Source organism: Roseomonas sp. GC11, from assembly GCF_024437745.1.
Lineage (GTDB): Bacteria > Pseudomonadota > Alphaproteobacteria > Acetobacterales > Acetobacteraceae > Pseudoroseomonas.
On sequence record NZ_JANFNY010000035.1, the window covers coordinates 1 to 47,325 of the forward strand.

The 47,325-nt window shown below is 71.1% G+C and carries 38 protein-coding genes; 18 read left to right on the forward strand and 20 right to left on the reverse strand.

Features of this window, described 5'->3' with window-relative positions:
• Window positions 1-1,860, reverse strand: a 1,860-nt coding sequence (locus NON00_RS12475; RefSeq protein ID WP_256021373.1) for an ABC transporter ATP-binding protein/permease, incomplete at its 3' end; no start/stop codon positions are given.
• Between the two features lie 224 nt (window positions 1,861-2,084).
• On the opposite strand from NON00_RS12475, the gene NON00_RS12480 reads away from it, so the two are divergent.
• Entirely contained in the window at window positions 2,085-2,942 is an 858-nt protein-coding gene (locus tag NON00_RS12480; RefSeq protein WP_256021375.1) for an NUDIX hydrolase family protein, read from the forward strand.
• Window positions 2,943-3,007: 65 nt separating this feature from the next.
• On the opposite strand, the gene NON00_RS12485 is transcribed toward NON00_RS12480, so the two are convergent.
• The 4 genes from NON00_RS12485 to NON00_RS12500 all read right to left on the reverse strand — a co-directional run bounded on the left by NON00_RS12485 (window position 3,008) and on the right by NON00_RS12500 (window position 7,345).
• Window positions 3,008-5,086, reverse strand: a complete 2,079-nt coding sequence (locus NON00_RS12485) for a methyl-accepting chemotaxis protein (protein ID WP_256021377.1) — start codon at window positions 5,084-5,086, stop codon at window positions 3,008-3,010.
• Window positions 5,087-5,263: 177 nt separating this feature from the next.
• Window positions 5,264-6,079, reverse strand: a complete 816-nt coding sequence (locus tag NON00_RS12490) for a lipid-binding SYLF domain-containing protein (RefSeq protein WP_256021380.1) — start codon at window positions 6,077-6,079, stop codon at window positions 5,264-5,266.
• 169 nt (window positions 6,080-6,248) lie between these two features.
• On the reverse strand, window positions 6,249-7,172 hold the full coding sequence (locus tag NON00_RS12495) for a site-specific tyrosine recombinase XerD (protein WP_256021382.1): 924 nt from the start codon (window positions 7,170-7,172) through the stop codon (window positions 6,249-6,251).
• Window positions 7,173-7,198: 26 nt separating this feature from the next.
• Complete coding sequence (locus NON00_RS12500; protein ID WP_256021384.1) at window positions 7,199-7,345, reverse strand: hypothetical protein; 147 nt, start codon at window positions 7,343-7,345, stop codon at window positions 7,199-7,201.
• 53 nt (window positions 7,346-7,398) lie between these two features.
• Between NON00_RS12500 and aroB the strand changes: the two genes are divergently transcribed.
• Window positions 7,399-9,171 carry a 3-dehydroquinate synthase gene (gene aroB / locus NON00_RS12505; protein ID WP_370688711.1) on the forward strand — a complete coding sequence of 591 codons (1,773 nt, stop codon included), beginning with the start codon at window positions 7,399-7,401 and terminating at the stop codon, window positions 9,169-9,171.
• A gap of 140 nt (window positions 9,172-9,311) precedes the next feature.
• Here aroB and NON00_RS12510 read toward each other — a convergent pair whose 3' ends face one another.
• The 3 genes from NON00_RS12510 to NON00_RS12520 all read right to left on the reverse strand — a co-directional run bounded on the left by NON00_RS12510 (window position 9,312) and on the right by NON00_RS12520 (window position 13,869).
• Complete coding sequence (locus tag NON00_RS12510; protein WP_256021389.1) at window positions 9,312-10,283, reverse strand: esterase-like activity of phytase family protein; 972 nt, start codon at window positions 10,281-10,283, stop codon at window positions 9,312-9,314.
• Complete coding sequence (gene cobT / locus NON00_RS12515; RefSeq protein WP_256021391.1) at window positions 10,280-12,148, reverse strand: cobaltochelatase subunit CobT; 1,869 nt, start codon at window positions 12,146-12,148, stop codon at window positions 10,280-10,282. The genes NON00_RS12510 and cobT overlap by 4 nt, the downstream gene beginning before the upstream one ends.
• A 137-nt stretch (window positions 12,149-12,285) precedes the next feature.
• A complete protein-coding gene (locus NON00_RS12520; protein ID WP_256021393.1) occupies window positions 12,286-13,869 on the reverse strand; it encodes an ABC transporter substrate-binding protein in 1,584 nt (527 codons plus the stop codon).
• 128 nt (window positions 13,870-13,997) lie between these two features.
• On the opposite strand from NON00_RS12520, the gene NON00_RS12525 reads away from it, so the two are divergent.
• A complete protein-coding gene (locus tag NON00_RS12525) occupies window positions 13,998-14,933 on the forward strand; it encodes a nucleoside hydrolase (RefSeq protein ID WP_256021396.1) in 936 nt (311 codons plus the stop codon).
• Window positions 14,934-15,112: 179 nt separating this feature from the next.
• Here NON00_RS12525 and NON00_RS12530 read toward each other — a convergent pair whose 3' ends face one another.
• The 3 genes from NON00_RS12530 to NON00_RS12540 all read right to left on the reverse strand — a co-directional run bounded on the left by NON00_RS12530 (window position 15,113) and on the right by NON00_RS12540 (window position 19,503).
• Window positions 15,113-18,043 (reverse strand): ATP-binding protein, encoded by a 2,931-nt coding sequence (locus tag NON00_RS12530; protein ID WP_256021398.1) that lies wholly within the window; start codon window positions 18,041-18,043, stop codon window positions 15,113-15,115.
• Between the two features lies 1 nt (window position 18,044).
• A complete protein-coding gene (locus tag NON00_RS12535; protein WP_256021400.1) occupies window positions 18,045-19,145 on the reverse strand; it encodes a TRAP transporter substrate-binding protein in 1,101 nt (366 codons plus the stop codon).
• Window positions 19,146-19,230: 85 nt separating this feature from the next.
• On the reverse strand, window positions 19,231-19,503 hold the full coding sequence (locus NON00_RS12540; protein ID WP_256021403.1) for a hypothetical protein: 273 nt from the start codon (window positions 19,501-19,503) through the stop codon (window positions 19,231-19,233).
• Window positions 19,504-19,601: 98 nt separating this feature from the next.
• Between NON00_RS12540 and NON00_RS12545 the strand changes: the two genes are divergently transcribed.
• The gene (locus NON00_RS12545; RefSeq protein ID WP_256021405.1) at window positions 19,602-20,357 is read left to right on the forward strand and encodes a glycerophosphodiester phosphodiesterase family protein; all 756 of its coding nucleotides are present in this window, start codon (window positions 19,602-19,604) and stop codon (window positions 20,355-20,357) included.
• A 142-nt stretch (window positions 20,358-20,499) separates the two neighbouring features.
• On the opposite strand, the gene mepA is transcribed toward NON00_RS12545, so the two are convergent.
• The 5 genes from mepA to NON00_RS12570 all read right to left on the reverse strand — a co-directional run bounded on the left by mepA (window position 20,500) and on the right by NON00_RS12570 (window position 25,620).
• Entirely contained in the window at window positions 20,500-21,369 is an 870-nt protein-coding gene (gene mepA / locus NON00_RS12550) for a penicillin-insensitive murein endopeptidase (RefSeq protein WP_256021407.1), read from the reverse strand.
• 16 nt (window positions 21,370-21,385) lie between these two features.
• On the reverse strand, window positions 21,386-21,667 hold the full coding sequence (locus NON00_RS12555) for a hypothetical protein (RefSeq protein WP_256021409.1): 282 nt from the start codon (window positions 21,665-21,667) through the stop codon (window positions 21,386-21,388).
• A gap of 24 nt (window positions 21,668-21,691) precedes the next feature.
• Entirely contained in the window at window positions 21,692-23,092 is a 1,401-nt protein-coding gene (locus NON00_RS12560; protein ID WP_256021411.1) for an HlyD family type I secretion periplasmic adaptor subunit, read from the reverse strand.
• Entirely contained in the window at window positions 23,089-24,897 is a 1,809-nt protein-coding gene (locus tag NON00_RS12565; protein ID WP_256021413.1) for a type I secretion system permease/ATPase, read from the reverse strand. The genes NON00_RS12560 and NON00_RS12565 overlap by 4 nt, the downstream gene beginning before the upstream one ends.
• A gap of 309 nt (window positions 24,898-25,206) precedes the next feature.
• Window positions 25,207-25,620 (reverse strand): GtrA family protein, encoded by a 414-nt coding sequence (locus NON00_RS12570; protein ID WP_256021415.1) that lies wholly within the window; start codon window positions 25,618-25,620, stop codon window positions 25,207-25,209.
• A 124-nt stretch (window positions 25,621-25,744) separates the two neighbouring features.
• On the opposite strand from NON00_RS12570, the gene NON00_RS12575 reads away from it, so the two are divergent.
• The 14 genes from NON00_RS12575 (at window position 25,745) to NON00_RS12640 (ending at window position 43,552) form a co-directional block, all read left to right on the forward strand.
• Window positions 25,745-27,337, forward strand: a complete 1,593-nt coding sequence (locus tag NON00_RS12575) for an ABC transporter substrate-binding protein (protein ID WP_256021418.1) — start codon at window positions 25,745-25,747, stop codon at window positions 27,335-27,337.
• A 313-nt stretch (window positions 27,338-27,650) separates the two neighbouring features.
• Complete coding sequence (locus tag NON00_RS12580) at window positions 27,651-29,243, forward strand: ABC transporter substrate-binding protein (protein WP_256021420.1); 1,593 nt, start codon at window positions 27,651-27,653, stop codon at window positions 29,241-29,243.
• 401 nt (window positions 29,244-29,644) lie between these two features.
• The gene (locus NON00_RS12585; RefSeq protein ID WP_256021423.1) at window positions 29,645-31,258 is read left to right on the forward strand and encodes an ABC transporter substrate-binding protein; all 1,614 of its coding nucleotides are present in this window, start codon (window positions 29,645-29,647) and stop codon (window positions 31,256-31,258) included.
• 9 nt (window positions 31,259-31,267) lie between these two features.
• On the forward strand, window positions 31,268-32,209 hold the full coding sequence (locus NON00_RS12590; protein ID WP_256021424.1) for an ABC transporter permease: 942 nt from the start codon (window positions 31,268-31,270) through the stop codon (window positions 32,207-32,209).
• Complete coding sequence (locus tag NON00_RS12595) at window positions 32,206-33,132, forward strand: ABC transporter permease (protein ID WP_370688710.1); 927 nt, start codon at window positions 32,206-32,208, stop codon at window positions 33,130-33,132. Before NON00_RS12590 ends, NON00_RS12595 begins: the two co-directional genes overlap by 4 nt.
• 4 nt (window positions 33,133-33,136) lie before the next feature.
• Window positions 33,137-34,129: an ABC transporter ATP-binding protein gene (locus NON00_RS12600; protein ID WP_256021425.1), complete on the forward strand. Its 993-nt coding sequence runs from the start codon at window positions 33,137-33,139 to the stop codon at window positions 34,127-34,129.
• Entirely contained in the window at window positions 34,126-35,196 is a 1,071-nt protein-coding gene (locus tag NON00_RS12605) for an ABC transporter ATP-binding protein (RefSeq protein ID WP_256021427.1), read from the forward strand. Before NON00_RS12600 ends, NON00_RS12605 begins: the two co-directional genes overlap by 4 nt.
• Window positions 35,197-35,534: 338 nt before the next feature.
• On the forward strand, window positions 35,535-36,038 hold the full coding sequence (locus tag NON00_RS12610; protein WP_256021429.1) for a (2Fe-2S)-binding protein: 504 nt from the start codon (window positions 35,535-35,537) through the stop codon (window positions 36,036-36,038).
• Between the two features lie 82 nt (window positions 36,039-36,120).
• Window positions 36,121-38,526: a xanthine dehydrogenase family protein molybdopterin-binding subunit gene (locus NON00_RS12615; RefSeq protein WP_256021431.1), complete on the forward strand. Its 2,406-nt coding sequence runs from the start codon at window positions 36,121-36,123 to the stop codon at window positions 38,524-38,526.
• A 12-nt stretch (window positions 38,527-38,538) separates the two neighbouring features.
• The gene (locus NON00_RS12620; RefSeq protein WP_256021434.1) at window positions 38,539-39,330 is read left to right on the forward strand and encodes a xanthine dehydrogenase family protein subunit M; all 792 of its coding nucleotides are present in this window, start codon (window positions 38,539-38,541) and stop codon (window positions 39,328-39,330) included.
• Between the two features lie 115 nt (window positions 39,331-39,445).
• Window positions 39,446-40,708: an FAD-binding oxidoreductase gene (locus NON00_RS12625; protein ID WP_256021437.1), complete on the forward strand. Its 1,263-nt coding sequence runs from the start codon at window positions 39,446-39,448 to the stop codon at window positions 40,706-40,708.
• An 80-nt stretch (window positions 40,709-40,788) separates the two neighbouring features.
• A complete protein-coding gene (locus tag NON00_RS12630; protein WP_256021441.1) occupies window positions 40,789-41,580 on the forward strand; it encodes a cold shock domain-containing protein in 792 nt (263 codons plus the stop codon).
• A gap of 171 nt (window positions 41,581-41,751) precedes the next feature.
• Window positions 41,752-42,456 (forward strand): hypothetical protein, encoded by a 705-nt coding sequence (locus NON00_RS12635; RefSeq protein WP_256021444.1) that lies wholly within the window; start codon window positions 41,752-41,754, stop codon window positions 42,454-42,456.
• 106 nt (window positions 42,457-42,562) lie between these two features.
• Window positions 42,563-43,552 carry a tripartite tricarboxylate transporter substrate binding protein gene (locus tag NON00_RS12640; protein ID WP_256021446.1) on the forward strand — a complete coding sequence of 330 codons (990 nt, stop codon included), beginning with the start codon at window positions 42,563-42,565 and terminating at the stop codon, window positions 43,550-43,552.
• A gap of 189 nt (window positions 43,553-43,741) precedes the next feature.
• Here the strand turns inward: NON00_RS12640 and NON00_RS12645 are convergent, their stop codons facing one another.
• The 4 genes from NON00_RS12645 to NON00_RS12660 form a co-directional block, all read right to left on the reverse strand.
• Window positions 43,742-44,347, reverse strand: coding sequence for a response regulator transcription factor (locus tag NON00_RS12645; RefSeq protein WP_256021448.1), 606 nt, complete (start codon window positions 44,345-44,347; stop codon window positions 43,742-43,744).
• Window positions 44,348-44,349: 2 nt separating this feature from the next.
• Window positions 44,350-45,528: a sensor histidine kinase gene (locus NON00_RS12650; RefSeq protein ID WP_256021451.1), complete on the reverse strand. Its 1,179-nt coding sequence runs from the start codon at window positions 45,526-45,528 to the stop codon at window positions 44,350-44,352.
• 17 nt (window positions 45,529-45,545) lie between these two features.
• On the reverse strand, window positions 45,546-45,956 hold the full coding sequence (locus NON00_RS12655) for a response regulator transcription factor (RefSeq protein ID WP_256021453.1): 411 nt from the start codon (window positions 45,954-45,956) through the stop codon (window positions 45,546-45,548).
• A 19-nt stretch (window positions 45,957-45,975) separates the two neighbouring features.
• Window positions 45,976-47,325 (reverse strand): sensor histidine kinase (locus NON00_RS12660; RefSeq protein WP_256021455.1); only part of this gene is annotated, 1,350 nt, incomplete at its 5' end.

Below are 47,325 nucleotides of genomic sequence, written 5' to 3' on the forward strand. Positions count from 1 at the left end.
CCCCCCCCCCCCCCCCCCCCCCCCCCCCCCCCCCCCCCCCCCCCCCCCCCCCCCCGCGGCGGCCTCGGCGGCGGCCACCGCCTCGGACTGGCGGCGCCACATCTGGGCATAGAGCCCATCCTGCGCCAGCAACTCGCCATGCCGGCCGCGCTCGGCGATCTGCCCGTCCTGCAACACGATGATCTCGTCCGCCTCCACCACGGTGGAGAGGCGGTGGGCGATGACCAGCGTGGTGCGCCCGGCCGAGACGCCGCGCAGCGCCGCCTGGATCTCCTGCTCCGTGCGGGTGTCGAGGGCGCTGGTGGCCTCGTCCAGGATCAGCACGCGCGGGTCCTTGAGGATGGTGCGGGCGATGGCCACGCGCTGCTTCTCGCCGCCCGAGAGCTTCAGCCCGCGCTCGCCCACGCGGGTGTCGTAGCCATCTGGCAGGCGCAGGACGAAATCATGCACCTGCGCCAGCTTCGCGGCGTGGACCACCTCCTCCTCCGTCGCGTCGGGGCGGCCATAGGCGATGTTGTAGCGGATGGTGTCGTTGAACAGCACGGTATCCTGCGGCACCACGCCGATGGCGGCGCGCAGGCTCTCCTGCGTCACGGCGCCGATCTCCTGGCCGTCGAGCAGGATGCGCCCCGCCTGCGGGTCGTAGAAGCGGAAGAGCAGGCGGGAGATGGTGGATTTGCCCGCCCCCGTCGGCCCGACGATGGCCAGCGTCTTCCCCGCCGGGACGCTGAAAGAGACCCCCTTGAGGATGGTGCGGTCCGGCCGGTAGCCGAAGCGCACGGCCTCGAAATCCAGCGCGCCGGGGCCGGCGGCGAGGGCGGGGGCGCCGGGGTGGTCGGCCACCTCCTGCTTCTCCCGCATCAGGGTGAACATGGCCTCCATGTCCACCAGCCCCTGCTTCAGCTCGCGGTAGACGAAGCCCAGGAAGTTGAGCGGCAGGTAGAGCTGGATGAGGTAGGTGTTGACCAGCACGAAGTCGCCCACGCTCATGCTGCCATTGGCCACGCCGCGCGCCGCCATCAGCATCACCGCCGTGAGGCCGATGGCGATGATGGCCGCCTGCCCCATGTTCAGGTAGTTCAGCGTGACCTCGGAGCGGGTATAGGCCTTCTCGTAGCGCGCCAGCGTCGCGTCGTAGCGGCGCTCCTCATGCCGCTCATTGCCGAAATACTTGACCGTCTCGTAGTTCAGCAGGCTGTCGATGGCCTTGGTGTTGGCCTCCTGGTCCATTTCGTTCATGGCGCGGCGGAAGCGCAGGCGCCAGTCGGTGAAGACCAGGGTGAAGCCGATATAGAGCCCGATCGTCACCAGCGTGACCAGCGCGAAGGAGGCGCTGAACATCCCCCACAGGATGCCCGCCACCAGCAGGATCTCGATCAGGGTGGGGACGATGTTGAAAAGCATGAAGTCGAGGACGAAGTTGATGCCCCGCGTGCCGCGCTCGATGACGCGGGACATGCCGCCCGTCTGCCGGTCCAGGTGGAAGCGCAGGCTGAGGGCGTGCAGGTGGCGGAACACCTGCAGGGCGATGACGCGCCCCGCCCGCGCCTGCACCGGCGTGAAGATGGCGTCCCGCAGCTCCGCCATCCACGAGCTGAGGATGCGCAGCAGCCCGTAGCCGATGACGAGCCCGACCGGCACGCTGGCCATGGCGGCGGCGGTGCCGAGCTTCTGCCCCAGCGCGTCCACCGCGTGGGCATAGACGAGGGGCACCAGCACATTGGCACCCTTGGCCAGCACCATCATGGCCAGGGCGATGACGACGCGCGCCCGCAGCCCCGTTTCTCCCCGTGGCCAGAGATAGGGCGCCAGCGTGGCCAGGGTTCGCAAATGCCCGCGCGGGCGAGGGGAGGCGTTCACGGGGTGGTCTCCGGTCTTTCGCCGGTTACATGGACGCCGGGGCGGGGGCTGGCAACGCGCTTTGGGGCGATAACGGTGATCGGCCAGGCTCATACCCAAACAGACAAAGTCTTTTTGCTTCTTTTTCTTCAGAAAAAGAAGTTTCCTTCATATTCCTTCCATCTTCTTCCCTCCCGCGCGCGGCCACTTTTTTTCTGTCGCCCGCTGGCGCACAACGCCGGGCCATGACGACCGGATTCGCCCGCCACATCGCCGCCTGCAACAACCTGGCCTCGCCGGCCGGCCTGGTGCCCTTCCGCATCGCGGCGGCGCCGGTGGGCTGGCTCTCGCCCGACGTGGCCCGCTGGCTCTCCTTCCGCCCGCGGGACTTCCACTTCGATGCCGGTGGCGTGGTGCTGCCGCCGCGCCGCCTGGGCCGCCCCTCGCCGCAGGCCGTGCTGGACGATGCCGCGCGCGGGCTTGCGAAGGCCGGCTATCTCCGCCTGCGGGACGAGGCTTTCGATGTCCGCGCCACGCCGGATGGCCCGGTGCTCGCCACGCTGGATCGTGGCGCCATCCCGGCCTTCGGCGTGGTGGCGCAGGGCGTCCACCTCAACGGGCTGGTGCGGCGGGCGGATGGGCTGCATCTCTGGCTGGGCAAGCGCGCCGCCAGCAAGGCGGTGGCGCCGGGGCAGTGGGACAATATCGTGGCGGGCGGCATGCCGGCCGGCCTCTCGCCCGGGGAAACCCTGGTGAAGGAGGCGGCGGAGGAAGCCGGCCTCGCCCCGGAACTGGCCGGGCAGGCGCGGCAGGTGGCGCGGCTTTCCTACATCATGCAGGGGCCGGAAGGGCTGCGGCGGGACATCCTGCACGTCTTTGACCTCGACATCCCCGAGGCGATCACGCCAGTGCCGGCGGATGGGGAGGTTGAGAGCTTTGAACTCTGGCCCATCCGCCGCGTGCTGGAAGCCGTGCGCGATGGCGATGCGGTGAAGTTCAACGTCAATCTGGTGTTGATCGATCTGTTTATTCGTGAAGGGCTGATCGACCCGGCCAGCGCGGAAGGGCAATCCCTCGCCCGGGGGCTGCGGGCGGGGGCGTAAAGAGAGGAAGAGAAGGGTTCTTTTTTGGAAAAAAGAACCAAAAAACTTTTTCTGTCTGGGGCCAGTCAGGCAGCGCGGATGCTGGTCAGGAAGCGTTCCATCTGGCCGCGCAGCGCCTCCGCCCGTTGCGCCAGCTCGCCGGAGGCTGCGCGGACTTCGGTGGCCGCGCTGCCCGTGCGCTCGGCATCGGCGCTGACGCCGGTGGCATGGCGGGAGGCGGCGTTGGTGCCCGCGGCGGCCTTGGCCACGGCGCGGCCGATTTCCTGTGTTGCCTCGGCCTGCTGGCCTGCCGCCTCCGCCACCTGGGCTGTGGCGTTGTTGATCTGCTCGATGATCGCGGTGATGGCGCCAATCGCCTGCACGGTGCGCCCCGTCTCCGCCTGCATCGCCGCGATCTGGGCGGAAATCTCCTCCGTCGCCTTCGCCGTCTGGCTGGCCAGGGTCTTCACCTCGGAGGCCACCACGGCGAAGCCCTTGCCCGCCTCGCCGGCGCGGGCGGCCTCGATGGTGGCGTTCAGCGCCAGCAGGTTGGTCTGGCCGGCGATGCTGTTGATCAACTGCACCACATCGCCGATGCGGTTGGCGGCCTCGGACAGGCCGTGGACGGTGCGCCCGGCCTGATCGGCGGCCTGCACGGCGGAACGGGCCTGCCGCGCGCCATCCTGCACCTGCCGGGCCACCTCGGCGATGCTGGCCGCCAGCTGCTCGGCGGCGGCGGCGACGGTCTGCACATTCTGGCTGGCCTGGCTGGCGGCCTCCGCCACGTCACCGGCATGGCGGGTGCCATCGGCGGCGATGCCCGCCATGCTGGCCGCCGTCGCGTCGAGTTCCGTGGCGGCGGAGGCGACGACGCGCAGCATCCCCGCCGTATCCTCCTCGAAGCTGTTGAGCAGGGCGCCGATGCGCTGGGCGCGGGCCAGCTCGGCCTGCTGGGCCTGCTGCTGGGCCTCCTGCATCGCCCGCCGCTCCAGCGAGCCCTGGCGCAGCGTCTCGACGGCGCGGGCCATCTCGCCCAGTTCGTCCGGGCGGGCGCGGCCGGGCACGGAGAGGTCCAGCACCCCCTCGGCGATGCGCGCCACGCTGCCGGTCAGCGCCCGCAGCGGCTGCACCAGCCGGCGCATCAGCAGCACCAGGCTGCCGATGGCCAGCAGCGTGGTCAGCACCACGAGGCCGAGCGCCAGCAGCAATTCCCGCAGGGCCGCACCATGCGCATGATCCGAGATGGCCAGGGCCTCGTCCAGCGCGGCATCGCGCAGGTCGAGCAGGGCGGCGAGGCCGGGCGCGGTCCAGCGGCGCATCTCGTTGCTGCCCTCGGCCCAGGTGCCGCGCGGGGCGGGCTGGCCGAGATGGGGGGCCGCCAGCTCCGCCTGCTGCCGCAGCCGGGTGGCCAGTTCCTCGCTGCGGGTGGCGTAGAGGCGGACGGCCTCCTGCAGGCGCGGGCGGCCCTCCAGCACGGCGGCGAGGCGGCGGGCGCTCTCATAGGCCTGCTGCGCGCGGCCCAGCTGCCCCTGGAAATTGTTGTAGGCGGCGCGCTCCACCACGCCGCCATTCACCCAGCCGAAGAGCAGCACGACATTGCGGCCCATCAGGTCGCGCTGGTCCATCACCGCATTGGCGATCTCGACCGGCAGCATCAGCTCCGGCTGGCCGCGGGCGAGGAAGCGGGTGAGGCCGGCGCCGAGTTCGGCGGCGCGGCCCGCCATCTCCCCCCGGGCGCGGCCGAGATCGGCGGCCAGGGTGGGGTCGCGCTGCGCGGGCGGGCGGGTGAAGGCCTCCTCCGCGCGGCGGCGCAGCGTGGCGAGGTCCTGGATGATCTGGCCGGGCGCGCGCTTCGCGGCATCCGCCAGGGAGGTGGCCGGCATCGCCTGATCCAGCCGGGCCAGCAACTGGTCCGTCACCGGCGCGGCGGCGCGCAGCGCGGCCATGTCCGGCGTGGGGGTGCTGATGGAGCTGGCATATTGCCCCACTTCGAGGGCGAGGGCGGTCTGGCTGCGCTGCGCGGCGCTGAGGGCGCGGGTGTCGAGCGTGGCCTGCCCCGCGACACGCCAGGCCTCATAAGCCTGCCCCGCCAGCAGCAGGGAGGCCAGCGCACCCGGCAGGCCCACCGCGCAGAAGCCTGCCAGGAAAAGAGTGCGAATGCGCATCCGTTTTGGCGACCCACCATTTCAGGTGAGTAAACTTACAACGCTTTAATGAATAAACCCTTGCTACTCTTCCCCATTTTCTGTGGCGTTCCGGTTATTCTCTGGCGGAACGCCCCTGAAAAAGTTTTTTGGTTCTTTTTTCCAAAAAAGAACTCTCTTCTTTCCTTAACCTTCCCCTCACCGCAGGGGCTGGGCCTGGACGCCGCCGCTCTGATAGGCCGGGGGCGGCTCATAGCCTGGGGTGGTGGGCGGGATCTGCTGCCCCGCCGGTGCGGGGGCGCTGCCGCCGCCATGCTGGCCGCCGAAGCGCAGCAGGGCGCCGCGCAGCGGGTCGGAGCCCGGATTATACCCCGCCATGTCGACGACGATCTGCCGCGGGCTGAGATCCTTGCCGTAATAGGTGCGGTTGGCCTCGCTGCGGGTGGAGAGCAGGGAGCCATCGAGGGCGATGCCGGCGTAGAGGCCGCGGCTCTTGGCGAAGGTGACGATATCGGCGCCGACGGCGGCGGTGGTGGAGCCGGAGATGCCGCCGCCGATGGTGGCCACGGCGATGCCGGCATCGGCGCCGACCTTGAACTGGCTGTCCATCAGGGCGTTCAGGCCCTTATCCGTCAGCACCAGCATCATGACCATGGCGTCCTGCACGCCGATCTGGAAGCCGATGCTGCCGCTGCCCAGGCCGTAGAAGGCGGGGGAGGACCAGGAGCCGGCGCCGTCGCGCGCCAGCAGGACGCAGGAGCCGCCCTGGCCGCCCAGGATGAAGCCGGCGCGGAAGATGCGCGGGCAGACCATCACGGCGCGGGCGCGGCGCAGCAGGGTGATGGCGTCGTTGAAATGGGCGGCATTGCCGTTGCCGCCGCCCAGCATTTCCTGCACCGCCAGGGTGGAGCGGTCGACCAGCGCCTGTTCCTCGCCGGCCGCCGCCGCCGGCCGTGCCAGGCCGATCAGCGCCGTGAGGGCCAGGGCGATGGGAGCGTAGATCGAGCGCCGCATGAACATCCTCCGCCAAGCTGTTGCCCAGACATGAACTCCCGCCTGCCTCATGGCAAGCCCCATGGCCCATGCCGGGGGGAGGCGCGGCCCACAACCGCGCGATGGCACACTGGCCCGGGCAGATGGCGGCCATATGGCCATTTTGCTCCGGTTTTGCGGCAGGCGGTGCCTAGGCCGCCGGCGGGCTTTCCGTCCCCGGCTTCTTTCCGGCCAGATTCTGCTCGGCCAGCGGGTGGTGCGTCTCGACGATCTGGCGCAGCCGTTCCTCCAGCACGCGGGTATAGATCTGCGTGGTGGCGATATCGGCATGGCCGAGCAGCATCTGCAGCGCGCGCAGATCCGCCCCGCCCTCCAGCAGATGCGTGGCGAAGGAGTGGCGCAGCACATGCGGGCTGACCTTCGCCGGGTCCAGCCCCGCCGCCAGCGCCGCCTGCTTGGCGAGCAGCAGCAGGCTCTGCCGCGTCAGGTGGCCGGAGGCGGCATGCGAGGGAAACAGCCATTTGGACGGTTTCTTCGGCGCCCGCAGGCTGAGCGCCGCCCGCCGCGCGCGGTCCGAGATGGGGACGAGGCGTTCCTTCCCCCCCTTGCCGCGCACCATCACCAGGGGGCTGTCCTGCATCAGTGCCTGGGCGGGGAGGGAGACCAGCTCGCTGGCGCGCAGGCCGGAGCAGTAGAGCAGTTCCAGCAGCGCCGTGGCCAGCGGCCCGCGCTTGCCGGGCAGGCGGGCGGCGGCGTCGAGCAGTGCCTCCACCTCCTCCCGCCGCAGCGCCTTGGGCACGCGGGAGGGCTGGCGCGGGCTGTCGAGGATTTCCGTGGGGTCGTCGGCGCGCACGCCCTCCGCCGCCAGGAAGCGGTAGAATTGCCGCAGGGCGGAGAGGCGCCGCGCCGCCGTGCGCGGCGAGAGGCCCGAATCCGTCAGCCAGACGAGATAGGCGCGCAGCAGCTCGGGCGACGCCGTGACGGGCGCCCCCTCCCTGCGGCGGGCGAAGCCGGCGAAGTCCTCCAGATCGGCGCGGTAGGCGGCCAGCGTGTTGCGCGCGGCGCCACGCTCGGCCGCCAGCATTTCCAGGAAGGCTTCGAGATGGCGGTCCATCCCCATTCCCCCCCGGTCAGCCCGGGTCAGCGTGTGCCGAAGCGCTCATTGGGCAGCACGCGCTCCACCGGCTGCTGGCTGACCGGCGGCGGGAAGGCGCCGAGCACCAGCAGGCCGCCCAGGGCGGCCAGGATGAGGATCAGGACGAGAAGAAGCAAAGGGCGGCGGAACATGGCGGCCGTGGGTATCCTCGCGCGCGGGGAATGTTGTGCTACCTTCCACCCTTGTGTCACGCAACCTCGGCCTTGCCATTGTTCCGCCCGCCGCATCGCCGGCGCCCGAGCCGCCCGCCCCGGAGGCAGCGGCGACCCTTGCCGCCCCGCCGGCGCCCCTGAGCTCGCCTTTGGGCTCACCTTTGGGCTGGGCCGCGCGGTCGGTCGTGCTCGTCGGCATGCCAGGTGCCGGCAAGTCCTCGATCGGCAAGCGCATGGCGCAGCGCCTCGGCCTGCCTTTCCGCGACGCGGATACGGAGATCGAGGCCGCCGCCGGGCAGCCGATCACGGAAATTTTTGCCCGCTATGGCGAGCCGCATTTCCGCGAGGGGGAGCGCCGCGTCATCGCCCGCCTCCTGGCCGGGCCGCCCCTGGTGCTGGCCACCGGCGGCGGCGCCTATGCCGATGCGGAGACGCGCCGCGCCATCCGCGACTCGGGCGCCCTGGCCGTCTGGCTGCGCTGCTCCATCCCCGTGCTGCTGCCGCGCGTCTCCGGCCGGGCGACGCGCCCGATGTTCATCAACCAGGACCCCGCCGAGGTGCTGGGCCGCCTGATGGCCGCGCGCCATCCGCTCTATGCCGAGGCCGACATCATCGTGAACTGCCCCGAGGAAACCCCGGAAGCCACCACGGACCGCGTGCTGGAGGCCATCACCACCCATGCGCCCCCGGCGCGCCTGCCCGTGCCGCTCTCCGGCGGCCGCGCCTATGAGGTGCTGGTGGGGCGGGACCTGCTGGCGCGCGCCGGCGGGCTGATCGCCCCGGCGCTGCCGGCGCGGCGCGTGGCCATCGTCAGCGATGCCTCGGTGGCGGCGCTGCACCTGCCCGCCCTGCGCGCCGGGCTGGCCGAGGCCGGCTTCGAGATCCGCGCCAGCCTGACCGTGCCGCCCGGCGAGGCCAGCAAGAATTTTTCCCAGTTCGCCGCGCTGATGGAGGATCTGATGGCCGCCGGGGTGGACCGCGGCACGGCCATCATCGCCCTCGGCGGCGGGGTGGTGGGGGATCTCGCCGGCTATGTCGCCGCCAGCGCGCTGCGCGGCCTGCCCTTCGTGCAGATCCCGACGACGCTGCTGGCCCAGGTGGACAGCTCGGTGGGCGGCAAGACGGGCATCAACCTGCGCGCCGGCAAGAACCTGGCCGGCGCCTTCCACCAGCCGCGCATCGTGCTGGCCGATACCGGGGTGCTCGCCACCCTGCCGGCCCGCGAACTGCGCGCCGGCTATGCCGAGGTGGCCAAGCACGGCCTGTTGCAGGGCCCGCTCTGGGACTGGTGCGAGGCCGAGGGGGCGAAGGCCGTGGCCGGCGACCCGGAGGCGCTGCGCCACGCCGTGCTGGAAAGCTGCCGCCTGAAGGCCGCCGTCGTCGCCGCCGATGAGCGGGAGGAAAGCCCGGAGGGCGGGCGCGCCCTGCTCAACCTCGGCCATACCTTCGGCCACGCCATCGAGGCGGAGTGCGGCTATGACGGCAGCCTGCTGCATGGCGAGGGGGTGGCCATCGGCCTCGGCCTCGCGGCGCGGCTCTCGGCCATGCTCGGGCTCTGCGCGCCGGAACTGGCGGGGCGGGTGGAGGCGCATCTGGCCGCCGTCGGCCTGCCCGCCCGCCTCTCCCACCTGCCGCGCCGCTTCACCGTGGCGGCGCTGATGGCCCGCATGCGCAAGGACAAGAAGGTGCGGGATGGCGCCCTGCGCTTCATCCTGCTGCGCGGGCCAGGGCAGGCTTTCACCAAGGGCGATGTCGATCCCGCCCTGGTCGAGGCGCTGCTGCGCGCGGAAGGGGCTGTGGGGTAAGTCCTGGGGAGGCTCCGCCTCCCCAGACCCCTCCGCCGGGGGGACAGGGTCCCCCCAAATCTTCCCTTGGGGACCCCGCCATCAGATCGCGGGGTCCCCCCAGGAAAAATTCGGGGTGGCCGTGCCACCCCGGCGGGGGTTCAGGGGGCAGAGCCCCCTGCCCAGCGGAACAGGTGCAAAAGCCCCCGCTGCACCGGGAGTTCGTTGTCATCCACGAGCATCGCCACCCAGTCCTGCCCCTGGTGGCGGAAGCTGGCCACGCCTTCCCAGTTCTCGGCCGGCAGGGCCTGCGCCTCCAGGATGACCTCGCCCTGCAACAGCGTCTCCGGCCCGGCGCCGGCCAGCAGGGCGGCGGGCAGATGCACCAGCCGGGCATGGAACCAGCGGCGCAGGCTGAAGCTGCGCTCCACCACCAGCGCCCCGCCCCCCGGCAGCCCACAGGCATCGGAAGGAACAAAACCCTCCGCCGGGCGGTAGCCCAGCGGCACCCAGCGCCCCGGCCCGCCGATCCAGCCGCGCAGCCAGCCCTGCGGGCCGGTCCACAGCCCCTCGCTGATCGCCAGCAGCCGGCCATCGGCCAGCACGGCCAGGCTCTCCAGCCCGGCATTCAGCGGCGCCTGCCGCAATTCGGGCGGCATGGGCCAGAGCGTGCCGGGCGCCGCCAGCGTGGCGTGGTGCTGCACCCGGTGCCAGCGCTCGAAGCCGATCAGCCAGCTGCCATCCGGCAGCCGCGCCAGGGACTCGGCATCGGCGAGCAGCCGCCCCGGCGGCTCCAGCAGGAAGCCATGGTCGATCGCGCCGGTCTCCACCCCCTCCAGCCCGCGCGGCGCGCCGGTGGCGTCCAGCACCAGCCGGGCGCGCAGCCAGAAGCCCTGGTCGCTGATGGCGGACAGGGTGAGGTCATCGGCCACATGCAGGGCGGACCAGCCGCCATGCCCGATGGCCGCCGGCTCCAGCAGCAGCCCACCCTGGGAGAGGAGCGGCGCGCCGGGCGGCAGGGGGAGGGGAGGGAGCGGGCGGATTTCCGCCAGCGCCCCCCGCAGCACGCAGCCGCCCAGCGAGGCCAGACCCAGCGCGCCCAGCAGCAGGCTGCGCCGGTTCAGTCGGATCACGCCAGCAGCGGCGCCCGCTCGGTCGCCGCGCGCTGGAAGGCGGCGGCGGCATCCTCGTCGAACAGCTCGGCCAGCTTCTTCATCATGGTGCCGCCCAGCTCCTCGGCATCCACGATGGTCACGGCGCGGCGGTAATAGCGCGTGACGTCGTGGCCGATGCCGATGGCGATCAGCTCCACCGCCTGGCGCCCCTCGATATCGCCGATCACCTTGCGCAGGTGGCGCTCCAGGTAGTTGCCGGGGTTGACGGAGAGCGTGCTGTCATCGACCGGCGCGCCATCGGAGATGACCATCAGGATGCGCCGCCGCTCCGGCCGCGTCAGCAGCCGGCGATAGGCCCATTCCAGCGCCTCGCCGTCGATGTTTTCCTTCAGCAGGCCCTCGCGCAGCATCAGGCCGAGATTCTTGCGCGCGCGGCGCCAGGGCGCGTCCGCCGGCTTGTAGATGACATGGCGCAGGTCGTTCAGCCGGCCGGGATTGCGCGGCTTGCCCTCCTGCACCCAGCGCTCGCGGCTCTGCCCGCCCTTCCAGGCGCGGGTGGTGAAGCCCAGGATCTCCACCTTCACCGAGCAGCGCTCCAGCGTGCGCGCCAGGATGTCGCTGCACATCGCCGCCACCGAGATGGGGCGGCCGCGCATCGAGCCGGAATTGTCGATCAGCAGGGTGACGACGGTGTCGCGGAAATCCGCCTCGCGCTCGCGCTTGTAGGAGAGCGAGAGCAGCGGGTTGGCGACGATGCGGGCGAGGCGGGCGGCATCCAGCATGCCCTCCTCCAGGTCGAACTCCCAGGCGCGCTGCTGCTGCGCCAGCAGGCGGCGCTGCAGCCGGTTGGCCAGCTTGGAGACGACGCCCTGGAGGTGGGAGAGCTGCTGGTCGAGCTGCTGGCGCAGCCGCGCCAGTTCCTCGGCATCGCAGAGATCCTCGGCCAGCACCTCCTCGTCGAAGGATTTGGTGAAGGGGCGGTAGGTGCTGGCATCGTCCGGCGGCGGCGTCTCGCGGCGCTGCTGCGGGCCGCCCGGGCGGTCCTCGCCCTCGGCGGCGACGCCCTCTTCCTCCTGGGTCTCGCCCTCTTCCTCGGCGCCCTCGCCCTGCATGGATTCGGGCTGGGCGCCCAGCGTCGGGTCGCTCTCCTGGCTCTGCGCCTCGCCCTCGGAGGAATTGTCCTGCTGGCTCGTCGTCTCCGAGCCTTCCTCGCCCTGCTCGTCCTCCTCCGCCTCGGCCTCCACCTCGGCCTCGGCGAGGTCGAGCGCGGTCAGCAGCTTGCGGGCGGCGCGGGCGAAGCGCTCCTGGTCCTCGCTGGACTGGGCCATCTCGTCCAGCGCGGCCTCGGCCTTCTCGCCCAGCGTGTCGCGCCAGAGGTCGAGCACGCGCTGCGCCGCGGCCGGGGCGGGCTGGCCGGAGAGGCGCTCGCGCGCCAGCAGGGAGAGCGCGGCCGGCAGCGGAAGCTGGTCCTTCCGCGTCATCCGGTCATAGCCCTCGGCCTCGCAGGTCTCGGCCAGCTTGGCGGTCAGGTTGGCGGCGACGCCGGGCATCAGCCGGCTGCCCACCACCTCCACCCGGGCCTGCTCCAGCGCGTCGAACACCTCCTTCGCCTCGCGGCGGGCGGGGGTGCGGGCGGCATGGGCGGCCTCGTCATGGTGGCGCAGCCGCAGGGCGATGGCATCCGCCGCCCCGCGCAGCCGCGCCATCTCCGCCGGCGGCAGGGCGCGCGTCGGCAGGGGCAGGCGGGCGCGCTTGCCGGCGAGGCCGGACGGGCCGGGCTGGAAGGCCACCTGCACCTCGGTGTTGCGCGCGATGGCGCGCAGCGTGCCGGCGGTGGCCCGCTTGAATTCTTCCTGACGGGTCAGGTCCTTGCTGCCGCTCATCTTGCTCGCCTCGATGGTTCAGGATCGGGGGGGGCGCCCCCCCCCCCCCCCCCGGGGGGGGGGGGGGGGCCCCCCCCCCCCCCGCCCCACCGCCGGGGTGGCAGGGCCGCCCCCATTTTCCCTGGGGGACCCCGCCTTCAGGGCGTGCGGCGCACGCTCATGGCCAGGGTCATCTCGTCCGTCCGCGCCTCATAGGAGAGGCCGCGCTTCATCGCCCAGGTATTCACCTGGAAATAGAGGGGAATCAGCGCCGTCTGGTCGCGCAGGGCGGCGCGGGTGGCCTGCTGCGTCAGCGCCTCGCGCTCGGCATTGCCCATGGTCTGCCGGGCCTTCTGGATCAGCCCGTCGATATCCGTGTTGCTGAAGCGGCCACGGTTGGCGGTGCCGAGGCCGAGCGTCGGATTCCAGCTGTGGATCTGCGTCTCCAGCATCCCCAGCACCTCGGGGTTGGGCGAGAAGCCGGCGAGGTTCACCGAGTATTTCAGCTGTGCCGCCTCGGCCAGCCAGACGCCGCGCGGGCGCGTCTCCACCGTGGCGGCAAGGCCAAGGCGCGTCCACATCTGGGCGATGGCCTGCACCACCTGCTCGTCATTGACGAAGCGGTCATTCGGCCCGTTCACCTGCACGGCGAAGCCCTGCGGATAGCCGGCCTCGGCCAGCAGCCGCTTCGCGCCGTCGAGGTCATAGGGCTGCGGCTTCAGGTCCGGGGAAGTGCCGAAATATCCCTCCGGCCCCAGATCGCCCGCCGGCGTGCCCTGGCCCTGCAGGATGCGCTCCACCAGCGCCGGGCGGTTGATCGCCATGGAGAGGGCGCGCCGCACCCGCGCATCGCGCAGCGGGTTGGCGATCGGCCCGCCATCGCGCGCATGGACATGCGGGCTGTTCTCCCGGTCGCTGTCCAGCGTCAGGAACATCAGGCGGTTGGAGGGGCTTTCCGCCACGCTGAAGCGGGCATGGGTGGCGAATTTGCGGAACTGCTCGGGCGGGATGATCTCGATCAGGTCCACATCCCCCGCCTCCAGCGCCGCGGTGCGGGCGCCGGCATTGGCCATGGGGCGGAACTCGACACGGGCGAAATCGGGCTTCGGGCCGTGGAAGCCCTCATGGCGCTCCATCACCACCGGGCTGCCCGGCTGCCAGGAGATGTGGCGGTAAGGCCCGGTGCCGATCATCGCCTTGCCGGAATTGTAATCGGCCGTGGCGGCCCCCTCGCCATGCCGCTTCGAGACGATCATGACGAGGGAGAGGTAATTGGGCAGCAGCGGCGTCGGCACGCTGGTGCGGATGCGCAGCGTCGTCGCGTCCACCGCCTCCACCGCCGTGATCGGCCGGGTATAGACGCGGAAGGAGGAGGGCGAGTTCGGCACATCCCCGGCGCGGGCGAGGGTGAAGGCCACATCCTCCGCCGTCACCGGGCTGCCATCGTGGAAGCGCGCCTGCGGGTCCAGGGTGAATTCCCAGGTCAGGTCATCCACGGCGCGCCAGGCGGTGGCGATGGCCGGGCGCAGCACCTGCCGGTGGTCCTGCTGCACCAGCGGCTGGAAGACGTGGCGGCTGAAGGCGATGTTGGTGATGAGGCTGGCGAAATGCGGGTCCAGGCTGGTGGGGCCGGATTCCATGCCGATCCGCAGCGTCTCCTGCGCCGCCGCCCCGCCGGGCTGGGCGAGGAGCGGAACGGCGGCACAGGCCGCCGCGAGCAGGGCAGAGCGCAGGCTGGGCATCAGGGAAGATCTCTCCCGCTGGGGGGTGTTGGGTGCTGCGGCGCAAACTGGCATGGTGCCCGGCCCGCCGCAACGCGCAGGCCCCACGGAAACCACCGCAAAGCCCCCGCGAATCAACAGGAAGCCGCATGCCCGCCACCCCGCGCCCCGTTCTGCTCGACTGCGACCCCGGCACGGATGATGCCGTGGCGCTCTGGCTGGCCCTCGCCGCGCCAGGGATCGATCTGCAACTGGTGACGGTGGCGGGCGGCAATGTCGGGCTGGAGCGCACCCTGCCCAATGCCCGCGCCGTGCTGGGGCTGGCCGGGGCGGGCGTGCCGGTGGTGGCGGGGGCGGACCGCCCGCTGGTCGGCCGCTTCCGCTCCGAGACGCGGGTGCATGGGATGGACGGGCTGGGCGGCGTCACGCTGCCCGAGGGGCCGCCCGCCACGCCGGGCCTCGCGGCGGATGCCATCCGCGCCCGGCTGCGCGCGGCGGCGGCGGAGAGTGTCACCCTGGTCGGCCTCGGCCCCGCCACCAACCTGGCCCTGGCCCTGGCGGCCGAGCCCGATCTGGCCGGGCGCGTGGCCGAGATCGTGCTGATGACCGGCGCGGTGGGGGAGGGCAACTGGAGCTCCGCCGCCGAGTTCAACGCCGCCATGGACCCGGAGGCGCTGGCCATCCTGCTCGCCTGCGGCCGGCCGGTGACGCTGGCCACGCTGGACCTGACGGCGCAGGCGCTGGTGACGCCGGCGCGCGTCGCGGCGCTGCGGGCGGTGTCGGGGGGCGGGCGCTGCCTCGCCGCGGCGGTGGAGATCCTGGCGGCCATCCCACCCTCCCGCCGCTTCGAGCATCGTGGCGTGCCGCTGCACGACCCCTGCGCGGTGATGTGGCTGGTGGCGCCGGAGCTCTTCACCCACCGCGCCGTGACGGCGAGCGTGGTGCTGGATGGCGCCGACCGTGGCCGCACCCGCATCGACCGCTGGGGCCGCGATGGCGCCCCCGCCAATGCCCGGCTGCTGGAGGGGCTCGATGCGGAAGGCTTCTTCGCGGCCCTGGGGATGATGTTGAAGGAATTGAAATAAACAGAAAGAAAGGTTCTTTTTTGAAAAAAAGAACCAAAAAACTTTTGTCAGTTCAGCGTCCCGCTGTGCCGGGAAACGGCGGCAGCCTGAAAAAAAAGCGTCCCGCTGTGCCGGGAGACGGCGGCAGCCTGAAAAAAGCGTCCCACTATGCCGGGAGACGGCGGCAGCCCGAAAGAAAACTAAGCCGCTTCCGGATCGCCGGCGCGTCCCTGCTGGGCGGTCTGCCGGCGGACCCAGGCGCGCAGGGCGGGCAGGGTTTCTTCCAGCACCTGCCGGGCCTGGGCCAGGGCCTCGGCCGGGTTGTTGCCCTGGGCGACATTGCGCTGGATATCCTCCAGCGCGCGGGCCAGCCGCCGCGCCCCCATGGTGCGCGCCACGCCCAGCAGGCGGTGCGTGGTGGCGCGCAGCGGCGCGATATCCAGCGCCGGGGTCAGCTGCGCGAGGCTCTCGCGCCCGCGCTCCAGCTCGGCCACGAATTCCACCAGCACGGCCTGCGCGGCGGGGCCCAGATCCGCCACCAGCGCCTCGCCCGCCACATCGTCCAGCAGCGGCAGGGCGGCGCCGGTGGAGAGCGTGGGCCCGGCCTGCACCGGATGCGCATCGGCGAATTGCCGCACCATGCGCAGCAGCGTCTCGCGGTCGATCGGCTTGGCCAGATGGCCATCCATGCCGGCCTGGCGGCAGGCCTCCACCTGTTCCGGCATGGCCGAGGCCGTCACCGCCAGCACCGGCACCCGGCCGCGCGGCGGCGCCAGGGTGCGGATGCGGCGTGTGGCCTCCAGCCCGTCCATCACCGGCATCTGGAGGTCCATGAGCACGAGGTCGAACTGCCCCTGCTGCACGGCGGCCAGGGCGGCGGCGCCATCCTCGACGCAGGTCACATGGTGCCCCGCGCTGGTCAGCATGGCACGCGCCACGAGCCGGTTGGCCGGCACGTCATCCACCACCAGCACCTGCAGCGGCTGGGCGGAGGCCTGGGCGGCGGCGCCGGGGAGGACGGGCTTCGGCGCCGCCTCGTCCGGTTCGGGGGGGGGCAGGGTGGCGGGCGGCAGCGGCAGCTCCACCCAGAAGGTGGCGCCCCGCCCGGGCGGGCTGTCGCAGCCAATGCTGCCGCCCATCAGCTCCGCCAGCTGCGCCGCGATCGACAGGCCCAGCCCCGTGCCCGTCGCCGCCTCCGCATTGCTGGCGCCGGGCGTGGCAAGCTGGACGAAATCGCGGAACAGCAGGTGGCGCTGGCCGGGCGGCACGCCGGGGCCGGTATCCTCCACCTCCAGCCGGATGCCGCCCGTGGCGGCGCGGCGGGCGCGCAGCGTCACGCGGCCCTGCGCCGGGGTGAACTTCACCGCGTTGGAGAGCAGGTTGAGCAGGAGCTGGCGCAGCCGGGTGGCATCGGCCATCACCCCGGCGGGCAGGTCCGGCGCCACCTCCAGCAGCAGGGCCTGGCTCTTGCGCTGCACCTCGGGGGCGAGCAGGGCGGTGCAGCGTTCCAGCAACGGCACCAGCGCCGCCGGGGCGGGCTGCAATTCCAGCCGCCCGGCCGCGATCTTTGAGAGATCGAGCAGCCCGTTCACCAGCTCCAGCAGGTGGCGGGCGGCCTCGTGCAGGGTGCGCAGCTGCTCGCGCTGGTCGGGCGCCACGCGCGGGTCGTTCAGCAGCACCTGGGCGAAGCCCAGCACGCCATTCAGCGGCGTGCGAAGCTCGTGGCTCATGCGCGCCAGGAACTGTGTCTTGGCCTCGCCGGCGGCGGCGGCCTCGTCGCGCGCGCGGGCCAGCTCCTCCATCGCGCGCTTCAGCTCGGTGATGTCTGTGCGGATGCCCACCGTGCCGCCGCCGGGCGTCGCGCGCTCGGTGATCAGCACCCAGCGGCCATCGGGCAGCAGGCGCTCCATCGGCGGGTTGTCGCCGCGGTGCCAGCGCCGCATCTCGGCCAGGAAGGCATCCAGGTCGTCGCCCGCCTGCGGGTACTGGCCGCGATAGAAGCCCTCCCGCATGATGTCGTCGAAATGCGAGCCGGGTTCGATGAAGGGCGCGCTGACCTTGTAGAAATCCTTGTAGCGCGCATTGCAGGCCACCAGCCGGTCATTGGCGTCCCACATGACGAAGCCGTCGGACATCGAGTCCAGCGCGTTCTCCAGCATGGCGCGCCAGCGGGCGCGCTCGGCCTCCACACGCTCACGTTGGCGCAGCGCGAGGATCAGCGCGCCCCCCAGCGCCGCCACCAGGGCGGCGAAGGCGAGGCTGACGATGAGCGCGCGGCTGCGCTCATTCTCCCAGCTGGCCAGCGCGCTGGAGAGCTTCATGCTGGCGGAGAGGGAGAGCGCCGGGTAGAGCAGCGGGCGCACCGTCGTCAGCACGCGGTCGCTGTCGAAGCGGCTGATGGCCTCGCTCACCGCATTGGCGCCGGCTTCCTGCAGGCGCTGGCCGAGCGGCGGGGAAAGCCGGGTGCCGATGCGCGTCTCGTCATGCGGCAGGCTGGCCAGCAGCGTGCCGTCATCGCGCTCCAGCGTGATGCGCAGCCCCGCGCCCTCGCCACCCACGGCGAGCAGCGAACCGATGACCGGCACCGGCAGTTCCGCCACGGCGAGCAGGGGGCCGAGTTCCGGCATGGTGATGCGCCGGGCCATGAAGAGCGACCACTCCCCGGTGGCCGGGTTGCGGAAGGGCCCGCCGATCAGCACGGCCCCGGCGCGCGGCGCCGTCTCGACGAAGGCGCCCTCCAGCGCGAAGGGCAGCGGCCGGCGGCGTGAGACGGCGAGGCCGGTGGCCACCGGCATGCCGTCCGCGCCGATCAGCAGCACGTCGCGGAAGGTGAAGTTCTGGTTGTTCAGCTCGCGCAGCACGCGGTTGACCGCGCCATTGTCGAGCGTGCCGCCGGAGGCGAGCGGCGCCAGCATGGCCGGCAGCCCGGCCAGCATGGCATCGACCTGCACGAGGTTGCGGTTCAGCGAGGCCTCGACCGCGCGGGCGATGCGGTTGACGGTGTCGGTGGCGCTGGAGAGCGCGGCCTCCCGCGCGCGGCCCACCAGCAGCGAGGTGGCGAACCACTGCCCGAGCAGCAGCGCCATCGCCGCAAGCAGGATCGCCAGGCGGATGCGTCGGAATTGCAGCATGTCAGTCGCCGCGCGCCGTGATGCCGAGGCTGGGCGCGAGATAGGTGTTCCAGGCCCGGGCGCAGTCGGCGCCGCAGCGGTCCACCCAGCGCGGCAGCACGGTGCTGGTGAGCAGCGAGCGGCGGCGCTCATTGTCGGCCGCCGTCACCGGCACCACGGTCATGCGGCCGCGCCGGCCGGCGGTGCAGCTGGCGCGGCCGGCGGCGCAGTCCAGCCCCTCGCCGGTCTCGCGGTCGGCGGCGTCCCAGATATCGCGCTCCAGGTCGCGCAGGCCCTCCTGGATCTTGCCGCGCATCTCGGCCGGCAGCGCCTCCCACGCCGCCTTGTTGGCGGCGAAGATGGAGACGCCCCAGGTCAGCGCCATGGCGTGGATGTGGCTCGTCACCTCATGCAGGCCGATGCTGTTGCCGGAGAGCGTGCCGGTCACCGCGCATTCCACCACGCCGGCCTGCATGGCCGGCACGATCTCGGCGAAGGGGATGACGACGGAGGTGGCGCCCAGCGCCTCGAACAGCTCCGCCTGGCCGACGGAGGAGGTGCGGATGCGCCGCCCCGCGAGGTCGGCCAGCCCGGTGAAGGGCCGCGTGCACCAGGTGACCTGCGCCGGGTAGGTATAGACCGCCAGCAGCTCGATGCCGTAGCGCTCGCGCAGGATCTCCCGCAGATGGGGGCGGTAGAGCCGCACCGTCTGGCGCAGCGTGGCGATGTCCGGGTTCAGCGCCGGCAGGTCCACCGCGTTGAACTCCGGCTCCTCGCTGGAGACGACGGCGACGAGGGCGGTGCCGAAGGGCACGACGCCGAGGCGCATCAGCGGCAGCATCTCCTCCGCCCGGAAGCCGGCGCGGTCGAAGGGGGCGATCTCGGCGGTGACGCGGCCCTGGGTGATCTCGCTCAGCCGCTTGCGCCAGAAGGGTTCCTCATAGCGCGTGTATTGCGAGACATTGGCCAGCCCGCCCACGATCTTGAGCTGGATCGGCTGCGGCTCCGCCGCGCGCGCGGGCTGGGCGAGGGCCGCGCCCAGGCACAGCGCCAGCAGGGTTGGCACGGCCGGAAGCGGAAGGTCGCGCAGCGGGCGGAAGCAGGCGGCAAGCCGAGACAGCATCATCGCATCCTGTGGCGCAGGCGGCTGAAGGCCTGCGCCCTGTGGTCGGGAAGGGCCGGGGAGGGGCGGCGCACCAGGGCCGGCCTCACCCGAGCCGCACGCGCAGCCAGTCCTCCACCTCGGGGGAGAGGCCCTGCCAGCTGGGTTCCGTCACCGGCATGACCACGAGCGCGCCGGCCAGCCCGGCGCGCCGCAGGGCGCTGTGCAGGTGTTCGGTCAGGTACCGGGCCGAGACGGCACTTTCCACCAGCAGCGAGCCCGGCAGGGTCAGGTGCGATTCGGCCAGCTGCCAGACCGCGTCCTCCAGGGCCGAGGCGCCATCCGGCGTCTGATCGTGGGCAACCAGGAGCAGAGGCATGTCACGACCTCTCGGAGGGATTTAACGTGAGTTTAAAGGGGCCATCGGTGTTGCGCCAGCAGGCTTGACGCTTTGCCCGCCACGGCCCAGCAAGAGGCATGCCCGATACGCCCATTTCCGCCCCGCGCACCGCGATTGTCAGCCATCGTGGCGGCGCTTTCCTCTGGCCCGAGAACAGCCTGGAGGCCTTCCGCAACACCCTGGCCCTGCCGGTGGAGCAGGCGGAATGCGATATCCACCTGAGTGCCGACGGCATTCCGGTGGTGATCCATGACACCACCCTGCCGCGCACCACGGAGGGGGATGGCCCGGTGGCGGCGCGCAGCGCGGCGGAGCTGGTGGCGCTGCGGCTGCGCGGCGCCGGGCACCAGCGCGTGCCCCTGCTCTCCGAGGTGGCGGCGCTGTTCCGTGGCCGCCCGATGCAGCTCCAGGTGGAGCTCAAGACGCCGCCCGGCACCCGTCCGGACCCTGAGCTGCTGCGCCGCACCCTGGCCGTGCTGGACGAGGCGGGCATCCGTGCCCAGTGCCGCATCATTTCCTTCGAGGCCGATCTGGCGGCGCAGGCCCAGGCGGCGGGCGGGCTGGCCGGGGTGATCTGGCTGTTCGAGCCGGCGCTGCTGGACAGCATCGGTGCCGCGGGCGTGGTGGGCGTGGCCCAGGCGCATGGCTTCTCCTGGGTGGAGACCCATATCCGCGCGCTCGATGAGGCGCTGGTGGCCCGGCTGCGCGCCGCCGGGCTGAAGATCGGCGTCTGGGGCGCCAATCATGACGCGACCATCCGCAAGGCCCTCGCCCTCGGCGTTGATGCCATGGCGACGGATGATCCGGTGCGGGCGCTGGAATTGAGAGGGTGAAGGCAAGCGTTCTTTTTTGAAAAAAAGAACCAAAAAACTTTTCCAGTGCAGCGTCCCGCCGTGCCGGGAGAGGGCGGCAGCCCGGAAAAGTCTTTTTGCTTCTTTTTCTTCAGAAAAAGAAGATTCCCTTCAAAAACAAAAATCAACGTTCTGACAGGATGCCGGCGCAGGCCGCCGGCAGGCGTGGCGGCGGCCCTTGCGGCTGCGGCGCCGGGGGCTGGCGGGCGGCGTCGGAGAACCACCACGCCAGGCTGGCGTCGCAGCCATCGCCGGGCGGCGGCGGGGCCTGGTCCTGGCAGGCGGCCTGCCCGGGCGGGCAGCGCAGGCGGATGTGCAGGTGCGAGTCATGGCCACGCCAGGGCCGCACCCGGCGCATCCAGGGCTCGCCCGCATGGGTGGCGCAGAGGGCCTTCTTGATGGCCGGGTTGACGAAGACGCGGTCCACCCCCGGCGCTTCCGCCGCCAGCTGGACGAGCCGGGCATGGGCGGGGGTGTAGCGCGCCGGGTCCACCTCCTGCCCATCCGGCCGCACCAGGGAGGGGACGTCGATCTGTTCGCGCGAAGCGGCCGGGCGCGGCGGGCGCGGGGCGAGGGCGAACCAGAGATCGGCATCCAGCCCGATCTGGTGGCTGGCATGGCCCCAGGGCATCGGCCCGCCGCGCGGCTGGCCGAGATCGCCGATCCAGAGGGGCGGCATGCCTTCCGCCCGGGCGCGGCCGGCGATGTCGCGCAGCGTGGCGATCAGCGCGGGGTGCCCCCAGAATCGGTTGCGGGAGAGGCGCACCACTTCCCAGCCCGGCCCCTCGGGCGGGAGGGCGACGGCGCCGGCGATGCAGCCCAGCCCATGCGCGCCGAGGATGCGCGGTGGCCCGGCGGCGGGGCCGCGCGCGGCGGCCCAGGCGGTGGCGGCGGGTTCCGCTGCCTGGCCCGGCGCCGCGGTGGCGCCGGCCAGGAAGAAGGCCATGGCAAGCCAGGGCCCCCGCCGCGCCAGGGTGGCGGGGCGTTGCCTCATCGCCAGGGGCACGCGCTCAGCCGGAGAAGCGGAAGGAGCCCGGCACGGGCGTGGCGGCGGGGGGCGGCTCGGCCGGGGCGGCGGCCTGCTGGGCCTGCTTCACCTTGGCGTCGATCTGCTTCAGCAGGGCCAGCACGCCATTGGCGAAGGCGGGCATCTGCACCACGGGGATCATCAGCTGGCCGCAGGGCACCGGCTTTCCGTCCGGCCCGGTCTGCGCCAGGGTGATGCGCGTCACGCCGTAATTCACGCTGGCTTCCAGGATGCCATCCGCGAAGAACACGGGCTGGTCGGGCATGGGGCTGGGTTCTCCTGGGCGGGCTTATTGTTCGTGGAAGGCGCGGTGGAAGCTGTCGAGCACCGGCTGGATCAGATAGCGCAGGAAGCTGCGGCTGCCCGTCTGGATATGGGCCTCCACCGGCATGCCGGCGTGGAGGGTGACATGTTCCAGCCGGGCGAGCTGGTCGGGGTCGATGACGACCTGGACGCGGTAGCTGCTGGCGCGGGTGCGGTCATCCACCGTCACGTCGCTGGCGACGTAGCTGACATGGCCGTGCAGATAGGGCACCAGCCTCTGCTTGAAGGCGGGCAGGCGCACCTCGGCCAGCAGGCCGGGATGGACCGAATCGATGTCGTGCGGCATCAGCTGCACCTCGGCCACCAGCCGGTCGCGCGCGGGGACGAGTTCCATCACCGGCTCGCCGGGGCGGATGACGGCGCCGATATTGAAGAAGCGGCTGCCCATGATGGTGCCGTCCTCCGGCGCCAGGATCTCGCGGCGGGTGGCCACGTCCTGCGCGCCGCGCAGGCGCTCGGCCGTCTCGTGCAGGCGGGCGCGGTTCTCGCGCGCCTCGGTGGAGATTTCGGCCAGGCGCTGGTCGCGGGCCTGGCGCATCTGGTTGCGGGCTTCCAGCGCGCCGGCCTGGGCGCGCTCCACCTGCCCGGCGAGGTCGGCCATGTTGCCTTCCAGCGCCGCGACGTTGCGCTGGAGCTGGAGCAGGCGGGGCATGCGCTCCAGCCCCTGGCGCACGAGGTCGACGACGCTCTGCTCCTCCTGCCGGATGAGGGCGAGCTGGCGGCGCTGGCTGTTGATCTGGCCGAGGGAGGAGGCGGTGGCGGCGTCCTGCTGGGCGATGCGCGCCTCCAGCACCTGGAGCTGGCTTTGCAGCGCGGTCTGCCGCGCGGCGAAGAGGGTGCGCTGGCCGTTCATCAGCTCCAGAGCGCGGGTGTCGGTGCTGTCGCGCAGCTCGGGCGGGAAGAGGATGGCGGGCAGGTCGGCGGCCTCGGCGGCGAGGCGCGCATCCTGGGCCAGCAGGGCCCAGTATTGCCCGCGCAGGGCTTCCAGCCCGCTGGTGGACTGTGCCTCGTCCAGCCGCATCAGCACCTGCCCGGCTTTCACGGCATCGCCGTCGCGGGCCAGGATCTCGCGGACGATGCCGCCCTCGAGGTGCTGGATGGTGCGGCGGTTGCCCTCGGCGCGGATCTGGCCCTGGGCGATGGCGGCTTCCGCCAGGGGCGCCAGGGCGGACCAGCCGCCGAAGAGGCCGAGGAAAAGCGCCAGCGCGCCCAGGCCGAAGAGCATTGTGCCGCGGGTCTGCGGCCGCTCGGCCAGCAGGTCCGGCGCCAGGGGGGGCGCCAGGGGCGGCAGGGCGGGGCGGGGCGGGGCGGGGGCCGGCTGTTCCTGCGGCGGGGCGCCGCCGGGGGGCAGGGTGGTGACGCTCATGCCGCGTCCCCCGGCTTCTGGCCCGCCAGCCGCAGGCCCGGCTGGGCCTGGCCCTGTGCGGGGGCCTGTGCTTGTGGCTGTGCTTGTTGCTGTGCTGGGGCCTGGGCGGCCGCCTGGGCCGGGGCGGTCTCGGCCGGGCGCGGGCCCATCAGGCGCTTCAGCACCTCGGCGCGGGGGCCGAACATGTCCACGGCGCCCTCCTTGAGCAGCAGCACCTTGTCCACCCCCTGCACCAGCGCCGGGCGGTGGGAGACGAGGACGACGGTGCAGCCGCGCGCCTTCAGCGCATCGAGCGCGCGCTGCAGCGCGGCCTCGGCATCGCCATCCAGGTTGGAATTGGGCTCGTCCAGCACCACCAGCTTCGGCGCGCCGAAGAGCGCGCGGGCGAGGCCGATCATCTGCCGCTGCCCGCCCGAGAGATGCGCCCCGCCCTCGCCGATCTCGGTGTCATAGCCCTGGGGCAGGCGCAGGATCATCTCGTGGCAGCCGGCGAGTTGCGCGGCCTCGAACACCGCCTCCGGCGCCGGCTCGCCCATGCGGCCGATATTGGCGAGGACGCTGCCCTCGAACAGCTCCACATCCTGCGGCAGGTAGCCGACATGGCGGCCGAAATCCTCGCGCTTCCAGGCATAGACATCGGCGCCGTCGAGCCGCACGGCGCCGGCGCCGGCGGGCAGGGTGCCGATCAGCAGGCGCAGCAGCGTGGTCTTGCCGGCGGCGGAGGGGCCGATGATGGCGAGGCTCTCCCCCGGCTCCAGCGCGAAGCTGACGCCCTTGATGGTGGGCACCTGCTGGCCGGGCTGGGCGAAGCTGACGCGCTCGGCCACCAGCCGGCCACTGGGCTCGGGCAGGGCCATGCCGGGCGGGCGGATGCGCGGCTGGGCGAGGAAGCCGGAGAGGCGCTTCAGCGCCTGCCGCGCCTGCACGAGGCCCTTCCAGCCGCCGATCATCTGCTCCACCGGCGCCAGGGCGCGGCCCATGATGATGGAGCCGGCCATGGAGGCGCCGGAGGTCAGCTCCTGCCGCAGCACCAGCCAGGCGCCGACGCCCAGGATGACGACCTGCACGGCGAGGCGGAAGAACTTGGTGGTGGCCAGCAGCAGGTTGGCACGGTCCGCCGCGTCCTGCTGCGGCGCGGCGCTTTCGGCCGTGCTCTGCTGCCAGCGGCGCATCACCGCGGGCGCCATGCCCATGCTGTCGATCACCTCGGCATTGCGGGCGAGCGAATCGAGGCGGCGCTGGCTGGCCAGGCTGGCATTGCCGGCGCGCTTCAGCAGGGCGCCCGTCGCCACCTCGTTCAGCAGGGTGAGGGCGAAGAGCAGCACCGCGCCGCCGAGCGCCACCAGGCCCATCAGCGGGTGGAGCAGGAAGATGGCGCCGAGATAGACCGGCACCCAGGGCACGTCATAGACGGCGAGCGCCCCCGGCGAGCCGAGCCAGGAGCGGCAGAAGGCGAGGTCGCGCAGCGCCTCCATGCGGTAGGGGCGGCCGCGCAGCTGGGCTTCCAGCGCGCGCTCGAACCCCTCCGGCGCGATGCGCGATTCGATCCAGCTGGCGCAGCGCTGCATCAGCCGCCCGCGCACCCCCTCCAGCACCGCCAGCAGCAGCAGGGCGGCGAGCGCGATCAGCGTCAGGAACAGCAGCGTGTCCATGTTGCGGGTGGCCAGCACCCGGTCGAACACCTGCATCATGTAGAGCGAGATGGTCAGCTGGAGCAGGTTCACCACGCCGCTGAACAGCCCGACCGCGACGAATTCCCGCCGGCAGGCCGCGATGGCGCGCGACAGCAGGGTATGCCCCGGCATACCGTGTCCCGGCATACCGTACCTGGGGGCGCCGGGGCCGCTGATGGGGGGCAGGCTCACCGCGGGCGGTCTCCGGCGGGGCGGCTGCCTCCGGCAGGGCGGCGGAGGACCGGCACGGAGCGGACGGGGCAGGGCTCGGGCATGGCCGGTGGCTACTCCACAGGACGAGGATCCGCCAGCAGGGTGTGGCGGCGATGCCCTAGGTTACCGGATCGGAAACGATTGGGCATATGCCAAGTTTCAGCATCAACCCTGAGGAGAGGATTACCAGCGGGGGGCTCCTGCGCCTCAGTCCGGGTGAAATCCCCTTCAGGCGGCCCCGAAGACCAGGCGCCGGCTGAGCAGGAAATTGCCCGCCATGCCGGCCAGGGCGCCCGCCGCCACGGCCAGGGCGGGCCAGGCGGCGGCCAGCGGCCAGAGCGCCACCAGCGCGGCATAGGTGCCGTAGTTCACCGCGAAGCCCAGCAGGTTGACCAGCAGGAACATCAGCCATTGCCGCCCCGCCGGGCGGGGGGGCGCGGCGCGGAAGGTCCAGGCGCGGTTGAGCGCCCAGTTGCTGCTCGCCGCCACGAGGTAGGAGAGCACCCGCCCGCCATAGAGCCCCGCCCCGAGCCCGAGCGCGAGATGCAGCACCGCCGCATCCACCACCACGCCGCTGCCGCCCACCACGGCGAAGCGCAGCAACTGGCCCAGGAATGCGGCAGAAGGGGCGGGAGGTGTCATGGCCGCGGGCATAGGCGGGCGCGGGGGCATTGCCAAGCCGCCACTTCCCCCCTTGCGCGGGGGCGGGCGCTCGGCTTCCCTCTGCGCCAGAGAATTGGGGCGAAGCCTCCGGGGAGACCGAGATATGTTCCGACGCCAAATGCTGACTGGCGCCGCAGGCCTTGCGGCCGCGAGCGCCCTGCCGCGCTTCGCCATCGCCCAGGGCAGCGCGCAGCGCGTGCTGAAATTCATCCCGCAGGCCGACCTCGCCGTGGCGGACCCGATCGTCACCACCGCCTATGTCTCGCGCAACCACGGCTTCATGGTGTGGGACACGCTCTACGGTTACGACCAGGACTACAAGCCGCAGCCGCAGATGGTGCAGGGCCACACCGTCGAGCAGGACGGCAAGCTCGTCACCATGACGCTGCGCGACGGGCTGAAGTTCCATGACGGCGCGCCGGTGCTGGCGCGCGACTGCGTGGCCTCCATCCAGCGCTGGGCCAAGCGCGACGCGCTCGGGCAGGTGATGGTCACCGTGCTCGACGAACTGTCGGCGCCGGATGACAAGACCATCCGCTTCGTCTTCAAGAAGCCCTTCCCGCTGCTGTTCGAGGCGCTGGGCAAGCCGGCCACGCCGGTCTGCTTCATCATGCCGGAGCGTCTGGCCAAGACGGACGCCGCCGTGCCGGTGAAGGAGATGATCGGCTCCGGCCCCTTCCGCTTCAAACAGGATGAGCGCGTCCCTGGCGCGCGCATCGTCTATGAGCGCTTCGCTGACTATGTGCCGCGCGCCGATGGCGCGGTGAGCTGGACGGCCGGCCCGAAGAAGGTGAATGTCGACCGCGTCGAGTGGATCGTCATGCCGGACGCCGCCACGGCGGCCAGTGCGCTGCAGAATGGCGAGGCCGACTGGTGGGAGCAGCCGCCGGGCGACCTGCAGGACCTGCTGCGCCGCAACCGCAACGTCACCCTGGAGATCCAGGACCCGACGGGGCTGCTCGGCATCGCCCGCTTCAACCACCTGCACCCGCCCTTCAACAACCCGGCCATCCGCCGCGCCCTGCTTGGCGCCATCAACCAGGCGGATTTCATGAGCGCCGTGATCGGCAGCGACAACAGCCTGTGGCGCGACAAGGTGGGTGTCTTCACCCCCGACACGCCGCTGGCCAATGATGCCGGCATGGAGGCGCTGACCAGCGCCCGCGACTATGAGAAGGTCAAGCGCGAGCTGGCCGCCGCCGGCTACAAGGGTGAGAAGGTGGTGCTGATCGCCGCCTCCGACTTCCCCTCGCTGAACGCGCTGGCGCAGGTCGGCAACGACATGCTCAAGAAGTGCGGCGTCAATGTCGAGTTCATCTCGACCGACTGGGGTAGCGTGGTGCAGCGCCGCGCCAGCAAGGAGCCGCCGGAGAAGGGCGGCTGGAGCATGTTCTTCACCTTCTGGGCCGGTGTGGACATGGCCAACCCCGGCGTGCAGCAGGCGCTGCGCGGGCATGGCCAGGCGGCGTGGTTCGGCTGGCCCACCGCGCCCAAGCTGGAGGAGCTGCGCACCGCCTGGTTCGATGCCCCGGACCTCGCCGCGCAGCAGGAGATCGCCAAGCAGATCCAGCTCCAGGCCTTCCAGGATGTGCCCTATCTGCCGCTCGGCCAGTATTTCCAGGCCTGGGCCTATCGCCGCAACCTGACCGGCGTGCTCAAGGGCCTGCCGATGTTCTGGAATGTGCAGAAGGCTTAAAAAGAGAATCTTCTTTTTCTGAAGAAAAAGAAGCAAAAAGACTTTTCCAGAAAGCGTCCCGCCTCCGGCCTGAGGCGGGACGCCAACTGACAAAAAGTTTTTGGTTCTTTTTCAAAAATAACATTTCTTTTTGTTCATTTTTTAATCTGACTGCATGAGCCATGGGCAGGGACGCGGCCGGGGGATCTCCTCCGGCCGCTTTTTCGTGCGGGTCCTGGCTTGCGGGGGCGGCGCGGGCGGGCTTCCATCGCGGCCAGAGACTTCACGGGGCCGAACAGGCCAAAGGCCGGCGGCCCGCACCGGGAGACGAAGGATGAAACGACGCAGCCTCCTGGCCGGCGCCGCCGCGGGTGCTGGCCTTGGCGCCCTGCCGCGCTTCGCCGTGGCCCAGCCCGCGCAGAACCGCGTGCTGAAATTCGTGCCCCAGGCCAACCTCACCAGCCTGGACCCGATCTGGACCACCGCCACGGTCACCCGCAACCACGGCTACATGGTCTATGACTGCCTCTATGGCACGGACGAGGATTTCGCGCCCCAGCCGCAGATGGCCGAGGGCGCGAGCTTCGAGGAGGGCAACCGCCGCGTCACCATCACGCTGCGCAGCGGGCTGAAATTCCATGATGGCGAGCCGGTGCGCGCCGCCGATGTGGTGGCCAGCCTCGCGCGCTGGATGAAGCGCAGCCCGATGGGCCAGAAGCTGGAAAGCTTCACCGACGAGCTGGCCGCCCTCGATGACCGGCGGCTGGTGTTCCGGCTGAAGCGGCCCTTCCCGCGGCTGCTGCACGCGCTGGGCTCGGCGGCCTCGCCCGCGCCGGTGATCATGCCGGAGCGGCTGGCGAAGACGGACCCGTTCCAGCAGGTGAAGGAGGCCATCGGCTCCGGCCCCTTCCGCTTCAGGGCCGACGAGTACAACAGCGGCAGCTTCATGGCCTGGGAGCGCAACCCGGACTACAGCCCGACGCCGGTGGGCCGCCCGAGCCTGACCGCCGGGCCGAAGCGGGTGCATTTCGACCGCATCGAGTGGCACATCATCACCGATCCCTCGACCGCCGCCGCCGCGCTGCAGAATGGCGAGATGGACTGGGTGGAGCAGCCGCCGCCGGAACTGCTGCCGCTGCTGCGCCGCAACCGCGCGCTTGCCGTGGAGAAGATGGACCCACGGCCGAATGTGGCGATCCTGCGCTTCAACCACCTGCACCCGCCCTTCGACAACCCGGCGATCCGCCGCGCCATGCTGCCGGCGATCAGCCAGGCGGATTTCATGGTGGCGATCGTCGGGCCGGAGCCGTCGGAATGGGTGGAGAATGTCGGCATCTTCACCCCCGGCACGCCCTTCGCCAGCGAGGGCGGGCTGGCGCCGCTGCAGGGGCCGCGCAGCGTGGAGCGCGCCAGGGCGCTGCTGAGGGAGGCGGGCTACACCAACCAGACGGTGCGGCTGATCGGCCCCACCGACATCCTGGCGCCGACGGCGATGACGCAGGTCTGCGCCGATCTCTACCGCCGCCTGGGCCTGAACCTTGATGTGGTGCTGACGGACTGGGGCACCACGGTGCAGCGCCGCACCTCGCGCGAGCCGGTGGAGAAGGGGGGCTGGTCCACCGTGCTGACCAGCTTCTCCTCCTTCGAATTCGCCGACCCGGCGGGGCATTTCCCGCTGCGCGGCAACGGGCTGGGCGGCTGGCCCGGCTGGCCGACCAGCCCGCGGCTGGAGGCGCTGCGGGATGCGTGGTTCGAGGCGGGCGACGTGGCCGAGCAGAAGCGCCTGGCCGCCGAGATGCAGGTGGTGGCGATGGAGGAGCTGCCCTTCGTCCCGGTCGGCGCCTACTACAACAGCACCGGGCTCAAGCGGAACCTGGTGGACCGGGTGCCGGGCTTCGCCCTGTTCTGGAATCTGCGCCGCGCCTGAGGGGGCGTGCGGGCGGGCGGGCGGCGTGGAACGATTCCGCGCAGCCCCTGCCGCAGGATGAGGCAGTCCTTTCCCGCCCTGGCCCCGGCGTATCGCCCTGCGATGGCGTGGGCGGGGCTGTGGCGCGGGGCAGGGGGCGGGCCCGCCGCGCGGCCGGCTCTTTCGGGGGGTGGCTTGAACAGGGGTGCGATCCGGCGGATGCTGACCCGCGAGAGAGGCATGCATCCCTCCGCCGGAACCCGGGCCGGTTTTTGGAACAACGGGAAAAAAACGCCGGAGCCCCCCGCGCGTGGCACGCTACGTGCCGGGGAAGGCGCCGGCAGGCCGCGGAAACAGGGCGCGGCCGGACTGGATGAACGGGAGCGCGGCCCAGGCGGCCGCATGGTGGGAGACGAGGGACAATGACGATCGAGCGCAGGTCTTTCCTCAAGCTGGCGGCCGGCACCGCGACGCTGGGCGGCATGGCGGCGGGTGGCCTTTCCGCCCCGGCGCTGGCGCAGGGGGCCGCGGCGCGCACGCTGCGCTTCGTGCCGCAGGCCAACCTCGCCAATTTCGACCCCATCTGGGGCACGCAGTATGTCGTCCGCAATGCCGCCATGCTGGTGTGGGACACGCTCTACGGCCTGGATTCCAAGCTGGAGCCGCGCCGCCAGATGGTGGAGAGCGAGGCGGTCTCGGCCGATGGGCTGACCTGGACCTTCAAGCTGCGCCCCGGCCTGAAGTTCCATGACGGCGCGCCGGTGCTGGCGAAGGACGCGGTGGCGAGCCTCGCGCGCTGGGCGGTGCGCGACCCGATGGGGCAGATGATCCGCGCCATCCAGAACGAGCTGGTGGCGGTGGATGACAGCACCTTCCGCTGGTCGCTGAAGAAGCCCTATCCGAAGATGCTGCTGGCGCTGGCGAAGAACAACGCCCCGTGCAGCTTCATCATGCCCGAGCGCATCGCCAAGACGGACCCGTTTCAGCAGATCAGCGAGTATATCGGCTCCGGCCCCTTCCGCTTCGTGCGCGAGGAGTGGGTGCCGGGCGCCAAGGCCGTCTTCGCCAAGTTCGACGGCTATGTGCCGCGCGACGAGGCGCCGGACTGGATGGCGGGCGGCAAGAAGGTCTCGGTGGACCGTGTCGAGTGGGTGATCATGCCCGACCCGGCCACCGCCGCCTCCGCCCTGCAGAATGGCGAGGTGGACTGGTGGGAGAACCCGATCTCCGACCTCGTGCCGCTGCTGAAGCGCAACCGCAACATCAATGTCGACATCGCCGACCCGCTCGGCAATATCGGCAGCTTCCGCATGAACCACCTGCACGCGCCCTTCAACGACCCGCGCGCCCGCCGCGCCGTGCTGATGGCGATGAGCCAGGAGGACTACATGCGTCCCCTGGCCGGCGACGACAATTCGCTGTGGAAGGAGAGCGCCTCCTTCTTCACCCCCGGCACGCCGCTCTACACCGAGGCGGGGGGCGAGATCATGAAGGGCAAGCGCGACTATGAGGCGGCGAAGCGCCTGCTGGCCGAGGCCGGCTACAAGGGCGAGCCGATCACCCTCGTGGTGGCGCAGGACCAGCCGATCACCAAGGCCTTCGGCGATGTCAGCGCCGACCTGCTGAAGCGCATCGGCATGAATGTCGACTTCGTGGCGACGGACTGGGGCACGGTGGGCAGCCGCCGCGCGCTCAAGACCCCGCCGAGCCAGGGTGGCTGGCACATCTTCCACACCTGGCATGCCGGCGCCGACTGCATGAACCCCGCCGCCTATACGGCGATCCGCGCCAATGGCGATGGCGCGTGGTTCGGCTGGCCGAAGAACGACACCCTGGAGGGCTATCGCGACGAATGGTTCGCCGCGCCCGACCTCGCGGCCGAGAAGGCGGCCATTGCCAAGATGAACAAGGAAGCGATGGATTTCGGCCTGTTCGCGCCGACCGGCTTCTTCCTGTCCTACCAGGCCTGGCGGAAGAACGTCTCCGGCGTCGTGAAGGCGCCGATCCCGTTCTTCTGGGGCGTCACCAAGAGCTGATCGAAGAGAATGTTCGCCTACATCGTCCGACGTGTCCTGGCGACCATCCCCGTGATGGCGATCGTCGCCTTGTTTGTCTTCAGCCTGCTCTACATCGCCCCCGGCGATCCGGCGGCGGTCATCGCGGGTGACCAGGCCACGCCGGCCGATGTGGAGCGCATCCGCGCCAGCCTCGGCCTCGACCGCCCCTTCCTGGTGCGGTTCGGGGAATGGGTGTGGCGCATCCTGCAGGGGGATCTCGGCGTCTCCATCTTCACCAACCTGCCGGTGACGAAGATGATCGCCCAGCGCATCGAGCCCACGCTCTCGCTGATGATCTTCACCCTGATCCTGGCGATCTCCATCGCCGTGCCGATGGGCGTCGTCGCCGCCTGGAAGAGCGGCACGCTGATCGACCGCGCGGTGATGGCCTTCGCCGTGCTCGGCTTCTCCGTGCCGGTCTTCGTGGTGGGCTACCTGATGGCCTACTACTTCGCCCTGGAACTCGACTGGTTCCCGGTGCAGGGCTACACGCCGATCGCCAACGGCTTCCTGCCCTGGATCCAGAACCTCGTCCTGCCCGCGGTCTCGCTCGGCGGCGTCTATATCGCGCTGATCGCCCGCATCACCCGCGCCACCATGCTCGAGGTGCTGCAGCAGGACTATATCCGCACCGCCCGCGCCAAGGGCGCGGGGCAGGCCACCATGCTGTTCGTCCACGCGCTGAAGAACGCGGCGGTGCCCATCGTCACCGTCATCGGCATCGGCATCGCGCTGCTGATCGGCGGCGCCGTCGTCACCGAGAGCGTCTTCGCCATCCCCGGCCTCGGCCGCCTGACGGTGGATGCCATCCTGCGGCGCGACTACCCGGTGATCCAGGGCGTCGTGCTGCTGTTCAGCTTCGTCTACGTGCTGGTCAATCTTCTGATCGACCTGAGCTACACCCTGTTCGACCCGAGGATCCGGTATTGAGCACCTCCATCCTGCCCCCGGGGGCCGTCTCGCCGGAGGGCGTCGCCAAGGCGGCGCCCATGCCGGACATCATGGCGCCGAAGAAGGCCCGCAAGGGCTTCCTCGGCTACCTGCTGCGCTACCCGACCATCGGCATCGGCGGCTTCCTGCTGCTGCTGATGCTCTGCGTCGCCGTCTTCGCGCCCCTGCTGTGGACGACGGACCCGACGGCGCTCGCCCCCGCGCTGCGCACCCGCGCGCCCTCCGAGCGCTTCTGGTTCGGCACCGACATGCTGGGGCGCGACGTCTATTCCCGCGTGCTCTACGGCACCCGCGTCTCGCTCTCGGTGGGTTTCGGCGTCGCCATCTGCGCCTCCATCGTCGGGCTGACCATCGGCCTGATCTCCGGCTTCGTGCGCTGGGCGGACAGCATCATCATGCGCGTCATGGACGGCATGATGTCCATCCCCTCGATCCTGCTGGCGATCGCGCTGATGGCGCTGACGCGCGGCTCGGTGGGCAATGTCATCCTGGCCATCACCATCGCCGAGATCCCGCGCGTCTCGCGCCTGGTGCGCGGCGTGGTGCTCTCCCTGCGTGAGCAGCCCTATGTGGACGCCGCCATCGCCTGCGGCACCCGCACCCCCGTCATCATCTGGCGCCACATCCTGCCCAACACCCTGGCGCCGATGACCGTGCAGGCCACCTATATCTGCGCCAGCGCGATGATCGCCGAGGCCATCCTCTCCTTCATCGGCGCGGGCACGCCGCCCATCATCCCCTCCTGGGGCAACATCATGGCCGAGGGCCGGGCGCTGTGGCAGGTCAAGCCCTACATCGTCTTCTTCCCGGCCGTGTTCCTCTCCATCACCGTGCTGGCGGTGAACCTGCTGGGCGATGGCCTGCGGGATTCGCTCGACCCGCGCCTGGCGAAGCGGGTGTAAGACCATGGCCCTGCTCGAAGTCGAGAACCTGCAGACGCATTTCCGCACCCCCGATGGCGGCGTGAACCGCGCGGTGGACGGGCTGACCTTCAGCGTGGAGGCGGGCGAGACCGTCGCCATCGTGGGCGAGTCCGGCTGCGGCAAGTCCGTCACCTCCATGTCCATCCTGCGGCTCATCCCCGAGCCGCCGGGCAAGATCGCCGGCCAGATCCGCTTCAACGGCCGCAACCTGCTCGACCTCTCCGACCGCGAGATGCGCGCCATCCGCGGCAACGAGATCAGCATGATCTTCCAGGAGCCGATGACCTCGCTGAACCCGGTGCTCACCATCGGGCAGCAGATCGGCGAGGCGCTGCGCCTGCACCAGGGCCTGTCCAAGGCCCAGGCGGAGGCCAAGGCGGTGGAGATGCTGACCCTCGTCGGCATCCCCGCGCCGGCCAAGCGGGTGAAGGAATATCCGCACCAGCTCTCGGGCGGCATGCGCCAGCGCGTGATGATCGCCATCGCGCTCGCCTGCAACCCGAAGCTGCTGATCGCCGATGAGCCGACCACCGCCCTCGACGTGACGATCCAGGCGCAGATCCTCGACCTGATGCGCGACCTGAAGCACCGCGTCGGCGCCGCCATCGTGCTGATCACGCATGACCTCGGCGTCGTGGCCGAGGTGGCGGAGCGCGTCATCGTCATGTATGCCGGGCGCAAGGTGGAGGAGGCGAAGGTGGCGGAGCTGTTCCGCGCGCCCAAGCACCCCTATACCCAGGGCCTGCTCGGCGCCGTGCCGAAGCTCGGCTCCTCGCTCTCGGGCGAGACGGAGCGGCTGGCCGAGATCCCCGGCCTGGTGCCCAGCCTGAAGCAGAAGATCCAGGGCTGCGTCTTCGCCGGCCGCTGCCCGCATGTCACCGAGCTGTGCCGCGAGGTGGCGCCGGGGCTGGAGGAGAAGGCCCCCAACCACATCGCCGCCTGCCACTACGCGGTGAAGGAGGCCGTGGCGGCATGAGCATGACCATGGGTACCCATCCGCGCCACCGCGCCCCGGCGCGCAGCAGCCAGCCGCTGCTGGAGGTGAACGACCTGAAGAAGCACTTCCCGATCAAGGCGGGCTTCTTCGGCGGCACCACCGGCTATGTCTATGCCGTGGACGGCGTCTCCTTCCACATCGAGAAGGGCGAGACGCTCTCCCTCGTGGGCGAGTCCGGCTGCGGCAAGTCCACCGTGGGCAAGGCGCTGCTGCGCCTCTTCCCGCCCACCGCCGGGCAGGTGGTGCTGGACGGCCAGCGCATCGACGATCTCAGCCAGGGCAAGCTGCGCCCGCTGCGCCGGCGCATCGGCGTGGTGTTCCAGGACCCCTTCTCCAGCCTCAACCCGCGCATGCGGGTGAAGGACCTGCTGGCCGAGCCGATCCGCAATTTCGGCCTGGCCAAGGACGAGGCAGAACTGGAAGAGCGCGTCGCCGGGCTGATGGACAAGGTCCGCCTGCCGCGTGACGCCGTGAACCGCTGGCCGCATGAATTCTCGGGCGGGCAGCGGCAGCGCATCTGCATCGCCCGCGCCCTGGCCGGCGAGCCGGAGCTGATCATCTGCGACGAGGCGGTTTCCGCCCTCGACGTCTCGGTCAAGGCGCAGATCGTCAACCTGCTGCAGGACCTGCAGAAGGAGCTGGGCCTCGCGCTGCTGTTCATCAGCCACGACCTCGCCATCGTCGAGCACATGACGCACCGCGTGGCGGTCATGTATCTCGGCAAGATCGTCGAGATCGCGACGCGGCGTCAGCTCTTCGGCGCGCCGAAGCACCCCTATACCGAGGCGCTGCTCTCCGCCGTGCCGGTGCCGGAGCCGGGGGCGGGGCGCCAGCGCATCGTCCTGAAGGGCGATGTGCCGAGCCCGATCAACCCGCCCAAGGGCTGCCGCTTCCACACCCGCTGCCCCTATGCCTTCGACCGCTGCAGGACCGATGAGCCGGAACTGCTGCAGACGGAGCCGGGGCAGTGGTCCGCCTGCCATCTGCACAGCCTGCCGGCGGAGAAGAACCCGCTGGCGCGCAGCGTGCCGAGTCTGGTGGGTTAAATAAAAAGCCTTCTTTTTCTAAAGAAAAAGAAGCAAAAAGACTTTCTGTCAGTTTGGCGCCCCGCTTCAGGCCTGAGGCGGGACGCTGACTTGGAAAAGTTTTTTGGTTCTTTTTTTCAAAAAAGAACGTGCTGTCTGACGAGGCCGGGGGAGGGCGCTTCCCCCGGCCTTCTTGCATTCCGCCGCTGGATGCGCTCTAATTGCGAATAAATCTCAATCGCGATGAAATCGCGCGGCCCTTCGTCATGCGCATGCTTGACGGAGTGTATAGGCATGGATGACCCTCCCGCCCTGGGACGCCGCGTCGCGCGGCGCCGTCTGCATGGGGGAGACGCGGCATGCCGCAAGTCACGCTGACCGTGAACGGCAAGAGCCATAGCATCGAGGTCGAGGCGCGCACCCTGCTCGTCGAGGCGCTGCGCGAGACGCTGCGCCTGACCGGCACGCATGTGGGCTGTGATACCAGCCAGTGCGGCGCCTGCGTGGTGCATCTGAATGGCGACAGTGTGAAGTCCTGCACCATCCTGGCGGTGCAGGCCGATGGCGGTGCGGTCACCACCATCGAGGGGCTGGCGGCCGAGGATGGCACGCTGCACCCGATGCAGGAGGCCTTCCGCGAGCATCACGCCCTGCAATGCGGCTTCTGCACGCCCGGCATGGTGATGAGCGCCATCGACCTGGTGAACAAGCACCCGCAGGGCCTGAGCGAGGCCGAGATCCGCGAGGGGCTGGAGGGCAATATCTGCCGCTGCACCGGCTATCATAACATCGTCAAGGCGATCGCCGCCGCGGCCGATGTCATGCAGGGCCGCAGCCCCGAGGTGGCGCACGCCGCCGAATAGGCCGGCCCGCCGCCTGTCCGCGACCGGCCGCCATAAGGCCGGCGTGACCAAAGAGAACAAACCGCCTTGGGAGGCGAAGTCCATGAATGTCACCATTCCCTTCGAGGGGATCGGGGCGAGCGTGAAGCGCAAGGAGGATCTGCGCTTCCTCTCCGGCCGCGGGCAGTACACCGATGACATGAACCGCCCCGGCCAGTTGCATGCCTGGATCCTGCGCAGCCCCCATGCCCATGCGCGGATCGATGGCATCGACACGGCCGCCGCCGCCGCCATGCCGGGCGTCGCCGCCATCTACACGGCGCGCGACATCGAGGCGGCGGGGCTGGGCGGCATCCCCTGCGGCTGGCAGGTGACGGGCAAGGGCGGCAAGGTGATGGCCGAGCCGATGCACCCCGTCCTGGCCAGCGGCAAGGTGCGCCATGTGGGCGACCCCGTCGCCGTCGTCATCGCCGCCAGCAGGGCCGAGGCGCGCGACGCGGCCGAGGCCATCGAGGTCGCCTATACCCCGCTGCCCGCCCTCTCCACCATGGCGGCGGCGCTGGCGCCGGGGGCCGTGGCGCTGCACGAGGATGCGCCGGGCAATCTCTGCTTCGACTGGGAGATCGGCGACGCGGCGGCGACGGATGCGGCCTTCGCCCGCGCGCACAGGGTGGTGCGCTTCGAGACCACCAACAACCGCCTGGTGCCGAACGCCATGGAGCCGCGCGCGGCGCTGGGCGACTACGACCCCAACAGCGGCGAGCACACGCTCATCACCACCAGCCAGAACCCGCATGTGATCCGGCTGCTGATGGGCGCCTTCGTGCTGAAGGTGCCCGAGCACAAGCTGCGCGTGGTGGCGCCCGATGTCGGCGGCGGCTTCGGCAGCAAGATCTACCACTATGCGGAGGAGGCGATCGTCACCTGGGCGGCGGCGCGGCTGAAGCGCCCGGTGAAGTGGACCGCCGAGCGCAGCGAGAGCTTTCTTTCGGATGCGCATGGCCGCGACCATGTGACCACCGCCGAGCTGGCGCTGGACAAGGATGGCGTCTTCCTCGGCCTGCGCGTCGCGACGCTGGCGAATATGGGGGCCTATCTCTCCACCTTCGCCCCGGCGGTGCCGACCTATCTGAGCGCCACGCTGCTGGCCGGCGTCTACCGCACCCCGGCGATCCACGGGCAGGTGAAGGCCGTCTTCACCTCCACCGTGCCGGTCGATGCCTATCGCGGCGCCGGGCGGCCGGAGACGACCTATCTGCTGGAACGCCTCGTCGATGTGGCGGCGAAGGAAATGGGGCTGGACCGGCTGGAGATTCGCCGGCGCAATTTCATCCGTCCCGACCAGTTCCCCTACCAGACGCCGGTGGCGCTCCAATATGACAGCGGCGATTACGAGGCGACGCTGAAGGGCGCGGCGGAGGCGGCGGATCTCGCCGGCTTCGAGGCGCGCCGGGCGGCGGCGCGGGCGCGCGGCAGGCTGCGCGGCATCGGCATCTCCACCTATCTGGAGGCCTGCGGCATCGCGCCGTCGAAGCTGGTGGGCTCGCTCGGCGCGCGGGCGGGGCTCTATGAGGTCGCCAATATCCGCGTCCATCCCACGGGCAGCATCTCGGTCTTCACCGGCACGCACAGCCACGGGCAGGGGCATGAGACGACCTTCGCCCAGCTGGTTTCCGAACAGCTCGGCGTGCCGCTCTCCCAGGTGGAGATCGTGCATGGCGACACCAGCAAGATTCCCTTCGGCATGGGCACCTATGGCTCGCGCTCGCTGGCCGTGGGCGGGGCCGCCATGGTCAAGGCGATGGACAAGATCATCGCCAAGGGCCGCAAGATCGCCGCGCATCTGATGGAAGCCGCGGTCGAGGATATCGAGTTCGATCGGGGCACCTTCCGCGTCGCCGGCACGGACCGCACGCGGACGCTGACCGATATCAGCATGGCCGCCTATGTCCCGCACAACTACCCGATCGACGAGATCGAGCCGGGGCTGGAGGAGACGGCCTTCTACGACCCGAAGAACTTCACCTATCCCGGTGGCTGCCACATCTGCGAGGTGGAGATCGACCCGGAGACCGGCGAGGTCGAGGTGGTCGCCTTCACCGCCTGCGACGATGTGGGGCGCGTGATCAACCCGATGATCGTCGAGGGGCAGATCCAGGGCGGCCTCGCCCAGGGCATCGGCCAGGCGCTGATCGAGCACACCGCCTATGATGCCGATGGCCAGTTGCTGACCGCGAGCTTCAACGACTATGCCATGCCGCGCGCCAGCGATCTGCCGAGCTTCGCCGTCTCCACCGCCACCACGCTGTGCACGCATAATCCGCTGGGGGTGAAGGGCTGCGGCGAGGTGGGGGCGATCGGTTCGCCGCCGGCGGTGATCAACGCGGTGGTGGACGCGCTGCGTGACTATGGCGTGACCCATGTCGAGATGCCCGCGACACCGCTGAAGATCTGGTCCATCATCCATGGCAAGAGCGGCGCGGAAAGCCTGCCCGCCGCCGCCGAGTAGGGAAACCGCGCGATGTATGATTTCGCCTATCACAAGCCGTCCAGCATCGCGGATGCGGTGAAGCTGCTGTCCGAGGACCCGGATGCGAAGCCGATCTCGGGCGGCATGACGCTGCTGCCGGCGCTGAAGCACCGGCTGAACCGCCCGACCGCGCTGATCGACCTCTCCGCCATCGCCGAGCTGCGCGGCGTGAAGCAGGAGGGCGGCGCCCTCGTCATCGGTGCGATGACGAAGCATGTCGAGGTGGCGACGAATCCGCTGGTGCTGGGCGCGATTCCCGCGCTGGCGAAGATGGCCGCCAGCATCGGCGACACGCAGGTGCGCAACCGCGGTACGCTGGGCGGCAGCCTGGCCAATAACGACCCGGCGGCCGACTACCCCGCCGCCGCGCTGGCGCTGGGCGCCAGCTTCATCACCGACCGCCGCAGCATTCCGGCCGATGATTTCTTCCAGGGCATGTTCACCACCGCGCTGGAGCCGGGCGAGTTGTTGATTGCCGTCTCCTTCCCGATTCCCGAGAAGGCCGGCTATGCCAAGCTGCGCAACCCCGCCAGCCGCTACGCCATGGCGGGCGTTTTCGTGGCGAAGGGCGGGCAGGGCGTGCGCGTCGCGGTGAATGGCGCCGGCCCCTGCGTCTTCCGCCAGCCGGAGATGGAAGCCGCGCTCGCGGCCAACTGGTCCCCTGAGGCCGTGGCGGGCATCCACCAGTCCCCGGACGACCTGAACAGCGACATCCATGGCAGTGCCGAATATCGCGCGCATCTGGTGACCGTGATGGCCAAGCGCGCCGTCGCCGCCGCCTGAGCCTGGCGGACAGAAAAAAGATGGGGGTGCGGGGGAATTCCTTCCCCCCCACTTTTTCGTTGCAGCGCATGGCGTCATTCTCCCGCCCGGTCGTGTTGACGGTGCGGGGGCGCGGATGACGCAGCATGTGGTGGTGATCGGTGCCGGCATTGTCGGTGCCACGACGGCGCTGGAGGCGCTGCGCGCCGGCTACCGCGTGACGATTCTCGACCCTGGCGCGCCGGGCGGCGAGCAGGCGGCGAGCTATGGCAATGGCTGCTGGCTCTCCCCGCAATCGGTGCTTCCCCCGGCCGTGCCGGGCACCTGGAAAAAGGTGCCGCGTTTCCTGATGGACCCGCTGGGCCCGCTGTCGATTCGCTGGAAGTACTTCCCGCGCGTGCTGCCCTGGCTGCTGCGCTACCTCTGGGCCGGCTGGACGGAGGAGAAGGTTCTCCGTACGGCGCGGGTGCTGCGGCCGCTCCTGGCCGATGGCCCGGCGCGGCATCAGGCGCTGGCCGAGCAGGCGGGCGTCCCTGAGCTGATCTCCCGCAGCGGCCTGATGTACATCTTCCCCGACCGCGCGGCTTATGAGGCGGAGGGGCTGGGCTGGCGTATCCGCCGCGCGGTGGGTCTCACCTGGCGCGAGGTGGAGGAGGACGAGCTCCGCCAGCGCGAGCCGGATCTGGACCGCCGCTACCGCTTCGGCCTGCTGTTCGAGGAGGCGGCCTATTGCCGTGACCCGGGCGCCTATGTGGCGGCGCTGGTGGCGCTGGCGGAGCGGGAAGGGGCGGTGCTGCGCCGCGCCGCCGCGACCGGCTTCCGCATCGAATCCGGCCGGCTGAAGGCGGTGCGCATGGCGGAGGGCGAGATCCTGGCCGACCGTGCCGTGATCGCCGCCGGCGTGCATTCCCGCGCGCTGGCGGCGCAGGTGGGGCACCGCGTGCCGTTGCAGACGGAGCGCGGCTACCACGCCGTGCTGTCCATGCCGGAGGTGCAGCCGCGCATTCCGCTGATGCCCTCGGATGGCAAGATGGCGGTGACGCCGACGGTGGGCGGGCTGCGCGTGGCGGGGCAGGTGGAGATCGCCGGGGTGGAGGACGCGCCGGACTGGCGCCGCGCCGAGATTCTGCGCGACTGGATGCTGAAGGCTTTCCCCGGCCTGCCGCGTGATCTTCCGGCGGAGCGTATCAAATTCTGGATGGGCCACCGGCCGAGCATGCCGGATGGTCTGCCCTGTATCGGAGCCGCGCGGGATTCGGCCGATGTGGTGCTGGCTTTTGGCCATGGGCATGTCGGATTGGTGGGGGGGCCGCGCACGGCGGGGCTGGTCTTGGCAATTTTGCAAGGCAGCAGGCCCGATATTGCGCTGGAACCGTTCGATCCTCGCCGATTCGACTAGCATTCGCAGCGCGGGGGTGCGAGGATGCGGCTGCCGCCCTGCATCCCGCGGGCCGCATACTTTTACGGATATAAGACGCAGTGCTTCCGGATAACGATTCGCAGGGCAGCGCCGGGGCCATCGAGGCCGAGGTCAAGTGGTACAACGGCCGCAAGGGGTTCGGCTTCGTGCTGGGCCCGGATGGCCAGGACGTGTTCTTCCACGCTTCGGCGCTGACCGAGGCGGGAATCGAACCGCCTGAGACCGGCGACAAGCTGGTCTGCGAGATCGGCACGGACCGCCAGGGCCGCCGGCTGGTCACCAAGATTTTCGAGCGGAAGCTGGGTCCGGGCGCTCCGGCCGGTGACCGCCCCCGCCGTGACTTCGGCGGCGACCGCGGTGGCTTCGGCGACCGTCCGCCCCGCCGTGACTTCGGCGACCGTCCGCCGCGCCGCGACTTCGGCGACCGTGGCGGCTTCGGCGGTGGCTTCGGCGACCGTCCGCCGCGCCGCGACTTCGGCGCCCCGGGTGGCTTCGGTGGTGGCTTCGGCGACCGTCCGCCGCGCCGCGACTTCGGCGACCGTGGTGGCTTCGGCGGTGGCGACCGTGGCGGCTTCGGCGCCCCGCGCTCCTTCGGTGACCGTCCGCCGCGCCGCGACTTCGGTGGCCGCGACGAGGGTGGCCCGACCGAGTCCGTCTCCGGCACCGTCAAGTGGTTCGACCAGGTCCGCGGCTTCGGCTTCGTGACCCCCGATGATGGCGGCGCTGACGTCTTCCTGCATTCCTCCGTGCTGCAGCGCGCGGGCAAGCAGGATGTGCAGCAGGGCGAGAAGCTCTCGCTGGAGGTCCGCCAGGGCCAGCGCGGCCGTCAGGCCGTGATCCTGAAGGGCTGATCCCGGCCTTCCGGTTCCGATTCACGGAAGCGTGAGAACCCCCGGCGCCTTGCGGCGCCGGGGGTTTTCCTTTGGTCGTGTTTTGGTTTGTTCAGCCTGTGTTCAGGGCCTTTGGCGCAGGATGCGGCAGAACGCCGTAAGAGACGGCCGAAGGGAACCGCGACGATGGCCATGGACTCCATCTCTCCGATTCCGGCCCCGCAGGCCGGGGCTGGCACCGCCCAGACTGCCGCGCCCCTGCCGGAGCCAACGGAGCGCCTCGACCTGATCCTGACCACGGGGCGCCAGCTCAGCAGTGCCAAGGCCCTGCTCGATGTCATCCGGCAGGTGATGGAGGATGTCGCCGGGCTGAGCGAGGAAGCCGCCCGCATCCTGACGCTGATGAGCGAGCCGGGCCTGCCGGAAAGCTCCTGGTCCAGCGCGCTGCTGCGCTACCAGCATGCCTTCCACGAGATCATGGCGCTGCTGGCGGCCTCGCGGAATGTCGGCGGGGTGCTGCTGCAGGGGGCGGGGGCCGAATCGAACCTCGCCCAGTCGCTGCAGCGGATGAACCGCATCGCCGGGCTGATGCCCCGCGCGCCGCAGGACCGGCACGAGGCCATGCAGGCCGGGCGCCGCTTCGATGTGGTGCGCATGGCGGTCGAGGAGGCGCGGGACAGCTTCACGGTCGAGCGCCATGCCGTCGAGGCCCAGCTGGCCATCAACCTGGAGCAGCTCGATGAGGAGAACGGCACCCTCGGCGCGCTGGAGGATACCGACCTGCTGAAGGAGGCCGCGCGCCTCCAGGCCCTGCAGATCCGCCAGCAGCTGGCCGGGCATGCCATCGGCCTGGGTGCCCTGGTGCCGCGCTGCCTGCAGGATCTGCGCGGGCCCTGATCGCCCTTTCCTGGCGTGACCATCCCGGGCCGCGTGCCGCGCGGTTCCGGGTTTGCGGGGGCGCATCGCACGGCTAGCCTGCCTCTTTCCCGATGGAGGTTGCCGGATGATGCGTCGCTTGCTGCTGGGCCTGGCCATGGCCGGGCTTTTCGCCCCGGTGCTCCCGATGGCGCAGGAAGCCCCCTGGCCCAACAAGCCCATCACCCTGATGGGCGGCTTCCCCAATGGCTCCGGTGTCGACATCTACCAGCGCAAGCTGGCCGAGCCGCTCTCGCGGGCCCTCGGCGTGCCGGTGGTGGTGGATAACCGCTCCGGCGCCGGCGGCAATATCGCCAGCGACATCGTGGCCAAGGCGCGGCCGGATGGCTCTCTCTTCCTCTTCGGCACGGCGGGCACCCATGCCATCAACGCCTCGCTCTACCGCACCCTGCCCTTCGACCCGCTGAAGGACAGCACGCCCATCGCCCATCTGGGCGATGTGCCCAATGTGCTGACGGTCAGCGCCGAGAAGCGCCCGGCCCTCGCCACCTGCCAGGATGTGCTCGCCGCGGCGCGGGCGAAGCCGGGGGCGCTGAACTATGCCTCCACCGGCAATGGCGCCTCCACCCATCTGGCCGGGGCGCAATTCGCCCAGGCGGCGGGGATCGACATCGTCCATGTCCCCTTCCGCGGCCAGCCGGGGGCGCAGACGGCGCTGCTGGCGGGGGATGTGGACCTGTTCTTCAACCAGTCCGGCCCGGCCATCGGCTATATCCGCCAGGGGCAGGTGAAGGGGCTGGCGGTGACCACGCTGCAGCGCCTGCCCGCCCTGCCGGAGGTGCCGACGGTGGCCGAGGCCTGCGGCCTGCCCGGCTTCGACAGCAGCACCTGGTATGGCCTCTTCGCCCCGCCCGGCCTGCCGGCGCCCATCCAGGCGCGGATGAATGCCGAGGTGCAGAAGATCATCACCGCGCCCGAGTTCCGCCAGTGGCTGATCGAGAGCCAGGGCATCACCCCCTCCACCCTGACCACGCCGGCCGAGTTCCGCGCGGTGCAGGAGCGTGACATCGCGCGCTGGGCCGAGGTGGTGCGGCGCTCCGGCGCCCAGGTGGATTGAGCGGCGTTGAGGGGGCTTTGCCCCCTCAAACACCCCCCATTCTTCCCCTTGTGCAGGGGACAGGGTCCCCTGCACCCGCCTTCAGTAGGCGTCCCCTGATGGGTTTCCAAAGGCCTCAGGCCTTTGGTGGGGAGAGTTTGAGAGGGGCGAAGCCCCTCTCAAGGATAGGCGCGCTCTTCTCGAAGGCGCTCACGGCTGGCGCAGCAGTTCCGCCATGCGCACCAGCTCGGCGAGGGATTTCGCCGCCATTTTCTGCATGACCGCGCGGCGGTGGATCTTCACCGTGATCTCGCTCAGCCCCATTTCCCAGGCCACCTGCTTGTTCATCCGCCCCGCCGTCACCAGCGCCATCACCTCGCGCTCGCGCGGGGAGAGGGTGGCGTAGCGGCCCTTGAGGTCGGAGGCGCCGCTCTGCGCGGCGCGGCGCGCCTGGTCGCGCTCCAGCGCATCGGCCACGGCGGCCAGCATGTCGGCATCGCGGAAGGGCTTGGCCAGGAAATCCACCGCCCCGCCCTTCATGGCGCGCACCGACATCGGGATATCGCCATAGCCGGTCATCAGGATCACCGGCAGGGCGATGCCGAACTCGCCGAGCCGGCCATGCAGGTCCAGCCCGTCCATATCCGGCAGCCGCACATCGAGGATGAGGCAGCCCGGCCGGTCCTGCGGCTGCGCGCCGAGGAAATGCTCCACCGAGGGATGCGCCGCCGCCGCCAGCCCGACGGAGCGGAACAGCCGCAGCAGCGCCTCGCGCAGCGCGGCATCGTCATCGAGGATATGGACCAGCGGTTCCATGCTCAGGGCGCCGCCGGCAGCAGGAGGTGGAAGGTGGCGCCGGCGCCCTCGGTGGAGGTGGCCCAGAGCCGCCCGCCATTGGATTCGGCGCAGGCCCGGCAGATGGCCAGCCCGATGCCCAGCCCGCCGGCCTTGGTGGAGAAGAAGGGCTCGAAGACGCGGGCGAGGCGCTCCGGCGCGATGCCGGGGCCATTATCGGCCACCCGCATCAGCACCCCGCCGCGATGCGGCGCGAGGTGCAGCGCCACATGGCGGGGGAGGGCATTGCCCTCCACCGCCTGCGCCGCGTTGCGCAGCAGGTTGGTCAGGATCTGTTGCAGGTGCACGGGGTCCGCCCGCACGGCGGGCAGGTCCGGCGCGGCGTGCAGCGCGGCGGTGGCGCCGGCCACGCGCAGGTCGTGCTCGACAAGGCGCAGCGCATCCTCGGCGGCGGCGCGTGCCTCCAGCGCGGCGGGGCGCGCGGCGTTGCGCGCCAGCAGCAGGCGGGTGCGGTCCACCACATCGCGCGCGCGGAGCGAGTCCTGGATCAGGGCGGTGATGGCGGCCTCCGCCTCCGCCAGATCGGGCGTGGCGCGGCGCAGCCAGCGCAGCGCGGCCTCGGCATTGGTCACCACGGCGGCCAGCGGGTTGTTCACCTCATGCGCGATCGCCGCTGTCAGCATGCCGACGGCCGAGGCGCGGAAGGCGCGGTGGCTCTCGCGCTCCGCCTCGGCCAGCCGCGCCTGATCGGCCTTGTAGTCGGTGATGTCGGCGACGCAGACGAGCAGCCGCGCATAATCCTCCGGCCGGCTGGGCAGCCGCACCATGACGAGGCAGTCGCGCAGCGTGCCATCGGCATGCGGCAGGTGGCTCTCGACGCGCAGGAAGCGCTCGCCGCGCGCCATGGCCGCGACCCAGACCGGAAAGGTGCTGATGGAGGCGGGCACGATCTCGGCGAGAGGGCCGGTCAGCCGCCGCGCCTCCGCCGCGCCGGTGAGGTGCAGCGCCGCCTGGTTGACGCGGGTGATGCGCACCGTGGCGTGCAGCGCCTCCATCAGGCCGGGCGCGGTGCTGAGATGCTCCACCGGCTCCAGCCCGGCGGCGCGCAGCGCGGCGATGGCCTGGCCGACCTCGGACCAGTCCTCTTCCCAGACCGAGATCCCGGCCTGGTCCAGCATGTCCGGTGGCATCTGGGGCGGCATGGGGGGCTGCACCGGCCTCACCCCGCGCTGCCGACGGCGTCGGCGAGGCAGCGCAGCATCGCCGCCGTCTCGAAGGGCTTGGCGAAGAAATGCAGCGCCCCATCGGCCAGGGCCTGCTCGCGGATGGCCTCCTCCGGGAAGGCGGTGATGATGATGACCGGCAGGCCGGGGTAGCGGGCGCGCACGGCGCGCTGGAGTTCCAGCCCGCCCATGCCGGGCATCTGGATGTCGGTGACGAGGCAGTCCGGCCGCTCCCGCGCCGCCTCGGCGAGGAAGGAGGGGGCATCGGCGAAGACGCGCACGCGGTAGCCCACCGAGCGCAGCAGGCTGTGCAGCGCGGTGCGGATGCCCTGGTCGTCATCGACCACGGCGATGACCGGGGTGGCCTCCCGCGCCGGCGCGGGGGGGGAGGGCGGGGTCGCGTCCATCGGCGGCTTTTCCATCGGTTCAGGCCGCGACGGGGAGGGTGAAGTGGAAGACCGAACCGCGCCCCGGCTCGCTCTCCGCCCAGAGCTTGCCGCCATGCGCTTCCACGCAGTTGCGGCAGATGGCGAGGCCGATCCCCATCCCCCCGGGCCGCATCGTCTCGAAAGGCACGAAGATCCGCTCCATCATCGCCGGAGGAATGCCACAGCCGCGGTCGCGCACCTCGGCATGCACCACCGCGCCGCCATCGCGCAGGCACAGGGTGAGGTCGCGCGGGCCCTGGACCCCGGCCATGGCCTGCGCGCCGTTCAGCATCAGGTTGACCAGCACCTGCTGGATCTGCACCGGGTCGGCCAGCACGGGCGGCAGGCCGGCATCGGCGTCGAAATGGACGGAGACGCCATGGCCGCGCAGCTCGCGCTCGATCACCATCACCGCGTCGCGCGCCGCGCGGGCGAGGTCGGTGGGCTGGCGCTGGCGCGGCGCGTTGCTGATGAAGGCGCGGGTGCGCGCCACGACATCGCGCGCGCGCGTCGCATCCTGCACCACATGGGCGATGGCGGCCTCCGCCTCGGCGAGATCGGGCTGCGGCCGGCGCAGCCAGCGCAGGCAGGCCTCGGCATTCAGCACGATGGCGGAGAGCGGCGAATTCACCTCATGCGCCAGCGAGGCCGTCAGCGTGCCGACGGTGATGACGCGCAGCGTCCGCGCCAGTTCCGTCTCCACCGCCAGCAGCCGCGCCTGGGAGGCCTTGTAGCCGGTGACGTCGAGGCAGGTGACGATGATGGTGTGGAAGCCATCGAGGTCCGAGGGCAGCTCGGCGCTGAAGATCGTGTCGATCAGGCGGCCATCGGGGCGGGTGATATGCGCCTCGGAGCGGAAGACCGGCTCGCCCGCGGCCAGGGCGACCAGCCATTGCACGAAGGTCTGGTCGGTATTGGGCAGGATGCGGTCGAGGGGGCCGATGAAGTCGGCCGGGCCGCGCCCGCCCATCATCTGCACGGTGGAGGCGTTGACGTCGCGGATGAGCACCTGCCGGCGCAGCCTGCGCGCCTGCTCGGGATGCGCGGTGAAATGCGCCTGCATGTCGTGGATGCCGGCGCGCTTCAGGGCGATGATGGCGTGGGCGACGGCGCTCCAGTCCTCCTCCCACAGCGAGATGCCGGCGCGCTCGAAGATGGCGCGGGCGCGCCGCTCCGCCTGGCGCAGCCGCCGCGCGAGGAGCAGCGCGCCACCCAGGCTGGCGGCCAGCGCCAGCGCGCCGGCGGAGGCGGCCAGGGGAGAAGCCAGGGGCGACGCCATGGAGAAAGCCGGGGCGCTGGCGGCATGGCTGAGCAGCGCCCCGCCCAGCGCGGCGGCGAGCACCAGCCC

Coding starts and splice junctions, on each gene's coding strand:
- NON00_RS12480 (WP_256021375.1), top strand. CDS start 2,085: ATGACGACCGGATTCGCCCGCCACATCGCCGCCTGCAACAACCTGGCC.
- NON00_RS12485 (WP_256021377.1), bottom strand. CDS start 5,086: ATGCGCATTCGCACTCTTTTCCTGGCAGGCTTCTGCGCGGTGGGCCTG.
- NON00_RS12490 (WP_256021380.1), bottom strand. CDS start 6,079: ATGCGGCGCTCGATCTACGCTCCCATCGCCCTGGCCCTCACGGCGCTG.
- NON00_RS12495 (WP_256021382.1), bottom strand. CDS start 7,172: ATGGACCGCCATCTCGAAGCCTTCCTGGAAATGCTGGCGGCCGAGCGT.
- NON00_RS12500 (WP_256021384.1), bottom strand. CDS start 7,345: ATGTTCCGCCGCCCTTTGCTTCTTCTCGTCCTGATCCTCATCCTGGCC.
- cobT (WP_256021391.1), bottom strand. CDS start 12,148: ATGAGCGGCAGCAAGGACCTGACCCGTCAGGAAGAATTCAAGCGGGCC.
- NON00_RS12520 (WP_256021393.1), bottom strand. CDS start 13,869: ATGCCCAGCCTGCGCTCTGCCCTGCTCGCGGCGGCCTGTGCCGCCGTT.
- NON00_RS12525 (WP_256021396.1), top strand. CDS start 13,998: ATGCCCGCCACCCCGCGCCCCGTTCTGCTCGACTGCGACCCCGGCACG.
- NON00_RS12530 (WP_256021398.1), bottom strand. CDS start 18,043: ATGCTGCAATTCCGACGCATCCGCCTGGCGATCCTGCTTGCGGCGATG.
- NON00_RS12535 (WP_256021400.1), bottom strand. CDS start 19,145: ATGCTGTCTCGGCTTGCCGCCTGCTTCCGCCCGCTGCGCGACCTTCCG.
- NON00_RS12540 (WP_256021403.1), bottom strand. CDS start 19,503: ATGCCTCTGCTCCTGGTTGCCCACGATCAGACGCCGGATGGCGCCTCG.
- NON00_RS12545 (WP_256021405.1), top strand. CDS start 19,602: ATGCCCGATACGCCCATTTCCGCCCCGCGCACCGCGATTGTCAGCCAT.
- mepA (WP_256021407.1), bottom strand. CDS start 21,369: ATGAGGCAACGCCCCGCCACCCTGGCGCGGCGGGGGCCCTGGCTTGCC.
- NON00_RS12555 (WP_256021409.1), bottom strand. CDS start 21,667: ATGCCCGACCAGCCCGTGTTCTTCGCGGATGGCATCCTGGAAGCCAGC.
- NON00_RS12560 (WP_256021411.1), bottom strand. CDS start 23,092: ATGAGCGTCACCACCCTGCCCCCCGGCGGCGCCCCGCCGCAGGAACAG.
- NON00_RS12565 (WP_256021413.1), bottom strand. CDS start 24,897: ATGCCGGGGCATACCCTGCTGTCGCGCGCCATCGCGGCCTGCCGGCGG.
- NON00_RS12570 (WP_256021415.1), bottom strand. CDS start 25,620: ATGACACCTCCCGCCCCTTCTGCCGCATTCCTGGGCCAGTTGCTGCGC.
- NON00_RS12575 (WP_256021418.1), top strand. CDS start 25,745: ATGTTCCGACGCCAAATGCTGACTGGCGCCGCAGGCCTTGCGGCCGCG.
- NON00_RS12580 (WP_256021420.1), top strand. CDS start 27,651: ATGAAACGACGCAGCCTCCTGGCCGGCGCCGCCGCGGGTGCTGGCCTT.
- NON00_RS12585 (WP_256021423.1), top strand. CDS start 29,645: ATGACGATCGAGCGCAGGTCTTTCCTCAAGCTGGCGGCCGGCACCGCG.
- NON00_RS12590 (WP_256021424.1), top strand. CDS start 31,268: ATGTTCGCCTACATCGTCCGACGTGTCCTGGCGACCATCCCCGTGATG.
- NON00_RS12600 (WP_256021425.1), top strand. CDS start 33,137: ATGGCCCTGCTCGAAGTCGAGAACCTGCAGACGCATTTCCGCACCCCC.
- NON00_RS12605 (WP_256021427.1), top strand. CDS start 34,126: ATGAGCATGACCATGGGTACCCATCCGCGCCACCGCGCCCCGGCGCGC.
- NON00_RS12610 (WP_256021429.1), top strand. CDS start 35,535: ATGCCGCAAGTCACGCTGACCGTGAACGGCAAGAGCCATAGCATCGAG.
- NON00_RS12615 (WP_256021431.1), top strand. CDS start 36,121: ATGAATGTCACCATTCCCTTCGAGGGGATCGGGGCGAGCGTGAAGCGC.
- NON00_RS12620 (WP_256021434.1), top strand. CDS start 38,539: ATGTATGATTTCGCCTATCACAAGCCGTCCAGCATCGCGGATGCGGTG.
- NON00_RS12625 (WP_256021437.1), top strand. CDS start 39,446: ATGACGCAGCATGTGGTGGTGATCGGTGCCGGCATTGTCGGTGCCACG.
- NON00_RS12635 (WP_256021444.1), top strand. CDS start 41,752: ATGGACTCCATCTCTCCGATTCCGGCCCCGCAGGCCGGGGCTGGCACC.
- NON00_RS12640 (WP_256021446.1), top strand. CDS start 42,563: ATGATGCGTCGCTTGCTGCTGGGCCTGGCCATGGCCGGGCTTTTCGCC.
- NON00_RS12645 (WP_256021448.1), bottom strand. CDS start 44,347: ATGGAACCGCTGGTCCATATCCTCGATGACGATGCCGCGCTGCGCGAG.
- NON00_RS12650 (WP_256021451.1), bottom strand. CDS start 45,528: ATGCCGCCCCAGATGCCACCGGACATGCTGGACCAGGCCGGGATCTCG.
- NON00_RS12655 (WP_256021453.1), bottom strand. CDS start 45,956: ATGGACGCGACCCCGCCCTCCCCCCCCGCGCCGGCGCGGGAGGCCACC.